The 55,883-nt window shown below is 70.9% G+C and carries 52 protein-coding genes, 1 tRNA gene and 1 riboswitch (2 of these 54 cut by a window edge); of the genes, 22 read left to right on the top strand and 31 right to left on the bottom strand.

Translation table 11 applies throughout. The features are described 5' to 3' along the window. The 5 genes from ACZ7M3_RS43925 to ACZ7M3_RS43945 form a co-directional block, all read right to left on the bottom strand. A protein-coding gene (locus tag ACZ7M3_RS43925; protein WP_472071428.1) for a hypothetical protein crosses the window boundary here: on the bottom strand, nucleotides 1–582 show its 5' portion. Its footprint begins 543 nt before the window's first position; the window shows 582 of its 1,125 coding nt (coding positions 1–582); its start codon is at nucleotides 580–582; its stop codon lies off the left edge, out of view. A gap of 26 nt (nucleotides 583–608) precedes the next feature. Further along, a complete protein-coding gene (locus ACZ7M3_RS43930) occupies nucleotides 609–1,559 on the bottom strand; it encodes a COG1470 family protein (RefSeq protein WP_472071339.1) in 951 nt (316 codons plus the stop codon). Between the two features lie 53 nt (nucleotides 1,560–1,612). Then, nucleotides 1,613–2,332 carry an LPXTG cell wall anchor domain-containing protein gene (locus ACZ7M3_RS43935; RefSeq protein ID WP_472071341.1) on the bottom strand — a complete coding sequence of 240 codons (720 nt, stop codon included), beginning with the start codon at nucleotides 2,330–2,332 and terminating at the stop codon, nucleotides 1,613–1,615. Nucleotides 2,333–2,513: 181 nt separating this feature from the next. After that, nucleotides 2,514–3,029, bottom strand: a complete 516-nt coding sequence (locus ACZ7M3_RS43940; RefSeq protein ID WP_355307999.1) for an ATP-binding protein — start codon at nucleotides 3,027–3,029, stop codon at nucleotides 2,514–2,516. A 291-nt stretch (nucleotides 3,030–3,320) separates the two neighbouring features. Further along, on the bottom strand, nucleotides 3,321–3,689 hold the full coding sequence (locus ACZ7M3_RS43945) for an STAS domain-containing protein (protein ID WP_054236877.1): 369 nt from the start codon (nucleotides 3,687–3,689) through the stop codon (nucleotides 3,321–3,323). A gap of 239 nt (nucleotides 3,690–3,928) precedes the next feature. On the opposite strand from ACZ7M3_RS43945, the gene ACZ7M3_RS43950 reads away from it, so the two are divergent. Both ACZ7M3_RS43950 and ACZ7M3_RS43955 read left to right on the top strand, forming a co-directional pair. Further along, nucleotides 3,929–4,849 carry an RNA polymerase sigma factor SigF gene (locus ACZ7M3_RS43950; RefSeq protein WP_472071343.1) on the top strand — a complete coding sequence of 307 codons (921 nt, stop codon included), beginning with the start codon at nucleotides 3,929–3,931 and terminating at the stop codon, nucleotides 4,847–4,849. Nucleotides 4,850–5,068: 219 nt separating this feature from the next. Then, nucleotides 5,069–6,586 (top strand): RICIN domain-containing protein, encoded by a 1,518-nt coding sequence (locus ACZ7M3_RS43955; RefSeq protein WP_472071345.1) that lies wholly within the window; start codon nucleotides 5,069–5,071, stop codon nucleotides 6,584–6,586. A gap of 62 nt (nucleotides 6,587–6,648) precedes the next feature. On the opposite strand, the gene hutI is transcribed toward ACZ7M3_RS43955, so the two are convergent. The 4 genes from hutI to hutU are packed head-to-tail and all read right to left on the bottom strand — an operon-like array spanning nucleotide 6,649 to nucleotide 12,102. Next, nucleotides 6,649–7,836 (bottom strand): imidazolonepropionase, encoded by a 1,188-nt coding sequence (gene hutI, locus ACZ7M3_RS43960; protein ID WP_472071347.1) that lies wholly within the window; start codon nucleotides 7,834–7,836, stop codon nucleotides 6,649–6,651. A 35-nt stretch (nucleotides 7,837–7,871) separates the two neighbouring features. Continuing rightward, a complete protein-coding gene (locus ACZ7M3_RS43965) occupies nucleotides 7,872–9,212 on the bottom strand; it encodes a formimidoylglutamate deiminase (protein ID WP_472071430.1) in 1,341 nt (446 codons plus the stop codon). Next, a complete protein-coding gene (locus tag ACZ7M3_RS43970; protein ID WP_472071349.1) occupies nucleotides 9,203–10,432 on the bottom strand; it encodes an allantoate amidohydrolase in 1,230 nt (409 codons plus the stop codon). The genes ACZ7M3_RS43965 and ACZ7M3_RS43970 overlap by 10 nt, the downstream gene beginning before the upstream one ends. After that, entirely contained in the window at nucleotides 10,429–12,102 is a 1,674-nt protein-coding gene (gene hutU / locus ACZ7M3_RS43975) for a urocanate hydratase (RefSeq protein ID WP_095854260.1), read from the bottom strand. Before hutU ends, ACZ7M3_RS43970 begins: the two co-directional genes overlap by 4 nt. A 116-nt stretch (nucleotides 12,103–12,218) precedes the next feature. Between hutU and ACZ7M3_RS43980 the strand changes: the two genes are divergently transcribed. The 5 genes from ACZ7M3_RS43980 to ACZ7M3_RS44000 all read left to right on the top strand — a co-directional run bounded on the left by ACZ7M3_RS43980 (nucleotide 12,219) and on the right by ACZ7M3_RS44000 (nucleotide 16,328). Then, on the top strand, nucleotides 12,219–13,787 hold the full coding sequence (locus tag ACZ7M3_RS43980; protein ID WP_472071351.1) for a type III PLP-dependent enzyme domain-containing protein: 1,569 nt from the start codon (nucleotides 12,219–12,221) through the stop codon (nucleotides 13,785–13,787). A 290-nt stretch (nucleotides 13,788–14,077) separates the two neighbouring features. Then, nucleotides 14,078–14,476, top strand: a complete 399-nt coding sequence (locus tag ACZ7M3_RS43985; protein WP_054236907.1) for a hypothetical protein — start codon at nucleotides 14,078–14,080, stop codon at nucleotides 14,474–14,476. A gap of 131 nt (nucleotides 14,477–14,607) precedes the next feature. Further along, nucleotides 14,608–15,339, top strand: a complete 732-nt coding sequence (locus ACZ7M3_RS43990) for a transcriptional regulator (RefSeq protein WP_351301206.1) — start codon at nucleotides 14,608–14,610, stop codon at nucleotides 15,337–15,339. 38 nt (nucleotides 15,340–15,377) lie between these two features. Further along, nucleotides 15,378–15,887 (top strand): roadblock/LC7 domain-containing protein, encoded by a 510-nt coding sequence (locus tag ACZ7M3_RS43995; protein WP_351301011.1) that lies wholly within the window; start codon nucleotides 15,378–15,380, stop codon nucleotides 15,885–15,887. A gap of 66 nt (nucleotides 15,888–15,953) precedes the next feature. Next, nucleotides 15,954–16,328 (top strand): roadblock/LC7 domain-containing protein, encoded by a 375-nt coding sequence (locus tag ACZ7M3_RS44000; RefSeq protein WP_054231414.1) that lies wholly within the window; start codon nucleotides 15,954–15,956, stop codon nucleotides 16,326–16,328. A 23-nt stretch (nucleotides 16,329–16,351) separates the two neighbouring features. Here the strand turns inward: ACZ7M3_RS44000 and ACZ7M3_RS44005 are convergent, their stop codons facing one another. The 3 genes from ACZ7M3_RS44005 to ACZ7M3_RS44015 all read right to left on the bottom strand — a co-directional run bounded on the left by ACZ7M3_RS44005 (nucleotide 16,352) and on the right by ACZ7M3_RS44015 (nucleotide 19,614). Next, complete coding sequence (locus ACZ7M3_RS44005) at nucleotides 16,352–16,921, bottom strand: hypothetical protein (protein WP_472071354.1); 570 nt, start codon at nucleotides 16,919–16,921, stop codon at nucleotides 16,352–16,354. A gap of 105 nt (nucleotides 16,922–17,026) precedes the next feature. Beyond that, a complete protein-coding gene (locus tag ACZ7M3_RS44010) occupies nucleotides 17,027–17,881 on the bottom strand; it encodes a MurR/RpiR family transcriptional regulator (RefSeq protein WP_388399160.1) in 855 nt (284 codons plus the stop codon). A gap of 92 nt (nucleotides 17,882–17,973) precedes the next feature. After that, nucleotides 17,974–19,614 (bottom strand): aromatic amino acid ammonia-lyase, encoded by a 1,641-nt coding sequence (locus tag ACZ7M3_RS44015; protein ID WP_472071356.1) that lies wholly within the window; start codon nucleotides 19,612–19,614, stop codon nucleotides 17,974–17,976. Between the two features lie 142 nt (nucleotides 19,615–19,756). Between ACZ7M3_RS44015 and ACZ7M3_RS44020 the strand changes: the two genes are divergently transcribed. The 4 genes from ACZ7M3_RS44020 to ACZ7M3_RS44035 are packed head-to-tail and all read left to right on the top strand — an operon-like array spanning nucleotide 19,757 to nucleotide 23,070. Continuing rightward, complete coding sequence (locus tag ACZ7M3_RS44020; RefSeq protein WP_472071358.1) at nucleotides 19,757–20,812, top strand: ABC transporter ATP-binding protein; 1,056 nt, start codon at nucleotides 19,757–19,759, stop codon at nucleotides 20,810–20,812. Next, nucleotides 20,809–21,450, top strand: a complete 642-nt coding sequence (locus ACZ7M3_RS44025; protein WP_099922288.1) for an ABC transporter permease — start codon at nucleotides 20,809–20,811, stop codon at nucleotides 21,448–21,450. Before ACZ7M3_RS44020 ends, ACZ7M3_RS44025 begins: the two co-directional genes overlap by 4 nt. A gap of 1 nt (nucleotide 21,451) precedes the next feature. After that, nucleotides 21,452–22,123 carry an ABC transporter permease gene (locus ACZ7M3_RS44030; protein WP_075027332.1) on the top strand — a complete coding sequence of 224 codons (672 nt, stop codon included), beginning with the start codon at nucleotides 21,452–21,454 and terminating at the stop codon, nucleotides 22,121–22,123. A 14-nt stretch (nucleotides 22,124–22,137) separates the two neighbouring features. Further along, a complete protein-coding gene (locus ACZ7M3_RS44035) occupies nucleotides 22,138–23,070 on the top strand; it encodes an ABC transporter substrate-binding protein (protein WP_472071361.1) in 933 nt (310 codons plus the stop codon). A gap of 347 nt (nucleotides 23,071–23,417) precedes the next feature. Here the strand turns inward: ACZ7M3_RS44035 and ACZ7M3_RS44040 are convergent, their stop codons facing one another. After that, nucleotides 23,418–24,422, bottom strand: a complete 1,005-nt coding sequence (locus ACZ7M3_RS44040) for a LacI family DNA-binding transcriptional regulator (protein ID WP_075027330.1) — start codon at nucleotides 24,420–24,422, stop codon at nucleotides 23,418–23,420. Between the two features lie 193 nt (nucleotides 24,423–24,615). Here ACZ7M3_RS44040 and ACZ7M3_RS44045 point away from each other — a divergent pair, with 193 nt between their 5' ends. The 4 genes from ACZ7M3_RS44045 to ACZ7M3_RS44060 all read left to right on the top strand — a co-directional run bounded on the left by ACZ7M3_RS44045 (nucleotide 24,616) and on the right by ACZ7M3_RS44060 (nucleotide 27,356). After that, nucleotides 24,616–25,515 (top strand): amidohydrolase family protein, encoded by a 900-nt coding sequence (locus ACZ7M3_RS44045; protein WP_472071363.1) that lies wholly within the window; start codon nucleotides 24,616–24,618, stop codon nucleotides 25,513–25,515. After that, complete coding sequence (locus tag ACZ7M3_RS44050; protein WP_472071365.1) at nucleotides 25,512–26,024, top strand: cysteine dioxygenase; 513 nt, start codon at nucleotides 25,512–25,514, stop codon at nucleotides 26,022–26,024. The genes ACZ7M3_RS44045 and ACZ7M3_RS44050 overlap by 4 nt, the downstream gene beginning before the upstream one ends. A 131-nt stretch (nucleotides 26,025–26,155) precedes the next feature. Continuing rightward, entirely contained in the window at nucleotides 26,156–26,824 is a 669-nt protein-coding gene (locus tag ACZ7M3_RS44055; RefSeq protein WP_472071367.1) for a carbonic anhydrase, read from the top strand. A gap of 94 nt (nucleotides 26,825–26,918) precedes the next feature. Then, nucleotides 26,919–27,356: a hypothetical protein gene (locus ACZ7M3_RS44060; protein WP_388528575.1), complete on the top strand. Its 438-nt coding sequence runs from the start codon at nucleotides 26,919–26,921 to the stop codon at nucleotides 27,354–27,356. Nucleotides 27,357–27,826: 470 nt separating this feature from the next. On the opposite strand, the gene ACZ7M3_RS44065 is transcribed toward ACZ7M3_RS44060, so the two are convergent. After that, a complete protein-coding gene (locus ACZ7M3_RS44065; protein WP_054237278.1) occupies nucleotides 27,827–29,221 on the bottom strand; it encodes a cystathionine beta-synthase in 1,395 nt (464 codons plus the stop codon). 143 nt (nucleotides 29,222–29,364) lie between these two features. Here ACZ7M3_RS44065 and ACZ7M3_RS44070 point away from each other — a divergent pair, with 143 nt between their 5' ends. The 3 genes from ACZ7M3_RS44070 (at nucleotide 29,365) to ACZ7M3_RS44080 (ending at nucleotide 33,128) form a co-directional block, all read left to right on the top strand. Next, nucleotides 29,365–30,390 carry an SGNH/GDSL hydrolase family protein gene (locus ACZ7M3_RS44070; RefSeq protein ID WP_472071370.1) on the top strand — a complete coding sequence of 342 codons (1,026 nt, stop codon included), beginning with the start codon at nucleotides 29,365–29,367 and terminating at the stop codon, nucleotides 30,388–30,390. Between the two features lie 446 nt (nucleotides 30,391–30,836). Continuing rightward, nucleotides 30,837–32,057 carry an acetyl-CoA C-acetyltransferase gene (locus ACZ7M3_RS44075; RefSeq protein WP_075027325.1) on the top strand — a complete coding sequence of 407 codons (1,221 nt, stop codon included), beginning with the start codon at nucleotides 30,837–30,839 and terminating at the stop codon, nucleotides 32,055–32,057. A gap of 285 nt (nucleotides 32,058–32,342) precedes the next feature. Further along, nucleotides 32,343–33,128, top strand: coding sequence for a hypothetical protein (locus tag ACZ7M3_RS44080; RefSeq protein ID WP_452966300.1), 786 nt, complete (start codon nucleotides 32,343–32,345; stop codon nucleotides 33,126–33,128). A gap of 28 nt (nucleotides 33,129–33,156) precedes the next feature. Here the strand turns inward: ACZ7M3_RS44080 and ACZ7M3_RS44085 are convergent, their stop codons facing one another. Further along, on the bottom strand, nucleotides 33,157–33,468 hold the full coding sequence (locus ACZ7M3_RS44085) for a hypothetical protein (protein WP_472071372.1): 312 nt from the start codon (nucleotides 33,466–33,468) through the stop codon (nucleotides 33,157–33,159). Nucleotides 33,469–33,571: 103 nt separating this feature from the next. Between ACZ7M3_RS44085 and ACZ7M3_RS44090 the strand changes: the two genes are divergently transcribed. Continuing rightward, nucleotides 33,572–33,802 carry a DUF4287 domain-containing protein gene (locus tag ACZ7M3_RS44090; protein WP_054237274.1) on the top strand — a complete coding sequence of 77 codons (231 nt, stop codon included), beginning with the start codon at nucleotides 33,572–33,574 and terminating at the stop codon, nucleotides 33,800–33,802. A 107-nt stretch (nucleotides 33,803–33,909) separates the two neighbouring features. Here the strand turns inward: ACZ7M3_RS44090 and ACZ7M3_RS44095 are convergent, their stop codons facing one another. From ACZ7M3_RS44095 to ACZ7M3_RS44105, 3 genes are all read right to left on the bottom strand, one after another. After that, nucleotides 33,910–34,785, bottom strand: coding sequence for a Bax inhibitor-1/YccA family protein (locus tag ACZ7M3_RS44095; protein WP_095854246.1), 876 nt, complete (start codon nucleotides 34,783–34,785; stop codon nucleotides 33,910–33,912). 197 nt (nucleotides 34,786–34,982) lie between these two features. After that, nucleotides 34,983–36,167, bottom strand: a complete 1,185-nt coding sequence (locus ACZ7M3_RS44100) for a 4-hydroxybenzoate 3-monooxygenase (protein ID WP_472071375.1) — start codon at nucleotides 36,165–36,167, stop codon at nucleotides 34,983–34,985. Between the two features lie 223 nt (nucleotides 36,168–36,390). Further along, nucleotides 36,391–36,473 (bottom strand) — tRNA-Leu (locus ACZ7M3_RS44105). 414 nt (nucleotides 36,474–36,887) lie between these two features. On the opposite strand from ACZ7M3_RS44105, the gene ACZ7M3_RS44110 reads away from it, so the two are divergent. Further along, nucleotides 36,888–37,658, top strand: coding sequence for an ABC transporter ATP-binding protein (locus tag ACZ7M3_RS44110; protein WP_352044385.1), 771 nt, complete (start codon nucleotides 36,888–36,890; stop codon nucleotides 37,656–37,658). 145 nt (nucleotides 37,659–37,803) lie between these two features. Then, complete coding sequence (locus ACZ7M3_RS44115) at nucleotides 37,804–40,332, top strand: ABC transporter permease (RefSeq protein ID WP_472071377.1); 2,529 nt, start codon at nucleotides 37,804–37,806, stop codon at nucleotides 40,330–40,332. A 72-nt stretch (nucleotides 40,333–40,404) separates the two neighbouring features. Here the strand turns inward: ACZ7M3_RS44115 and ACZ7M3_RS44120 are convergent, their stop codons facing one another. From ACZ7M3_RS44120 to ACZ7M3_RS44160, 9 genes are all read right to left on the bottom strand, one after another. Further along, nucleotides 40,405–41,706, bottom strand: coding sequence for a class I SAM-dependent methyltransferase (locus tag ACZ7M3_RS44120; RefSeq protein WP_472071379.1), 1,302 nt, complete (start codon nucleotides 41,704–41,706; stop codon nucleotides 40,405–40,407). A gap of 317 nt (nucleotides 41,707–42,023) precedes the next feature. Continuing rightward, the gene (locus tag ACZ7M3_RS44125) at nucleotides 42,024–43,418 is read right to left on the bottom strand and encodes an NAD(P)/FAD-dependent oxidoreductase (protein ID WP_472071381.1); all 1,395 of its coding nucleotides are present in this window, start codon (nucleotides 43,416–43,418) and stop codon (nucleotides 42,024–42,026) included. Nucleotides 43,419–43,907: 489 nt separating this feature from the next. After that, the gene (locus ACZ7M3_RS44130) at nucleotides 43,908–44,849 is read right to left on the bottom strand and encodes a Ppx/GppA phosphatase family protein (protein WP_472071383.1); all 942 of its coding nucleotides are present in this window, start codon (nucleotides 44,847–44,849) and stop codon (nucleotides 43,908–43,910) included. A 250-nt stretch (nucleotides 44,850–45,099) separates the two neighbouring features. After that, the gene (locus tag ACZ7M3_RS44135; protein WP_382034841.1) at nucleotides 45,100–45,636 is read right to left on the bottom strand and encodes a DUF501 domain-containing protein; all 537 of its coding nucleotides are present in this window, start codon (nucleotides 45,634–45,636) and stop codon (nucleotides 45,100–45,102) included. A gap of 60 nt (nucleotides 45,637–45,696) precedes the next feature. After that, complete coding sequence (locus ACZ7M3_RS44140; RefSeq protein ID WP_095854241.1) at nucleotides 45,697–46,173, bottom strand: FtsB family cell division protein; 477 nt, start codon at nucleotides 46,171–46,173, stop codon at nucleotides 45,697–45,699. Nucleotides 46,174–46,274: 101 nt separating this feature from the next. Further along, complete coding sequence (gene eno / locus ACZ7M3_RS44145; RefSeq protein WP_060897729.1) at nucleotides 46,275–47,561, bottom strand: phosphopyruvate hydratase; 1,287 nt, start codon at nucleotides 47,559–47,561, stop codon at nucleotides 46,275–46,277. A gap of 337 nt (nucleotides 47,562–47,898) precedes the next feature. Next, nucleotides 47,899–48,609, bottom strand: coding sequence for a transglycosylase family protein (locus ACZ7M3_RS44150; protein WP_452966234.1), 711 nt, complete (start codon nucleotides 48,607–48,609; stop codon nucleotides 47,899–47,901). Nucleotides 48,610–48,613: 4 nt separating this feature from the next. Next, nucleotides 48,614–48,777: riboswitch (cyclic di-AMP (ydaO/yuaA leader) on the bottom strand. A gap of 183 nt (nucleotides 48,778–48,960) precedes the next feature. After that, nucleotides 48,961–49,941, bottom strand: a complete 981-nt coding sequence (locus tag ACZ7M3_RS44155; RefSeq protein WP_472071386.1) for a LysM peptidoglycan-binding domain-containing protein — start codon at nucleotides 49,939–49,941, stop codon at nucleotides 48,961–48,963. A gap of 171 nt (nucleotides 49,942–50,112) precedes the next feature. Continuing rightward, entirely contained in the window at nucleotides 50,113–51,396 is a 1,284-nt protein-coding gene (locus ACZ7M3_RS44160) for a cytochrome P450 family protein (protein ID WP_351300955.1), read from the bottom strand. Nucleotides 51,397–51,542: 146 nt separating this feature from the next. Between ACZ7M3_RS44160 and ACZ7M3_RS44165 the strand changes: the two genes are divergently transcribed. Next, nucleotides 51,543–52,754 carry a globin domain-containing protein gene (locus ACZ7M3_RS44165; protein ID WP_472071388.1) on the top strand — a complete coding sequence of 404 codons (1,212 nt, stop codon included), beginning with the start codon at nucleotides 51,543–51,545 and terminating at the stop codon, nucleotides 52,752–52,754. Between the two features lie 113 nt (nucleotides 52,755–52,867). Here the strand turns inward: ACZ7M3_RS44165 and ACZ7M3_RS44170 are convergent, their stop codons facing one another. From ACZ7M3_RS44170 to ACZ7M3_RS44185, 4 genes are all read right to left on the bottom strand, one after another. Then, on the bottom strand, nucleotides 52,868–53,854 hold the full coding sequence (locus ACZ7M3_RS44170; RefSeq protein WP_393017422.1) for a nucleoside triphosphate pyrophosphohydrolase: 987 nt from the start codon (nucleotides 53,852–53,854) through the stop codon (nucleotides 52,868–52,870). 163 nt (nucleotides 53,855–54,017) lie between these two features. Continuing rightward, a complete protein-coding gene (locus ACZ7M3_RS44175; RefSeq protein WP_472071390.1) occupies nucleotides 54,018–54,677 on the bottom strand; it encodes a SurA N-terminal domain-containing protein in 660 nt (219 codons plus the stop codon). Nucleotides 54,678–54,959: 282 nt separating this feature from the next. Continuing rightward, the gene (locus ACZ7M3_RS44180; protein ID WP_472071392.1) at nucleotides 54,960–55,601 is read right to left on the bottom strand and encodes a hypothetical protein; all 642 of its coding nucleotides are present in this window, start codon (nucleotides 55,599–55,601) and stop codon (nucleotides 54,960–54,962) included. Nucleotides 55,602–55,685: 84 nt separating this feature from the next. Next, on the bottom strand, nucleotides 55,686–55,883 hold the 3' portion of the coding sequence (locus ACZ7M3_RS44185; RefSeq protein WP_351300940.1) for a hypothetical protein. Its footprint extends 120 nt past the window's final position; 198 of the gene's 318 nt are visible here — the last part of the coding sequence; its start codon lies off the right edge, out of view; its stop codon occupies nucleotides 55,686–55,688.

Raw genomic sequence — 55,883 nt, forward strand, 5'->3', positions numbered from 1 at the left:
GTGGGAGGTGCCGATCTGGAACACGGGGTCCTTGACGGCGGCGGTGCCGATGTTGCCGACGGTGAAGACGAGTTGGCGCGAGGCCGGCGCGCCGAACCACGTCAGCAGCCCGCTCGACCCGTCGAGGCGGGTGTCGGTGAGCACCGAGAGCCGCCCCCCGCCCACCTCCTTCGGCAGTGGTTCGACCGAGTGCCCGGCGACCATGAAGATCGCGTCGGCCTCCGCCTTCTCCCCCGTGACCGTGGCGACGTGCACCACGCACGGGCACGGTTCGGGCGGCTCGGTGACCGGCAGTTCCTTGCTGAAGTGGCCCTGGGCGTCGGTGGTGACGGCCCGGCCGTCGGCGTTGGCGCAGGAGTTGGTGCCGCCGATCAGCCCCCGGGACGGCACGGCCTGCCCGCAGATCAGCATCATCAGCAGGGTCCTCGGCCGCCATCCGTTGCCGGTCACGACGATCGAACCGCCCGTCCCCGCCTCGGACTTGGACAGGCTCACGCCGGGTTTCCCGGCCGCGGACGCCGGGGACACCGGTCCCGCCAGCGGGGCCAGGACGAGCGCGAGCGCCGCCACCAGCGCCGACATCCGCGCCTTGCCGCTCAGGACTCCGCTCACGACACCGCTCCCGTCCACTCGACTTCCGTACGCGGCCGTTCACTCGTCCCGCCGTCCGTCGTACGGCGCCTGTGCCGTCGTACGACCCACCAGGCGCCCAGCGCCGCGAGCGCCGCCCCGGCGGTGGCCGCGAGCGCGCCCCACGGCACGAACCGCACCGACGCGGACGCCGTGGCGCGTGCCCCGCCCGCCGCCGTCACCGTCAGCCGTACGTCGACCGCGTCCAGCGCCGGGGGGTCGCGCCAGGGCTCGGTGAGCGTGACGCGGCGGCCGGGCAGGAGGTCGAGGGGCAGGGTGCGCGGGGCGCGGTCCAGGGCCCGGCCGAGGACGCCGTCGGCGCGTACCGCGAGTTTCGGGGTGAGCACGGTGTTGCCGCGGTTGACCAGCTCGTACGAGATGCGCCCGCCGTGCACGGCGACGTGCTCGACCGTGAGCGCCGACACCGCGGGACCGCCGACCCGCAGCTGGACCCGGACCGCCGAGGACCGGCCGCCGGCGCCCGCCACGACCGCGCCGGGGTGGTCGCCGGGCGTCGCGCCCGCCGGGACACTCACGGTGAACGGCACGTCGGCCCGGGTGTGCGCGGGCACCCGCAGCGAGAGCGCGCGCACCGGGACCCGGCGGCCGCCCCGCTCTCCCGCGAAGGCGATCCACGCACCGGTGTCCGTGGACTTCCCGGCGGCGCGCACGGTGAGGTCGCCGTCCGCGGTGTTGTCGGCGTCCGCGCCTCGCAGTCGCACGGTCACGGGCCGCGCACCCGGGTTGAGCACGGACACGGAGTCCTGCAGCACCGTGCCGGGCGCGCCCTCCGCGTAGACGTACGGCCGCCCGCCCGGCGCGCTCGCGGAGGGCGCGAGGGACCAGCCGTCGGCGGCCGCGGCCGCCGGGGAGGCGGCGGCCGACAGCAGCACGGCGACGGCACAGCGGAGGACGGGGGCGTACGGCATCGGCGGCTCCTGCTGGTCGTACGGTCGTACCGTCGTACGGGGACGTGGCGCCCTCAGCGGCGGGTCGTCTGATGCCTGCGGGTCAGCCACAGCGTGCCCGCCGCGCCCGCGAGCAGCACCGTGCCGCCGAACGTGCCGAGGGCGATCGCCGAGTCGGCGGGGCCGGTCTGCGGGAGCCGGCCGCCGGAGTCGGTGCCGGTCGAGCCCGTCGAACCGCCCGAGCTGCCGGATCCGCCGCTTCCCGAACCACCGCCCGCCGCCGTGACGTCGAGGGTCAGCGACGGCCCGGGGTTGTTGGTGGGGGTGCAGGTGGTCGTCGTGCCGAGCGCCTTGATCGTGAGCACGCCCGCGGTGAAGGTGACCTTGCCGGTCTTCTCCGGTGTGTACGTACCCGACAAGTCACTGATTTTGATGGGGGTGTTGGCGGGGATCGCGGCCGCGTTGGCGGGGCCGCTGACGGCCACCGTGCCGCTGTCCGCGCCGCCCACCTTGATCACGGCGCTGGGGCTCATCGCGCCCTTGCCGAGCTCCACCGGGCTGGAGGAGACGCCCTTCTGCCAGGACATGGTGAGCTTGTAGCCGCTGCCGCTCTTGACGCTCTTGATGTCGATGGGCGACACGGCGCTCTTGTCGCCGATCGGCGTCTTGCACTGGTAGTTGACGTTCACCACACTGGCCTCGGCGACGGGGGCGGCCATCAGCACCGCCGAGCCGGCCAGGGCCGCGGCGAACGCGAGCGCGGCGGTTCGTTTCTGGTACGTCCGGTACGACACCTCGGGGCCTCATTCCTGACGGAACATCAGATCGGCCGTCAAGGTACGCCCGGTGCCTTGTGGAGGGAAGACAAAGTGCGCGCCGGATCCGAGGAGATCCGGCGCGCGTTCGGCAACGTACGAAGAAGGATTCGAACCGCGGGTAACCCGAGGTGGGAGTCGCACCCGGGATCGGGTGGGGCTACGCGGGCGCCCCGAGTTCCGCCCACACCGTCTTGCCCGTGACCCCCGGAGTGCGCACGACCCCCCAGTCCAGGCACAGCCGCTGCACGATGAACATGCCGTGGCCGCCGGGGCGGCCGGCGCGGTGCGGGGTGCGCGGGGCGGGCTGGCCCGCGCCACGGTCGGAGACCTCGACGCGCAGCACCTTGTTGTCGCAGGAGATCCGCAGCTCGTCCGGGCCCTCGGCATGCAGGCAGGCGTTGGTGACGAGTTCGGAGACGACCAGCAGGACGTCCTCGGCGGCGGCCCGCTGGTCGGCGCTCGCGGCGGGCAGCCAGCCCCACGCGTGCAGCGCCTGGCGGGCGAAGTCGCGGGCCAGCGGCACGACGCCGCTCTCGCCGTCGAAGCTCAGTCTGCGGGCCTGACGCCTCCCGGACGGGACGGCCGGGCCGCCGTCCCCAGGCGCCCCGGAAGCGCCGCCGTCGCCCGACTCCGGGCCGCGGTCGCCCGGCGAGTAAGGCCGGGTGGTGCTCATCAGCGCTTCACCTCACCGATTCACCAGTTTCACGATTCAAGACTCAGTACTCAGCATGTGGTACGCGCCGCGGGTGCTTCCGCACTCAGGGCGTCCGGACGAATATCTACGTATCTGCGACGATCACCTACGACGTTCCCACCGATTGTTGCCGACATAGTCAGGTTGTCTCCTGCCCGACCGTTCCGTCGGAACACCCCCTTTGCGCGACGGGGATCGTGTGACGCGGGCGATGCCGCGATCGCAGGGGGCACTGCGGAGCACGCCGAGGCGGGGCCCCGACCACCCCGGCTAGTCGGCCAGGGCCGCATCGAGCGTCTCGTGGACGGTGAAGACGGCCTCGGCCCCGGTGATCTCGAAGACCCGGGCCACCACCGGCAGCATCCCCGCCAGGTGGACTCCACCCCCCGCGGCCTCGGCCTTCAGCCGGGCACCGAGCAGCACGTTCAGCCCGGTGGAGTCGCAGAACTCCAGTCGCGAGCAGTCCACGACCAGTCGCGAGTGCCCCTTGTCAAGGCAGTCCTCGAGTGGCTCGCGCAACAATTCGGCCGTGTGGTGATCCAACTCACCCGCGGGGGTCACGACGGCGCTTGAGCCCTCTTCCCGCACCTCGACTAGAAGCCGGCCCGACTGTGCGCTGCCGACCGTCTGGCGGTCCATGCCGTCTCTCTCCCGAGCGTCGCGACTGCTGATGTACGCACTCGAACACTACGCCTTCCTTACGATCCCCGACACCCGAACAACCCCCTGAAAATGGACATTTCACCGCGCAACGCACTTGCGGGCGACGCGCGAAAGCGGGTAGGGCTAGTAGCGACACCTATTCGACACGGCCGGCTACGGAGGCGCCCGCACACCGCAGTGCACGCATTGGCATCGGCGGCCATATGCCGAGAACGATGGAGGACACCATGTCACCCCGGCTCGACGCATCGCAGACCCAGACGGCGACGTCGACACCTTCTCTGGAACGCCCGGAGCGTCTCGACGAAACCGGAACCAGCGGACTCGACGGACTCGACGGACTTCCCGAGATCCCCCCGTACGACGAGGTGGGACCGGTGGACGCACGGGCCCTGTCCAAGACCCTCTTCGAGCGGCTGGAGTCCCTCGAAGAAGGCACCCGCGACTACTCGTACGTGCGCAACACGCTGGTCGAGCTCAACCTCGCGCTGGTCAAGTTCGCCGCCTCCCGCTTCCGCTCCCGCAGCGAGCCGATGGAGGACATCATCCAGGTCGGCACGATCGGCCTGATCAAGGCGATCGACCGCTTCGAACTGAGCCGCGGCGTCGAGTTCCCCACCTTCGCGATGCCGACCATCATCGGCGAGATCAAGCGATTCTTCCGCGACACCTCCTGGTCCGTGCGCGTACCGCGCCGACTGCAGGAACTCCGTCTCGACCTGGCCAAGGCGGGCGACGAACTCGCCCAGCAGCTCGACCGGGCGCCCACGGTGGGCGAGTTGGCGGAGCGCCTGGACATCACCAACGACGAGGTCGTCGAGGGCATGGCCGCCTCGAACGCCTACACGGCCAGTTCGCTGGACGCCCAGCCCGAGGAGGACGACTCCGAAGGCGCGCTCGCGGACCGCATCGGCTACGAGGACCACGGCCTCGAGGGCATCGAGTACGTGGAGTCCCTCAAGCCCCTGATCGCCGAACTCCCCTCGCGCGACCGGCAGATCCTCTCGCTGCGCTTCGTCGCCAACATGACCCAGTCCGAGATCGGTGACGAGCTCGGGATCTCGCAGATGCATGTGTCGCGGCTGCTGTCGCGGACGCTGGTGCGACTGCGGAAGGGGCTGACGGTCGAGGAGTGACGGTCGAGGAGTGACGCTCCCCGCCCTCTCCGGCACCTCTTCTCAGCTGAGAGCGGTCCGGCGCCGACGGCGCCGGGCCGCTTTTTTCTTGCGTTTTTTCTTGCGCCTCCTTCCTCCCTCTTTCCTCAAAGGGCCACCCCCGTCACTATGAGCACTCCAAACTGGCTGGTATGTCAGGACGGGAGCGAGTGACCGCACGGGGTACGAGGAGGCCGGCACATGGCTCAGGACGACGCGGGCGCGTCCGACACGCGGCTCACCGAACTGCTGAGCGCCGACACCCCCAGCGCGTATCCGGCCCTCCAGGAGCTCCGCGAACGGCACCGCCCGTCCGTCCTCGCCTACGCCCGCCTGTGCACCCGCAGCGAGTCGGCCGCACGGCAGCTCGCGGCGCAGGCGTTCACCCTGGCTGCCCAGGAGACGGCGCGCGGCTCGAACCCGAGCGTCCCCTGGCGCCACCGGCTCCTGCTGCTGGCGGGGCAGGTGGCCGCCTCGTGGGCGAGGGACGAACGGGCCGCCGGCCTCGACCCCGGTCTGCTCCTCGTGCTGAGCGCGGCCGGCCCCGGCGGGCCCGTGCCGCCCATGCTCGCCCCGTTCCAGTCCCTCCCGTCCCGCGCCCAGGGCCTGCTCTGGTACGTGATCGTGGAAGAGGAACCCGCCGACCGGGCGGCCGTCCTGCTCGGCCTCACCCGTGAGGACGTGGCGTACGGCGCACAGCCCGCACTGCACGCCCTGGGCCAGGCCTGTCTGAAGTCCCGGCTCGCCGCCTCCGACGACCCCAGCTGCGGGGACTTCCGACGGCTGATCGAGGAGTCGCTACGGCCGGACAACCCCCGTTCCAGCCCCGATCTGCACGCCCACATGGCGCACTGCGCGCACTGCACGACGGCGTACGAGGAGCTGTCCGCCCTGCGCGACCATCCGCGCACCGCGCTGGCCGAGGGACTGCTGCCGTGGGCGGGCACGGCGTACGTCATGAGCGAGGCGGGCGAACCCAGGCCCGGCGTCCCCGCCTCATCGGGGCCCTGGCCGCCGTCCCGCCGTTTCGTCCTCACCTCGGCGGCGGCCCTCGGCGTCGCCCTGGTGCCGCTGCTGTTCGTCGTGCTGTCGTCGGGCGGCTCGCCGTCCCAGAACACGGCGGGCTCGGTCACCACCCCGTCGAGCGTGCCGCAGGTGACGGTGACGGCGACCGTCTCGGCGACCCCCTCGCCCCCGGCCCCGCTGCCCTCCGCGACCAGCAAGTCCCCTTCCCCGACTTCCCCGACGCGGAGCCCCTCCCCCTCGAGATCGGCCAGTCCGACGCCGTCTCCCACGCCCACCCCGACCTACCCGCCGGGCAGCAACTACGCCCAGGTCGTGAACCTCGCCTCGGGCCTGTGCCTGGACATCCGCGACGGTGATCTGACACAGGGCACGGACGTCGTCACGGCCCCCTGTACCTCGGCCCGCACCCAGCGGTGGCGGGTCGACTCCGGGCGCGGCGTCCTGCAGTCGTACGCCGACTCCGACCTCTGTCTGGACAGCCGCGGCTCCGTCGACAACGGCGTCGGGATCTGGGACTGCGGCTCGATCGACGGCAGCCACGGCCAGAACCTGAGGTTCACCGTGGACGACGACGGCGTGATCCGCCCGTCCATCGCCCTCGAGACCGCGGTCACGCCGAGCGGCGGGGACGGCCTGTCCCTGCTGCCGCTCGACGGGGGCACGAGTCAGCGGTGGCGGGCGGGGGCCTCGTGACCCCGGCGTCCTGACCGGCGCCGTGACCCCGGCCTCGCGGCCTCGGACTCGTGACCCCGGCGTCAGACCTCGCGTGCGCCGCGCCGCCAGACGCCGGTGACCAGCGGTACGCCCGGCCGGTAGGCGAGGTGGACGTGGCTGGGCGCGTCCAGGAGGGCGAGGTCGGCGCGGGCGCCGACGGTGAGACGGCCGATGTCCTCGCGGCGCAGAGCCGCCGCGCCGCCCGCCGTGGCCGACCAGAGCGCCTCGTCCGGGGTCATCCCCATGTCCCGTACCGCCAGCGCGATGCAGAACGGGACGGAGGAGGTGAAGGAGGAGCCCGGGTTGCAGTCGGTGGAAAGGGCGACGGTGACGCCCGCGTCCAGGAGGCGGCGGGCGTCCGGCCACTCGGCGCGGGTGGAGAACTCGGCGCCGGGGAGCAGGGTCGCGACCGTGCGGCCGTTCGCCAGGGCTTCGACGTCCGCATCCGTGAGGTGGGTGCAGTGGTCGGCGCTCGCCGCGTCGAGTTCGACGGCGAGCTGGACGCCGGGGCCGTACGAGAGCTGGTTGGCGTGGACGCGCGGGTGCAGGCCCTTCGCCTTGCCCGCGGTGAGGATCGCGCGGGCCTGGTCGCCGTCGAAGGCGCCCTTCTCGCAGAAGACGTCGATCCAACGGGCGTACGGGGAACAGGCGTCGAGCATCTCGCCGGTCACCAGGGCCACGTACGCGGCCGGGTCGTCGGCGTAGTCCGGGGAGACGATGTGCGCGCCGAGGTAGGTGACCTCGTCGGTGTGCGCCGCCGCGATGCGCAGCGCCCTGGCCTCGTCCTCGACGGTGAGGCCGTAGCCCGACTTGGTCTCGAAGGTGGTGGTGCCCTGGCGCAGGGCCTCGTGGAGGTAGTGCGTGAGGTTGCGCTCCAGGTCCTCGTCACTGGCGGCGCGGGTGGCGGCGACGGTGGTGCGGATGCCGCCCGCCGTGTAGCCGCGGCCCGACATGCGGGCGTTGAACTCCTGGGTGCGGTCGCCCGCGAAGACGAGGTGCGAGTGGGAGTCCACGAAGCCCGGAATCACGGCCCGGCCACCGGCGTCGACCCGGTTGTCAGTGGCGGGTGCTTTTCTTGAGTCACCGGTCCACGCGATGCGGTCGCCTTCGATGACGACGGCCGCGTCCTGGATCAGACCGAGGGGAGATCCGTCGCCGAGGGAGGGATCGTTGGTGACCAGACTGGCGATGTTGGTGATGACGGTGGTCGTGCCGGTGGTGCTGCTCATGGCGTCCTCGTGGGGGCGGGGTTCGGCGGTCGTCTCTAGGCGCGCAGTGCTTCGACTGCCTGCGCGAGGGCCTGCGGCACATCGGGAACAAGATCGTGCGCCCCGTCGCGTACGACGTGCCGGCCGCCCACGACCGTGTGCCGTACGTCGGCCGCCGTCGCCGCGAATACGGCCGTCTCGGCGCCCAGGCGCGGCACCGGTCCCGCTGTTCTGACCGAGTCGAGGGCGATCGTCGTGAAGTCGGCGAGCGCGCCCGCTTCGAGGATGCCCGCGTCCTGCCAGCCGAGGGCCGCGTGGCCGTCGGCGGAGGCGGCGCGCAGCAGGGCGGCCGCCGTCCAGTGACCGCGGGTGCGGGTGCGCAGGCGCTCGTTCAGCTCCATCGCGCGGGCCTCTTCGAGGAGGTCGATGACGGCGTGGCTGTCGGAGCCGAGGGAGAGGGGCGAGCCGGCTCGCTGGAGGGCGACGGCGGGGCCGATGCCGTCCGCCAGGTCCCGTTCCGTCGTCGGGCACATGCACGTGCCCGTCCGGGAGTCGCCCAGCAGCGCGATGTCCTCGTCCGTGAGGTGCGTGTTGTGGACGCCGGTCGTGCGGGGGCCGAGCACGCCGTGGTCGGCGAGGAGCCGCGTCGGAGTGCACCCGTGGGCGGCCTGGCAGGCGTCGTTCTCCGCCGTCTGCTCGGACAGATGCACGTGCAGCGGGGCCTGCCGCTCCTCGGCCCAGCGCGCGACCGTCGCCAGCTGTCCTGCGGGCACGGCCCGTACGGAGTGGATGGCCGCACCGATCCGTGCGTGATCACGGTCCTTGAGAAGTGAAGAGCGTTCCGCCCAGGCCTCCGCGCTGCCGTCGGAGAAGCGGAGCTGGTGGTGGTTGGGCGGCTGTCCGAAGCCGGAGGACACGTAGGCCGTGTCGAGGAGGGTGATCCGGATGCCGGCCTCGTCCGCGGCCGCGACGAGCGCCTCGCCCATCGCGTTCGGGTCGGCGTACGGGGTGCCGCCGGGGGCGTGGTGCACGTAGTGGAACTCGCCGACGGCCGTGACGCCCGCGAGCGCCATCTCCGCGTACACGGCGCGGGCGAGCGCGTGGTAGGTGTCCGGGGTCAGTCTGTCGGCGAAGGAGTACATGGTCTCGCGCCAGGTCCAGAAGGTGCCGGAGCCGACCTGGACGGTGCCGCGCAGGGCGCGGTGGAAGGCGTGCGAGTGGGCGTTGGCGAGGCCGGGGAGGGTGAGTCCGCGGAGGATCTCGGCACCGGGGGGCGGGGTGGCGGTGTTCTCGCGGACGGCGGTGATCCGCCCGTCCGTCACGTCCAGGGCCACGCCCGGCTCGACGTGGGTGTCGAGCCAGGCGTGTTCAAGCCAGTACGTCTGCGTCACCTGCAGGCCAGCCCTTCGAGTACGTCGGCGAGTGCGGTCACCCCGGCCACGCAGTCGTCCTCGGCGGCGTACTCGGCCGGGGAGTGCGAGACACCCGTGGGGTTGCGTACGAACAGCATGGCGGTCGGGACGGTCCCGGAGAGGATTCCGGCGTCGTGTCCGGCGCCCGTGCCCAGGACGGGAACCGTGAGTCCCGCGGCCTCTTTCCCGTCCTTGCCCAGAATGCGGGCGAGCTCGTCGCGCAGGGCGTGCTCGAACTCGACGACGGGGGTGAACGACTCGCGGACGACGTCGAGTTCGACGCCCTGGGCCTCCGCGTACTCGCGGGCGGCCTTCTCGACGCCGGTGACGACCGTGTCGAGGCTCGCCTGGTCGGCGGCGCGGGAGTCGAGCCAACCGCGCACGAGGGAGGGGATGGCGTTCACGCCGTTCGGCTCGACGGAGATCTTGCCGAAGGTGGCGACGGCACCGGCGAGCTGGGCCTCCCGGCGGGCGGCGAGCACGGTCTCGGCGTACGACAGCATCGGGTCGCGGCGGTCGACGAGCCGGGTGGTGCCCGCGTGGTTGGCCTCGCCCCGGAAGTCGAAGCGCCAGCGACCGTGCGGCCAGATGGCGCTGGCGATGCCGACCTGGTCGCCGCTGAGGTCGAGGGCGCGGCCCTGCTCGACGTGCAGTTCGACGAAGGCGCCGATGCGGGCGAGGCGCTCGGGGTCGGGACCGATGGTGTCGGGGTCGTATCCGGCGCGCTCCATGGCCTGCGGGAGCGTGATGCCGTCGCCGTCGGTCAGCCGGTGCGCCTGCTCGACGGTGAGCTGTCCGGCGGCCAGCCGGGAGCCGACACAGGCGAGCCCGAAGCGGGCGCCCTCCTCGTCGCCGAAGTTGACGATGGCGAGGGGACGGGTGAACTCCGCCTGCCGGGCGCGCAGTGCGTCCAGGGCGGCGAAGGAGGACACCACGCCGAGGGGCCCGTCGAAGGCCCCGCCGTCGGGCACGGAGTCCAGGTGGGACCCGGTGACGACGGCGTCACCCTCGGCGGGGTCGCCGAGCCAGGCCCACTGGTTGCCGTTGCGGTCCAGCTCGTAGCGCAGCCCGCGGGACTCGGCCTGGGCCCGGAACCAGGCCCGGCAGTCGGCGTCGGCCCCGGTCCAGGCGAAGCGGCGGTAGCCGCCGGAGGCGGAGCTGCGGCCGATCGGCAGCAGCTCCGCCCACATGCTGTGGAAGGTCACGCGGCGCCGCCCTCGTCGCCTTCGCGCATCGGGATGCGCACGCCGCGCTCCTGGGCGACGGACTCGGCGATGTCGTAGCCGGCGTCGACGTGCCGGATGACGCCCATGCCGGGGTCGTTGGTGAGCACGCGGCGGATCTTCTCGCCGGCCAGCTTGGTGCCGTCCGCGACGGAGACCTGGCCGGCGTGGATGGAGCGGCCCATGCCGACGCCGCCGCCGTGGTGAATGGAGACCCAGGAGGCGCCGGAGGCGACGTTCACCATGGCGTTGAGCAGCGGCCAGTCAGCGATCGCATCGGAGCCGTCGAGCATGGCCTCGGTCTCGCGGTACGGGGAGGCGACGGAGCCGCAGTCGAGGTGGTCGCGGCCGATGGCCAGGGGCGCGGCGAGTTCGCCGGACGCCACCATGTCGTTGAAGCGCTCGCCGGCCTTGTCGCGCTCGCCGTAGCCGAGCCAGCAGATACGGGCGGGCAGGCCCTGGAAGTGGACGCGCTCACCGGCCAGCTTGATCCAGCGGTGCAGGGACTCGTTCTCCGGGAAGAGGTCGAGGATCGCCTTGTCCGTCTTGTGGATGTCGGACGCCTCGCCGGAGAGGGCCGCCCAGCGGAAGGGGCCCTTGCCCTCGGAGAAGAGGGGGCGGATGTAGGCGGGGACGAAGCCGGGGAAGGCGAACGCCCGCTCGTACCCGGCGAGCTGGGCCTCGCCGCGGATCGAGTTGCCGTAGTCGAAGACCTCGGCGCCGGCGTCCATGAAGCCGACCATCGCCTCGACGTGCTTGGCCATGGACTCCCGGGCGCGGGTGGTGAAGCCCGCCGGGTCCTTGGCGGCCGCGTCGGCCATGTCGTCGAAGTCGATGCCGATGGGGAGGTAGGCCAGCGGGTCGTGGGCCGAGGTCTGGTCGGTCACGATGTCGATGGGGGCGCTCTCGGCGAGCATGCGGGGCAGCAGCTCGGCGGCGTTGCCGAGCAGACCGATGGAGAGCGGCTTGCGCTGGTCGCGGGCCTCGACGGCGAGCTGGAGGGCGTGCTCCAGGGAGTCGGCCTTCACGTCCAGGTAGCGGTGCTCGATGCGGCGCTCGATGGCGCGCGGGTCGACGTCGATACAGATCGCGACGCCGTCGTTCATCGTCACGGCGAGCGGCTGGGCGCCGCCCATGCCGCCGAGACCGGCGGTCAGCGTGATGGTCCCCGCAAGCGTGCCGTTGAACTTCTTGGCGGCGACGGCGGCGAAGGTCTCGTAGGTGCCCTGGAGGATGCCCTGGGTGCCGATGTAGATCCAGGAGCCGGCGGTCATCTGGCCGTACATGGTGAGGCCGAGGGCCTCCAGACGGCGGAACTCCTCCCAGTTGGCCCAGTCGCCGACCAGGTTGGAGTTGGCGATGAGGACGCGCGGGGCCCACTCGTGGGTCTGCATCACGCCGACGGGGCGGCCGGACTGGACGAGCATTGTCTCGTCCTGCTTGAGGGTCCGCAGCGTGCGGACCATGGCGTCGAAGGAGCGCCAGTCGCGGGCGGCCTTGCCGGTGCCGCCGTAGACGACGAGCTTGTCGGGGTGCTCGGCGACCTCGGGGTCGAGGTTGTTCTGCAGCATCCGCAGGGCGGCTTCCTGCTGCCATCCCAGGGCACTCAGTTCCGTACCGCGCGGCGCTCGGACGGGGCGGGGTCCTGACATGGTCTGCCTCCTAGCGGACTGTTGCAGTAGATATTCACATCCTGGCTTCTTGAATAGAGCTAGTCAATAGATGAGTGGGCCAGCGGGGGCGTGGCGCGGATGTTTGGCTGGGACGTATGGGCACAGACAGGGACACGACGGAGGATTCAGTGAGCGATGGGGCAGCAGGGACCAGGGCGTCTTCGACGGGGACGCCGTCGACCGGGATGCCTTCGGCGGCGGCGCCTTCGGGTGGGACTTCGGCGGGCGGGGCACGTTCGGGTGAGTTGCCTTCGGCGGGCGGGGGCGAGTCCGGCTCCGCTCGCGTGGCGCGGCGCGACGATGCCGTCCGGGCCGCCGTGGAGCATGGACTGCTGGGGCCCGAGGCCCCCATCATCGCCCTCCTCGACGTTCCCGGCATCAAGGCCTCGGTGGCGGAGCTGCGGGCCGCCTTCGACGCGGTGACGGCGCCGGGCACACCCGTGCTGCACGCCTTCGCGGTGAAGGCGACCCCGCTGGTGCCCGTACTGCGGCTGCTGCACGAGCACGGCATCGGCGCGGAGGTCGCGAGCCCCGGCGAGCTCGCCCTCGCACGGGCGGCCGGAGTGCCACCCTCCGAGACCGTGCTCGACTCACCCGCCAAGACGATCGCCGAGCTGCGCGAGGCGCTGGCGCTGGGCATCGCCGTCAACGCGGACAATCCGCAGGAGCTGGACCGCATCGACGGCCTGGTGGGGGACCTGCCGGGCGGGCCGAACGGCGCTCCCGCGGGATCCCCGCACCCCCGCTCCCCCATCGGAATCCGGGTGAACCCGCAGGTCGGCGGGGGTTCCATCGAGGCGTTGTCCACAGCGACGACGACCTCGAAGTTCGGGGTCGCGCTGCGCGACGAGGGTGCCCGGGAGTGGATCGTCCAGGTGTACGCCGACCGTCCGTGGCTGACCCGGCTGCACGCGCACACCGGATCGCAGGGCATCCCGCTCTCGCTGATGGCACGGGGGATCGCGGAGACGTACGCGCTCGCCGAGGAGATCAACCGGCGTGTCGGGCGGCAGCAGATCGACACGCTCGACATCGGCGGCGGACTGCCGGTCAACTTCGGCTCCGACGTCACGACCCCGACGTACGCGCAGTACGCACGGCTGCTCGCCGAGGCGGTGCCGGGACTCTTCGACGGGCGGTACGGACTGGTCACCGAGTTCGGGCGGTCGCTGCTGGCCAAGCACGGGACGGTGGTCGCGCGGGTCGAGTACGCGAAGTCCGCCGGAGGCCGGCCGGTCGCGGTGACGCACGCCGGGGTGCAGATCGCGACCCGCACGGTGTACGCGCCCGGGTCCTGGCCGCTGCGGATCGCCGCGTACGACGCGTTGGGGCGCCCCAAGGCGGGGCCGGACGTCGTCCAGGACATCGCGGGGCCCGCCTGTTTCGCGGGCGACCTGCTCGCCGAGGGGCGCGCGCTCCCGCTGCTCGAACAGGGCGACTACGCGGCGGCGTTGGACACGGGCGCGTACTACTTCGCCCACCATTACGCGTACAACTCCCTGGCCCGGCCGGGCGTGTACGGCTTCGCGTCGGTCGAGGGCGGCAACGGCAACGGCAACGGGGGTACGGACGTGCGGTTCGCGGTCGTACGGGAGCCGCAGGGCGTGGAGGAGATCGTCGCGGAGTCGGGCGGCGCGCGGCCGACGGCACTCACGGCGCTGTAGCACCCGGCACCCGACGCCCGGCATCTGGCACCTGGCGCCCCGAAATAGAACACGGCGTGCGTGCCCCCGCCGCGCACCCCTGCGGACCTGCGAGCGCCCCCCGGCACGCCTTCGCAACGCCCTGACCGGCATCCGAACAGCCCCAAGAGGACGGAAAATATGGTCAGTTGACCCACCTTAGTCACCGCGCGCATGTTCCACAGGAAAATGCCAGATCGCTCACCCGTCGCGCACACGTTGCGTAACTTCGGCGTCACTCGGCCGAACCCTTTGGCGGGAGGGGATACGTGGTGCCCGGAATCGACGAGTGCCTACTGGAAGCCATGCGACTGCCCGGTGCCCGGGGCGCCGCGGTGGTCGACTGGACCAGCGGGCTGGCCCTGGGCACGGTCGGGGACGCCCCGGGAGGTGACCACGAGACGACCGCGGCGGAGGCGGCCGAGCTCGCCCGGCTCGCCGCGGAGCACAAGGCGTTCGCCCCGTCCGACGGGTCCGACTGGTCCGAGCAGGAGACCCCGGTCGAGGACCTGATCGTCAGTAACCGTGACAGCTACCACCTGCTGCGGTTCGTCAGGACCACGTTCGACAGCAGCGTGTTCCTGCATCTGTGGCTGGACCGGGCGGACGGCAATCTCGCGCTGGCCCGGATCCGGCTCGGCGAGATGGCCGGACGGCTGGTACTGGGATGACGACGGTCAGAACACCGCCCGCACTCGAACTCGCCGTGCACAAGGACAGCGGCCAGGACCACGACCGCAACAACAACGACAACAACAACAACAACAACGACAGGGCGGCGGTCCCCGTCGGCCTCTCGCCCATGCTCAGCCGACTCGCCGCCGAGCGGGCCACCGGCGTGCTGGTGCGCGAACGCGGGGTGCTCTACCTCTGTGACGGAGAGGTCGTGCACGCCGAGAGCCCCGCCACCCCCTCGCTCGACGTGCTGCTCACCGCGCGCGGAGTGCTGGCGCCCGAGTCCTGGCGGGAGGCGGTCGCCGAGGCCGGGGCACGGCGGCGGGTCGGGCGGTTCCTGGTCGAGCACGGGCGGATCGCCGAGGGCGCGCTGGAGTTGTGCCATCTCGGGGCGCTGTACGACGCGGCGTACTTCGTGCTGGGGCCGAGCAGCACTCCGGCCCGGTTCCGCTACGGGGCCGCGCACTGGCTCGGCCCCGTGCGTCCCGTGCCCGTGGCCGCGGTGGAGCGTGAGACGCTGCGCCGCCGCCAGCTGCTGCACCGGGTCTGGCCCGACCCGGCGACGGACACCGCCCCGTTGGCGCGCGCCCGGCGCGCCGCCGAACCGTCGGTCCCTCTGCGCCAGTGGGCCGTGCTCGGCCGGGTGGACGGTCTGCGGACGGCGTCGGACATCTCGCTCGCCCTGGGGCGGCCCGCGTTCCACACCCTCGTCGACGTCCGCCGGCTGGCCGCGGCCGGGTTCGTCACGGCGGCGAACGCGCCGGAGCGTGCGCCGTTGCCCAAGGTGCTCACCCAGTCTTCCGCCGATCCCGACGTCGCGTTGTTGCGCCGGCTCCGAGACGCGCTGGAGGCCCTGTGATCCGCGCGCTGCGACAGCGTGCCGAGAGGAGACTGCTGATGGCGGCGGAACCCGAAGTCCTCGACGAGCTGCACCGGTTGAGGGCCCGCGTGCCCCAGCTGACCGGTGCGCTGGCGGCCAGCGTCGACGGACTCGTACTCGCCCACGACACACCCGGAGTGGAGCCCGAGGGCGTGGCCGCGCTCACCGCGGCCGCGCTGGGGGTGGCCGTGCGGATGGCGGACGCCACCGGGCAGGGCGAGTTCCGCGAGCTGCTGGTGCGCGGCGTCGACGGCTATGTGGCGACCTACGCGGCGGGCGGCTCCGCCGTGCTGACGCTGCTGGCCCAGGACCGGGTCAACGTCGGCCGGCTGCATCTGGAGGGGCGCCGTTCCGGTACCCGGATCGGCGAGCTCGTGGAGGCCGCGACGGCGCGCGGCGAACCGGTCGCCCCGGCGCGGGCTCCCACACGGCCCGCCTCCATGCCGACGCGCACCCGTACGGCGCGCGGCACTCCCCGAACGCCCCCGACCCCCGCCCCCAACACCCCCACCGCATCGGAAAGCTGACCGAAGAGTCGGACCGAAGGTCGGGCCGAAAAGTCGGACCGACAAGCCGAAAGGAAGAACCACACCATGACGAACACCGAAACCGCGCTGAAGGAAGCACTCGCCTCGATCGAGGGCGCGACCGGAGCCGCCCTCGTCGACTACACCAGCGGAATGGCGCTGGGCACGATCGGCGGCAGCAAGGGCTTCGACCTCACCGTGGCCGCGGCGGGCAACACCGACGTCGTCCGCGCCAAGATCCGCACCATGGAGCACCTCGGACTGAAGGGCGAGATCGAGGACATCCTGATCACGCTGTCCGACCAGTACCACCTGATCCGGCTGATCAAGGGGCGCGGCGGCAACGGGCTCTTCCTGTACCTGGTGCTCGACGCCAAACGGTCCAACCTGGCGATGGCCCGGCACCAGCTGAAGAGGATCGAGGCGGACCTCGAGGTGTAGCGACCCCCAGTCGCCGCCTCGGGTCAGCGGCGTCGCGCTCCGCCGGGCGCGGCGTCGCCGGCCGCCACTCCGGTGCTCCGGCAGGCCTTGACCGGCTTTCCGGCCGGAGCCCCGGCACGTCGCCCGAGCCAGTCGACGCGCACCCAGATCAGCGCCTCCTCGGTGCGTTCCCGGCGCCCGAGCCAGCCGGCCTTGAGCCACAGCCCGACGCCCGCACCGGCGAGCAGCATGCCGCCCGCGGTGGGCACCGCGAAGGAGCTGCCGAGCGCGGCCACGAAGGCGAGCAGCAGCCACCAGCGATGGCCCCGGCGCCAGTTGTGTACCGTCACGGCCCGGTCCTGGAGCACGTCCTGCTTGCTCGCGCGTGCGGCCGAGCGGACGAGTGCGGCGTACCGCTTCCTGCGGGTGCACGCCACCACGGCGGCCGCGAGGATGAACAGCGCGGCCCCGGCCATGACCCCGATCCGGCGTCCGGTCAGCCCCGGCAACAGCACCCCGATACCCGTCGCGAACACACCGAACCACCACAGTGGTGCCGCCCCGGCTCTCACCACGACGGCCACCCGAGCCAGCCCATGCCCTCCGCGCGCCACGTTCTCCGCCTCCCGTGCCTTACGTCTTCAGCGTCTTTGGGCGGGCACGCTAACGAGCGAAGGTGAGACGAGTCTGAGAAGCGGGGCCGCTCCACCGAACCGTGACTACTCCACGAACAGGCCCCTGGCCGCGGCCCGCGCGTCGAACTCCTCCAGCCGCGTCTGGGCGTCCGGGATGTCGTCGCACATCGCCTCCAGCAGGACGCGCCCGAGGAGCATCGGGGAGCAGGCCGTGTCGAAGGCGAGCCCGGTGCCGACGGCGGCGGGCAGGAGGAGGTCCGAGACCTTGGCGACCGGCGCGAACGCGGAGTCCGCGACCGTCACCACCGTCAGCCCGGCCTCCTTGGCGTAGGCGAGCGAGTCCACGACCTCGCGCGGGTGGCGGGGCAGCGCGAAGCAGAGCAGGGCGGTGGCTCCGGCGTGGACGGCCGCGTCGATGCGGTCGTGCAGCATGGTGCCGCCCTCGTGCAGCAGCCGTACGTCCGGGTGGACCTTGGCGGCGAAGTACGCGAAGCCGTACGCCTGGGAGGCGGCGGCGCGCAGCCCGAGCACCGGGAGCGGACGGGAGGCGGCGAGCAACCGTCCCGCGCGCTGCACCGGGCGCGGGTCGGCGAGCACCTCGGCGAGGTGCTTCAGGTTCTCGATCTCGGCCTCGACGGCCTGCTGGTACTCGTTGTACGAGCCCGGGGCCGCCGTCTGTTCGGTGGGCGCGACCTCGCGCAGGTGCTTGCGCAGCGCCGGGTAGCCGTCGAAGCCGAGCGCGACCGCGAAGCGGGTGACGGAGGGCTGGCTGACCCCGGCGAGTTCGGCGAGTTCGACGCTGGAGAGGAACGGCACGTCGGCGGCGCTGCGCACCATGCTGTGCGCGATGCGCCGTTGGGTGGGCGTCAGCCGGTGCCCCTCGAAGAGCGCCTGCAGACGACCGGCGGGACTGTCCATCACGCTCTCGTCGGCATTCATGCCGACTTTCACGTCGGCCTTCACGTCGGCCTTCACACCGGCCTTCATGCCGGCTTTCGCCTCCGCGCTCACGTCCGTGCTCCTGTCCACGCTCATGACTCGCTCCCCCTCCAGATGTCCGTGAACCGGTCGAGCAGCGCGGCCGCCGCCGTCACGTCGTCCGTCAGCGGCCGGTCGGTCTGGTCCAGGCCGAGCACGGACTCGGCCAGCTCCATCGCCCGTCCGACCGGCAGCTCCGGGTCGGGCCGCAGATCGCGCTGGCGCAGCGCCCGTACGGCGGAGACCAGTTCGCAGCCCACGACGAGACGGTAGGCACCGCACGCCCGCAGTGTCTGCCGTGCGGCGAGCGAGGCGAAGCTCGCCTGTTCCTCGACGCCCCGGGAGAGTACAGCGTGGCCGAGCGAGGCGGGCGCGGAGAAGGCGCGCAGGTCGCCTAGGGCGGCCGCGGCGGCGTACTCCAGGATCATCACGCCGGAGGACGCGGGCTCGTGGTCGGCGAGGAAGGGGCGCAGGCGGGTGTAGGCGGGTTCGTTGAGGGTGGAGAGCCGGGAGGTCGACAGCCGCGCCACCTGGGTGACGGCGAGCCTGAAGTGGTCGAGGGCGAGGGCGAGTTGGGCCTGGTAGAAGCCGCCGTGGTGGTAAGCGGCCATGTCCTCGGGCGAGATGAGGGGGTTCTCGGCGGCGGCGTTGATCTCGACGACCAGGACCTCTTCGAGGGCGTCCGCGGCGTCCTGCGCGGGCCCGTGGATCTGCGGGACGCACCGGAAGCCGTACGGGTCCTGGATCCGCCCGAGCGGCGGGGTGGGCCGGTCCGCCGCTCCGATCAACTCCCGCATCCGACGCGCGACTTCAGCCGAGCCCTTGTGCGGGCGCGCGGCGTGCACGGGCGCCGCGTACGCCTCGTGCGATCCGTCGACGGCCAGCAGGGACAGCGCGGCGACGACCTGGGTGGCCTCGATCAGTCCCCGCAGTTCGTCCAGGGCGAGCGCGGACTGCCCGAGGGTGAGGGCGTTGCTGCTGATGAGGGCGAGGGCGTCGTTGTTGTCGAGGGGCTGGGGTTCGGGGGGCAGGCCCTGCCCGACGGACGACACCTCCTCCCCGAAGGACGTCACCCTCTCCCCGAGACCGAGCGGCGACGGCCCCTGGGTCCGGACCGACGGAGCCTGCACCTGGGGCGGCATGCCCTGCTCCGGCCCCCGCCAGGGATGCTCCCCGACCAGCGCAAGTCCCACCTGGGCCAGCGCCGCGATGTCCCCCGTACCCACCGACCCGAACTCGTTCACGACCGGGTACGCGCCGGTCTCCAGGGCCTCGCACAGTGCCGTGACGACGGTGGGCCGCAGGCCCGCTCCGCCCGCCAGGAGCTGGTTGGCGCGGACGGCGAGCATGGCCCGGACCTGGCGCGCGGGGAGCTCCTCGCCGATGGCACCGGCATGGCTGCGCAGCAGGCGCAGCCCGTGCTCGGCGGCGGCCTCGGTCGGCACGTCCTCGTTCCGGTTGGCGCCGACGCCGGTGGAGCGTCCGTAGACGCGACCGGTGGCGGCGATCTGCCGGGCGGCGTCCCAGGACTGCTCGACGCGCTTCATCGCCTCGGTGCCGGGAACGGGCCGCGCGGCCCCGTCGGCGAGCCGCACGATGTCGGTGACACCGGTGCTGCACCCGTCGAGCACCACGAGACCGGCGGTGAGCCCGGCCACCGCCGCACGCGACGTGTCCGCATTCCGAGACGACATAGAGCAAAAACTCCCCTCAATCCGGACATTGGATCTTGCCTGGTGGCCACAAGTAACCAGTGATTAACACCGGACCGTTGACAACCTATTCAGGTACAGAGAACTCTGCATGACGATATGCAGACCGGGCAAGGGACACCTCATGATCCAGTTCGACACGGTCCACAAGCGCTTCCCCAACGGCACCACCGCAGTCCACGACCTCTCTCTGGAGATGCCGGAAGGCGGCGTGACCGTCCTCGTCGGATCTTCCGGTTGCGGTAAGACCACCACCCTCCGGATGATCAACCGAATGGTCGATCCGACCTCCGGCACCATCCGCGTCGGCGGCAAGGACGTCCTCGAACAGGACGCGGCCGAACTGCGCCGCTCCATCGGGTACGTCATCCAGCAGGCCGGCCTCTTCCCGCACCGCACGGTGCTCGACAACATCGCCACCGTGCCGCTGCTGCTGGGCTGGGGCCGCAAGAAGGCCAGGGCGCGGGCGGCCGAGCTCCTGGAGACCGTCGGCCTCGCCGCCGACGCCGGCAAGCGCTACCCGCACCAGCTCTCCGGCGGCCAGCAACAGCGCGTCGGCGTGGCCCGCGCGCTCGCCGCCGACCCGCCCGTCCTGCTCATGGACGAGCCCTTCGGCGCGGTCGACCCGGTCGTGCGCACCCAGCTCCAGGACGAACTGCTCCGCCTCCAGAAGGAGCTCAGCAAGACCATCGTCTTCGTGACCCACGACATCGACGAGGCCGTCCGGCTCGGCGACCAGATCGCGATCTTCCGCACCGGCGGCCATCTGGTGCAGTGCGCGACCCCGGCCGACCTGCTCGCCCGCCCCGCGGACGACTTCGTCGCCGACTTCCTCGGCGCCGAGCGCGGCCTGAAGCTCCTCTCGCTCCAGCACCTCGCCGACGTACCGCAGGGCCCGGCCCCCGAGGGCGGCGCCTGGACCCTCGTCCTCGACGAGGCCCGCAAGCCGCGGCACTGGCGTGCGACCGCGGACGACGCCGAACTCCCCGTACGACCGCTCAAGGACACCGACTCCCTGCTCGCGGCGCTCAACGAGTCCATCGCCTCGCCCACCGGACTGGTGGCACGTGTAGACGCCGAGGGCGTGCTCACGGGCGTCACCTCCCGCGACGACATCCACGAGCACGCGAGCAAGGCGCACGGGCACGGCACCCACGGCACCGCGAGCGTGGCGATATGACCGTCGACTGGTCCTGGATAGGCGACCACACCCACGACCTCACCTCCCTCGCCCTCTCCCACCTCCAGGCCGCGCTGCTGGCCGTCTTCTTCGGCCTGCTGATCTCCCTCCCGCTGGCCGTCGTGGCCCACCGGGTGCGCGCCCTGCGCGGCGTGCTCCTCGGCCTCTCGAACGTCCTCTTCACGATCCCGTCGATCGCGATCTTCGTCCTCCTGCTCCCGGTGAGCGGCCTGACCCGCACCACCACGGTCATCGGCCTGACGGTCTACACCCTGGTCGTCCTGCTCCGGAACACGGTCGAGGGCCTCGACTCGGTCCCCGTGAAGACCAAGGAAGCCGCCAAGGCGATGGGCACCCGCCCGCTGCGGACCCTGCTCACCGTCGAACTCCCGCTCGCCCTCCCCGTGATCATGGCGGGCGTGCGGATCGCGACGGTCATGTCGATCTCGCTGGTCTCCGTCGCCACCTACATCGGCGACGGCGGACTCGGCCAGCTCTTCACGGACGGCTTCCAGCGCAACTTCCCGACGCCGGTGATCGTCGGCGTGGTCCTGACCCTGCTGCTCGCGCTGGTCGCGGACGCGCTGCTGGTCGCGATCCAGTACGTACTCACTCCGTGGACGAGGCGGCGAGCCTGACATGTACGAACTCTTCAAGAACCTCGCCAAGTGGCTGGTCAGCGGCGATCAGTGGGCCGGCACCGACGGCATCGCGCACCGGATCGCCGAGCACCTGGAGTACTCGCTCTTCGCCACCCTCATCGCGGCCGCGATCGCGCTCCCGCTCGGCCTGCTGATCGGTCACACCGGCAAGGGCGCCTTCCTCGCCATCAACCTGTCCTCCTTCGGCCGGGCGCTGCCGACCGTGGGTCTGGTCGTCCTGGTCTTCCTGGTCAGCGGCCTGTCGCTGTGGTCGGTGTACGTGGCCCTCGTCGTCCTCGCGGTACCGGCCATCGTCACCAACACCTACGCCGGCATGAGCGCCGTCGACCCGGAGGTGAAGGACGCGGCGCGGGGCCAGGGCATGCGCGGCCACCAGGTCCTGTTCCAGGTCGAGATCCCGCTCGCCCTCCCCCTGATCATGACGGGCCTGCGCCTCTCCCTCATCCAGGTGGTGTCCACCGCCACGATCGCCGCGTACGTCAGCTTCGGCGGCCTCGGCCGGTACGTCTTCGACGGCCTGGCGCAGCGCGACCTCGTCCAGGTCCTCGGCGGGGCGGCGCTGGTCGCGATCGTCGCCGTCGTGCTCGACCTCGCGCTGGCCGGACTCCAGCGCTACCTGTTCCGTCACCGCCGTACCGCCGCCCACTGAGGAGCCGAAGAACCATGAACCGTAGGACTCTGCTCGGCGGCCTCTTCGCCGCGGCCTCCGTCCCCGCCCTGGCCGCCTGCAGCAGCGGCATCACCTCACTGGACAGTTCCGGCGGGGGCAGCGGCGGCGGCTCCGGATCCAGCGCCGGCGGCGTGACCATCGGCACCGCCAACTTCACCGAGAACCAGATCCTCGGCTACCTGTACGCGGGTGTCCTGGACGCCGCGGGCATCAAGACGAAGGTCCGCCCCAACCTCGGCTCACGCGAGATCGTCGTGCCCGCGCTGGAGGGCGGCGACATCGATCTCCTCCCCGAATACCAGGGCAGCCTGCTCCTGTACCTGGACGACAAGGCCACGGACACCGAGGCCGGCGCGATGCAGAACACGCTGACGACCGTGCTCCCCAGCGGCCTCGAGGTTCTCCCCTACGCGGCGGCCGAGGACCGCGACAGCTTCGCCGTCACCAAGGAGACGGCGGCCGAGTACGGTCTGACCTCCCTCGCCGACCTGCGCAAGGCCAACGGCAAACTGGTCCTGGGTGCCGCCGCCGAGATGAAGAAGCGGGTCGTCGGTGTCGTGGGCCTCAAGGACCGCTACGGGGTGGAGTTCAAGGAGTTCAAGTCCCTCGACTCCTCGGGCCCGCTGGTCAAGGGCGCCCTGAAGAAGGGCGACATCGACGTCGCCAACGTCTTCACCACGGACGTGGACGTCATCGAGAACGGCTGGGTCGTCCTCACCGACCCCCTCAACCTGATCCCCTCCCAGCACATCGTCCCCCTCATCGCCTCCCGCAAGGCCGACGCGAAGGTCCGCAAGGCCCTGGCCACCCTCGGCAACGTCCTCACCTCCGAGGAACTGACCAAGCTCAACCGCCTGGTGGACAAGGAGAAGAAGGACCCGGACGCGGTCGCCAACACCTGGCTGAAGAGCAAGAAGCTGACGTGATCCCCTCCCTCGGGGCTGCGCCCCGGACCCAGTGGGTGGTTCTTCGGCTGCGCGTGGACGGGCTTGGAGAAGCCGGGGCTGCGCCCCAGATCCCCGCCCGCCGGTAGTCGTCCGGCTACCGCCCGGCGGGGGCCGGCGCGCAGTTCCCCGCGCCGCTACGTAAGAGCCTGGGGTCGACCGGTGTTCTGGGGTGAGGGCGGAGGTCGTGTCTCTCTTGGGCCGGTCCGGATCTTCAGCCTGTCCGGCGTTTGAGGACGAGGCCGTTCAGGCCGTGCGGGGGTCTGGGGGCGGAGTCCCCAGGTGGGGATGGGACGGGTAGGGGCGGCGGGGGCGAGGATCCTGTGGGGCTATACCCGGACCGCTGAGCCCCGTTCGCTCATCCTCGGCGCGCAAAGGATCCGCTTCTTCCGGACCCGCTTCCCCTCGATCGCCGCGACGGTCAGACGTGCCGCCTCCGCGGCGATCTCCGGGAGACCCCAGTCCACCGTGGTCAGCGGTGGGGTGAGGACCCGGGACACGGGGTGGTCGTCGAAACCGACCACCGAGACGTCCCGGCCGACGGAGAGCGAGGCCTCGGCGGCGGCGGCGTACACCCCGTACGCCAGCGAGTCGGAGAAGCAGAAGACGGCGGTCGCGGGCCGAGGCCCGTCCAGAAGGCGCCGGGCGACGACCGTGGCCTCGCCCAACTCCTGCGGGCAAGGAACCAGTTCGGCACGCAGCCCGAGCCGTTCGGCGGCCTCGCGGACGTACACGTCGGCGGGCCGGTCGGGCGTGCTCGGCCGGGTCGGGGTCAGCACGGTCACCCGGCGGTGGCCGAGCCCGTACAGATATTCCAGGACGGAATCGATGCCGGCCCGGTTGTCGAAGATGACCTGCCCGGCGGTACGGGCCGTGCTGAGCGAGTCCCCGACGGCCACCACCGGCAACGCGTCGGCGATCGCCGCCCACCCCTCGGCCGAGGGATTCACCGGCGACACCAGCAACGCGTCGACACGCTGGTCGCGCAGCTGCTTGGCGAGCTTCAGCTCACGGTCGGGGTCACCGCCCGCGTCGAGGATCAGCGCGTAGCGGTCGCCTGCAAGGAGCTCCCGGCCAATAGCAGCCATCAGCTGCTGCTGCCAGAGATCCTGGAGGTCGCCCGCGAGGACACCGACCATGCTGGTGCGCCCGCTGGCGAGGGCGCGGGCGATGGGGTCGGCCTCGTAGCCGAGCTCGGCGGCGGCCTTGCGTACCCGTTCCTCGGTCTCCTTCGAGACGTGCTTGCCACGCAGGGCGTAGGAGACGGCGGCGGTGGAGAGACCAGTGGCCTCGGCCACCTCCCGGAGGGTGGTGCGCTTATTGGGCCTGGCCATGCCGGGAAGCCTACCGGGACACGTCCGCATCGTGGGCACGCGGCGCCCTCCACCCCAGGGGTACATGGTTGACAGAAAGGCTTGTTAACCGCTTAAGTTAACCGCATAAGTGAAGCGCTTAACCACGCTCAGACCAGTGAGCCCACCCCATCCCTCCCCGAAGACCGAAGACCGAGGACCCGAGGACCGCCGCGTGCCCACCGACGTCCACCAGCACATCTGGCCGCCCGCCTTCGTCGAGCTACTGCGCACCCGCACCGCACCGCCGTACCTCGACGGCTGGACCCTGCACCTGACGGGCGAGCCGCCGTACGAGGTCGACCCGGCCGACCACGACGTCGCGGCCCGCACCGCACTCGCCCAGGCCGACGGCCTGGACCTGGCCCTGGTCTCCCTCTCCAGCCCGCTCGGCATCGAACACCTGCCGCCCGCCGAGGCCGCCCCGCTGCTCGCCGCCTTCCATGACGGCGCCCTCGCGCTCCCGGCCCCCTTCGGCGTCTGGGCCTCGCCCTGCCTGTCGGAACCGGAAACGGCCCCGGACGCGGTCGAGCGTGAACTCCGCCGGGGCTGCGCAGGCCTCCAACTCCCCGCCACCGCCCTGCTGGACGCGGCCGGCTGGGACTTCTGCGCACCCCTCCTCGACGTCCTCACCCGCCACGACAAGCCGCTGTTCGTCCACCCGGGCACGGCCCCGCCCACCCCCGGCACCCCGCCCTGGTGGCCCGCGCTGGTCCCGTACGTCCACCAGATGCACGCGTCCTGGTTCGCCTTCCGTGCCTTCGGCCGCGCCCGTCACCCCCGCCTGCGCGTCTGTTTCGCCGCCCTCGCCGGACTCGCCCCGCTGCACGGCGAGCGGTTCGCGGCGCGCGGCGGCGGGCGCGGCGAGGTCGACTTCGACGCCTTCTACGAGACCTCTTCGTACGGGACGCGCGCCGTGGACGCGCTCGTGCGGGCCGTCGGCATCGACGTGGTCGTCAGCGGCAGCGACCGCCCCTACGCCTCACCCACCGTCCCCGACCTCGGCGCGGCCGCCGCCGTCCACGCCCTGCGCACCGTCAACCCCGCCCGCCTCCTGAAGGGAGCCACCCCATGACGTACGAGGCCCTGCCGGACCGCACGCTCGACAAGCGCGAGCTCCAGGCCCTCGTCGACGACCTCGCCACCCGCCCCGAACTCTGGCGCGAACAGGTCGCGTTCTCCGACGAGGAGCGGCACTACGCGTCGCTGTACCGCGACGAGTACGTCGACGTCTGGCTGCTGTGCTGGACCCGGCGCAACGACACCGGCTGGCACGACCACGACATCTCCTCCGGCGCGGTCGGCGTCGTGCAGGGCGCGCTGACCGAGTCCAACCCGCGCATCGGCGGCAGCCATCCGTCCGTCACCGTCGGCGCGGGCGAGTCCTTCTGCTTCGGCCCCGAGCACATCCACCGTCTCACCGGCGGCACCGACGACGCGGTGTCGATCCACGCGTACTCGCCGCCGCTGTGGCGCCTGGGCCAGTACGACATCACCGAGGACGGCCTGATGCGCCGGATCTCCGTCTCGTACGCGGACGAGCTGCGCCCCCTGGACCTCCCCGTGGACAGCACCGCCGCCTGATCAAGGGGCGGTATCGCGGCAGCGATGATCCGACGACGATTCGACCAAGGATCATTAAATCGACACTCAGGGTGAGTGCATGTGTGCGTACGGTGATTAAGCGTTACAAGCACACCTCCTGAGGGAGCGTCATGCCCCCGAACCGCAGGGCCTTTCTGGCGGCGACCACCGCCTCCGTACTGACCACCACCGCGTCGACTCCGGCCGTCGCCGCGCCCCGCTCCCGGCCGGCGACCGCCCGCGCGGCGCTCGACGAACTTCTCGCGGGCAACCGGCGGTACGCCGCTGGGCAGCCCCGTCATCCCCGCGAGGAGCGCGCCCGGCGGCATGTCCTCGCCGCCGGGCAGCACCCGTTCGCGGTCGTCGTCGGCTGCGTCGACTCCCGTGTCCCGCCCGAGCTGGTCTTCGACCAGGGGATCGGGGACCTGCTCTGCATAAGGACCGCCGGGCAGGTGCTCGACGAGGCGGTCCTCGCATCCGTCCAGTACGGGGTGGAGGAGCTGGGCGTTCCCCTCGTGCTGGTGCTGGGGCACGAGCGCTGCGGGGCCGTCGCGGCGACGCTCGAACACCTGCGTACGGGGGCACCACCCGTGCCCGGCCATCTCGCCCTTCTGGTGGACGAGATCACGCCCGCTGCGCTCCGTACCCGTGCGGTGCCCGGGGACTGGGCCGACCACACCGTGCGGGCGCACGCGGCCTGGGTCCGGGACGCGATCCGGGCGGACCCGGCCTTCAGCACGGCGCATGTGGCCGCCGCCCGCTTCGACCTCGACTCCAGCCTGGTCACCCTTCTCCCCTAGGGCCCGTCCGGCGGATCCCCGGGGGTGCAGCCCAGCCTCAACAGGGGGGCTATCCCCAGTGCCACGGGGGTCGTCGCTCCGTAACGTGAACAGCATGACCGGTAGGGAAGCGGGCGGCGACGCCGAACTGAAGAAGGAACTCGACGCCACCCTGCACGCGCGCAGGGAGTTGGGCGAGGAGTACGAGTCCGCGCTCGTCGACTCGTTCCTGGAGAAGGTCGAACAGCGTGTCGACGGCGCGGTGGACCGCCGGGTACGGCGGCAGCTGGCCGAGCAACAGACGGTGGTGGCCCGCGGTACGCGCTCCCCACAGGGGACGACCGACTCGTGGGGGGAGCGCTTCGGCTTCGGGATCGTGTCGCTGGTCCTGGCGATCCCGCTGTCCGCGATCGGCGGCGGCGTGGCGCATCTGCCCGGCCTGCTGGTCGCCTGGGCCGGCATCGTGGGCGTCAACGTGGTCCAGGCCGCGCGCGTCACCCCGAACTTCTTCGGCCGCCGCAGGGGCAAGTCGGACTCCGACTGGGAGGACTAGGCGAGCGAGGAGCGTCGGCGGATCGCGGCGTACACACGGGACACACGGGAAGGGCCCGGCACCTGACTGGTGCCGGGCCCTTCTCACGTGTTGCGCGGAGACCGCCGCACCCCCGTTACCGGGGGGCGGGACGACGGCGGTCCCCGCGAGGGACGCGGGCCGGGTCAGGGCCGGGCTTGCGCGTCCGTGGCGTCCATGGAGGTCCGGGAGCCGCTCCGGAGGTCCTTGGCGCCGTTTTGGCGTCGGCCGGGGCGGGGAGCCGCTCCCGCCCTGCCGACACCCACTAATGTGCCGGACCCGTGTTAAGCGGGTGCTGCGCGGACGTGACGCGCTCGTACCACTTCCGCGAAGTTCCCTGCCGAAAGACAGGAAGATCCCTCTCAGGAGGGGAACTTCGGGAAATATCCTCCTGCCACCTGCGGAAATCGCCCCGACCGGCGCCTTCTTGCCCGCGGGCCGCCCGTCGGCGCCTACTGCTTGGCGCCGCCCTTGGCGAGGAAGGACAGCAGGTCCTGGCGGCTGACGACACCGGTGGGCTTGCCCTCGACGAGCACGATCGCCGCGTCGGCGCTGCCGAGCACGGACATCAGGTCGCCGACCGGTTCACCGGAGCCGACCTGCGGCAGCGGCGCCGACATGTGCTTCTCCAGCGGGTCCTGCAACGAGGCCCGCTGGGTGAACAGGGCGTCGAGCAGCTCCCGTTCGACGACGGACCCGACGACCTCGGCGGCCATCACGTCCGGGTGACCCGCGCCCGGCTTGACGATCGGCATCTGCGAGACGCCGTACTCGCGCAGCACCTCGATGGCCTCGCCGACCGTCTCGTCCGGGTGCATGTGAACGAGGGAGGGGATGGCGCCGGACACCTTGTCGTTGAGCACGTCCGCGACGCGCGCGCTCGGGCCGGAGTCCTCCAGGAACCCGTAGTCGGCCATCCACTCGTCGTTGAAGATCTTGCTGAGGTAACCGCGCCCGCTGTCGGGGAGGAGCACGACCACGACGTCGTCGGGTCCGAGCCGCTCGGCCACCCGCAGCGCGGCGACCACGGCCATCCCGCAGGAGCCGCCGACGAGCAGCCCCTCCTCCTTCGCGAGCCGCCGCGTCATCTGGAAGGAGTCCTTGTCGGACACGGCCACGATCTCGTCCGCGACCGTACGGTCGTACGCCGTCGGCCAGAAGTCCTCACCGACGCCCTCGACGAGGTACGGCCGCCCGGACCCGCCGGAGTACACGGACCCCTCCGGGTCGGCGCCGACGACCTTGACCTTGCCGTCGCTCGCGTCCTTCAGATAGCGCCCGGTCCCGGAGATCGTGCCGCCGGTGCCGACGCCCGCCACGAAATGGGTGATCCTCCCCTCCGTCTGCTCCCACAGCTCGGGGCCGGTGGAGTGATAGTGCGAGAGGGGGTTGTTCGGGTTGGAGTACTGGTCGGGCTTCCAGGCGCCGGGCGTCTCACGGACCAGCCGGTCGGAGACGTTGTAGTACGAGTCCGGGTGCTCCGGGTCGACGGCCGTGGGGCAGACGACGACCTCGGCGCCGTACGCGCGCAGCACGTTGATCTTGTCAGTGCTCACCTTGTCGGGGCAGACGAAGATGCACTTGTAGCCCTTCTGCTGGGCCACGATGGCCAGCCCGACCCCGGTGTTTCCGCTGGTGGGCTCGACGATCGTGCCGCCGGGCTTGAGGGCGCCGCTCTCCTCCGCGGCCTCGATCATGCGCAGGGCGATGCGGTCCTTCACGGACCCGCCGGGGTTGAAGTACTCAACCTTCGCCAGCACGGTCGCCTGGATGCCTGCGGTCACGTTGTTGAGCCTCACCAGCGGGGTGTTGCCGACGAGGCTGATCATCGAGTCGTGGAATTGCACCGTTGTCTCCGGAGCTGCGTTTTAACAGGAATGGTCCCGTCAGCCTAAGGCCCTGGGTGACGGTTCACTCGCCGTTGAGATTGGCCGACCTGCTCCACGGGGCAAGCAGTGTTTGTACGGCTACAAGGAGGTGGCGGCGACGTATGTCGAGCTTGTCGAGGGCGAGGGTGGCACGGCGGATCGCGGCGGGCGCCGCGTACGGCGGCGGCGGGATCGGGCTGGTGGGTGCCGCGGCGGTCGGGGTGGTGCTGGCAGAGGTACAGCTGGCGAAGCGCCATGTGGGCAACGGGCACGCGCACGCGCCCCGCGCCGACGGTCTCTACGGGTACGCGTACGCCGTGCAGGACGGGCCGCCGCTGCGGCTGACCATGCTGGGTGACTCGACGGCGGCCGGGCAGGGCGTGCACCGGGCCCGCCAGACGCCCGGCGCGCTGCTGGCGTCCGGGCTCGCGGCGGTCGCCGAACGCCCCGTGGAGATGTGCAACGTCGCACTGCCCGGCGCCCAGTCCGACGACCTCGACCGGCAGGTCGCGGTCGTCCTCGCGGACACCTCGCGGGTGCCGGACGTCTGCGTGATCATGATCGGCGCCAACGATGTCACCCATCGGATGCCGCCGACGCGGTCGGTCCGCCATCTGTCGGCCGCGGTGCGACGGCTGCGTACGGCGGGGGCGGAGGTGGTCGTCGGGACCTGCCCCGACCTGGGCACGGTGGAGCAGGTCCAGCAACCGCTGCGCTGGCTGGCCCGCCGCGCCTCGCGCCAGCTGGCCGCCGCGCAGACCATCGGCACGGTCGAGCAGGGCGGCCGTACGGTCTCGCTGGGCGACCTGCTGGGGCCTGAGTTCGAGGCGAATCCGCGCGAGCTGTTCGGCCCCGACAACTACCACCCCTCGGCGGAGGGGTACGCGACGGCGGCGATGGCCGTCCTTCCCACCGTCTGCGCGGCGCTGGGCCTCTGGCCGGCCGAGGAGGAACGCCCGGACGTCTCCCGCCGCGAGGGCTTCCTGCCGGTCGCGCGGGCCGCGGCGGAGGCGGCGTCCGAGCCGGGCACGGAGGTCACGGCCGCGATGCCCACGGGGCCGCGGGGTCCGTGGGCCCTCCTCAAGCGCCGTCGGCGCCGGCGTGTCCCCGCCACGGACCCGGCTCCCGCGCCGACGCCGTCCGCGTGAGGCGGCGGGCGCGTGAGACGGCGGGCGCCGGGGGTGTGTCCTGCCGCTGCGGGCGCGTGGGCGCTGGTCGCGCAGCTCCCCACGCCCCGGGGCGGGCTGCGCCCGGATCCTGCGCCCGCCCCGCGTTCTTCGGCCGCCGACCGGTGGGGGCTGGTCGCGCAGTTCCCCGCGCCCCTCAAGGCGGGGCTGCGCCCCGGATCCCCGCCCGCCCGACGTTCCTCGGCTACCGGCCTGCGGGGGCTTGGCGCGCGGTTCCCCGCGCCCCCCGGGCGGGGCTGCGTCTCGGAATTTCGTGCGCCTGGATGGCTCCAGTAGGCGAGGTGAGGAAAGCAAGCGCTTAGAAATGCGGTCCTAGTCACACCGTCGGAGCGGTGACCCGGGCGGTACGGGCGGGTAACTTCCCAAGCAGCCCTGCCCGTCCACCCCATAGCGCCCATGGAGCCGTGATGCCCGAAGCCGTGATCGTCTCGACCGCCCGTTCCCCCATCGGCCGCGCTTTCAAGGGCTCCCTCAAGGACCTCCGCCCGGACGACCTCACCGCCACGATCATTCAGGCCGCCCTCGCCAAGGTCCCCGAGCTGGACCCCAAGGACATCGACGACCTGATGCTCGGCTGCGGCCTCCCCGGCGGCGAGCAGGGCAACAACCTCGGCCGCATCGTCGCCGTGCAGATGGGCATGGACCACCTCCCGGGCTGCACCATCACCCGTTACTGTTCCTCGTCCCTCCAGACGAGCCGCATGGCCCTGCACGCCATCAAGGCCGGCGAGGGCGACGTCTTCATCTCGGCCGGCGTCGAGCTGGTCTCCCGCTTCACCAAGGGCAACTCCGACTCCCTCCCCGACACGCGCAACCCCTTCTTCGCGGAGGCCGAGGCCCGCACCGAGGCCGTGGCCCAGTCCGAGGGCTCGACCTGGCACGACCCGCGCGAGGACGGCCTCGTCCCGGACGCCTACATCGCGATGGGCCAGACCGCCGAGAACCTCGCCCGCATCAAGGGCGTCACCCGCCAGGACATGGACGAGTTCGGCGTCCGCTCCCAGAACCTCGCCGAGGAAGCCATCAAGAACGGCTTCTGGGAGCGCGAGATCACCCCGGTCACCACCCCCGACGGCACGGTCGTCAGCAAGGACGACGGCCCGCGCGCGGGCGTGACGCTGGAGGGCGTCCAGGGCCTCAAGCCCGTCTTCCGCCCCGACGGCATGGTCACGGCCGGCAACTGCTGCCCCCTCAACGACGGCGCCGCCGCCCTCGTGATCATGTCCGACACCAAGGCCCGCGAGCTCGGCCTCACCCCGCTCGCCCGCATCGTGTCGACCGGCGTCACCGGCCTCTCCCCCGAGATCATGGGCCTCGGCCCGGTGGAGGCCAGCAAGCAGGCCCTCCAGCGCGCCGGCCTGACCGTCGACGACATCGACCTCTTCGAGATCAACGAGGCCTTCGCCGCCCAGGTGATCCCCTCCTACCGCGACCTGAACATCCCGCTGGAGAAGCTGAACGTGAACGGCGGCGCCATCGCCGTCGGCCACCCCTTCGGCATGACCGGCGCCCGCATCACCGGCACGCTCATCAACTCCCTCCAGTTCCACGACAAGCAGTTCGGCCTGGAGACGATGTGCGTGGGCGGCGGCCAGGGCATGGCGATGGTCATCGAGCGCCTCAGCTAGTTCCGTACGGGTGACCAACGCTGAGCCCAGCGTGACCGAATCGGCCCAGAGCCCAGTAACCACCGGGACTCTGGGCCGATTTGTGATCCAATCCCCCCCAAGATGTGACCTATCTCCCCCTGGAGAGCGATTTACGCAGGTCAGAGCCGCTGCGCGACTAAACCCCAGGGGCAAAGTCCTGTCCTATTCGTGACGTTACGCACTGACAGCGGGATGGTCCGCCCTTCAAGCTGATGTAGGAAGTCGGGGGGTCGACTTTGAACCGGGAGTACGTCAGTGAGCGCCATGCCAATTGCTCTGCTGCTCACCACCGCCGCGACCGCGGCCGTGGGCGTCGCCGTTCTGCGCACCCTGCAGGGTCTGCGTCGGCAGATCGCGGCCCTGCACTACGAGCTGGCCGAGAGCCGCGCCACGACCGTCGCACACGGCCTCGTACCGGCGGCACGCTCGGCCGCGGACACGGACGAGATACGCGCTGCCGTCGCCGAGGCGCTCGCCGAGGAGCGGGAGCGGGAGCTCGCCGAGGCACGGGCGTTCTGGGCCGCCCAGGAGGCGCGTGACGCCTCGGACGCACCCTCGCTGCTCGGTCTGCCCGACAGCGAACTGTTCATGCCCCGCGAGTCGGACTTCTTGAGCCTGGAACCCCTGGAGCCGGTCACCGAGGCGGGCCTCGACACCGACGAGTACGCGGGTGACTCGCCCGAACTGGCCGCGGCCCGCCGCCGTCACCCCTCGCACCCGGACTTCGTGCCGGTCCAGTCACCCGTCGTGAACGACCACGAGCGCACGGTGTCCTGCCTGGAGGAGCTCGCCGAGTCCCGCACGGAGCTGGCGGACGTCCGCCCCGGCCCGCTCGGCACCCTCGACGTCTACGTCTTCGCCGACGGTACGACCCTGTGCATGACCCCCGGCCACCGCGAAACCGCGGAACGGCTGGCCGCGGCCCTGCGCGCCGGCGAATCCCCGGTCCTCCTCGGCGGCTCCGGCGTCTCCGGCGCCTACGCCCTGACCTTCGCCTGCGGCGAGGAGAGCATCTACATCCTGGCGGACAGGGTCATAGCGTCCCTGTAAGTCCCGGCAGCAACTCCTTGCACCGGCGTCACACCCCGGCTCTCTTCTGCGCCTCCTCCACCAACATCAACGCCTCCGCGAGCTCCCCCTCGCCCCTCAGAACGACCGCCAAATCGTTTGCCGCGACGGTGATTTGATCGGCGACGGCGAACATCCCCGCGTCCGGCATCTCCAAGGGCTCAGCCGCGGGGTCCTCCACACGCTGCGCCCACCGCGCCAACTCCCTGGCCAGCCCCAGCGCCTCCGCGGCGGCCCCCCGTTGCAGCCGGCTCTGCGGTGCGGCCCGCAACCGGTCGGCGAAGTGGTCCACGGCTCGGGTCAGCGGCGTCGTATCAAGCACGCCGCGAGACTACGCGCCGCGACGGGACTGTTGCCAACAACCGAACCCTCAGGCACCGTGGCGTGAAGGACCGGCTTACACCCCATTGCGTCCGGAGGCGCCGATGTCCCAAGTGTTCTCCCAGGAGACCCACCGCAATCTGCTCGCCCGCATCCCCCACTGCACCGGTCGTGAAGTGTCCGACTGGCTGCGCACCGTCGACGAAGGCCCCGCTCTCTTCCGCTTCGAGGAGAAGGTCAGCTGGCTCCGCGCCGAGCACAACCTCGCGTACGGCCACGCCAAGGCGATCATTCATGAGTACGACTTGAGGAGGGCCGCGCGCAAACTGCTCTGAGCGCGCACCACCACCAGGACCAGGCATCCCCATGGCAAAGGGCCCGCGAACCGTCGGTTCGCGGGCCCTTCAGGTCGGTCACCGGCCCGTTCGGCCGGTGGGGTCGACTAGTCGTCGCCGCTGAAGATGGCGACCAGCCGCAGCATCTCGACGTAGATCCACACGAGGGTCATGGTCAGGCCGAACGCGGCCAGCCAGGCCTCCTCCTTCGGAGCGCCGTACGCGATGCCGTCCTCGATCTGCTTGAAGTCGAGGGTCAGGAAGAACGCGCCGATCAGGATCGCCAGGATGCCGACGATCGCGCCCAGCGGGCCCATGCTGCGCAGTCCGCCGTCGTTGGCTACGCCGAAGACGACGAGCAGCAGGTTGACCGCCGTGACGACCACGAAGGCGATCGCGATGGTCATACCGATGCGCGCGTACCGCGCGGTCACCCGGACCCAGCCCGCCTTGTAGACGAGGAGGGTCGCTCCGGATACCGCCATGGTGCCGAGCACGGCCTGGAAGGGCGCGCCGCTCCACCGACTGTTGTACATCTCGCTGATGACCCCGAGGAAGACGCCCTCGAAGGCGGCGTAACCGAGGATCAGCGCGGGCGAGGCCGTGCGCTTGAAGGACTGCACCATCGCGAGGACGAACGCGACGAGCGCGGCGCCGATGGCGAGCCCGTAGCTGGTGCTGGACACCGGGAGCAGCGCCCAGGCGAGGATCGCGCCCACGGTGACGGTGCCGAGCGTCATGGCCGAGCGCATGACGACGTCGTCCATCGTCATGCGGCCGGTGGAGACCGGAGCCTGCGGCGGTGCGCCGTGCTGCAGGTCCTGCTGGGCGTAAGGGTTCTGCGCGTACGGGTTGCCCTGGGCGTACGGGTTGGCCTGCGTGCCGACAGCGGGTCCCCCGGCCTGCGGCGCCGCGTTGAATCCCGCGTAGCCGTTGTCGCGGCTGAACCCCCGTCGCGAGAAGACCGGGTTGCTGCTCCTCATTTCACTCCTCCATGGCCACCGTGCGTGGCCTTGGCTCAAGGGTAATAGGTAGGCAAAGGATTGACCCTACTGCTTGGGGAGGATCTTTCCCTCACGCTGCCAAGGTACGCGTGTGTTTCCCGGCCCGCGCGCACTGGTACCAAGCCGTGACAGGCCCCTTGCGCCCTGCTTGGCCGGGTCTCGGGGCTCCGCGGCGTTCAGCCCAGAGGAAAGCCGGTGTAACCCTCCGCCAGGTCCGTCTCGGCCGCCCGTGAGGTGGCGATCCGGCGCAGCCGGGCCAGCTGGACTCGGTCCTCGAAGGGGGTCGCGTCCGGGGGGCGGTGCAGCAGGGTGGTCATGTCGTAGGAGAACCGCTCGGCCTGCCAGACGCGGCGCAGACAGGTCTCGGAATACGCGTCGAGACGTTCCGCCGATCCGGTCTCCTCCAGGTGGACCAACGCGCGGGCGAACGTCACCACGTCGCCGACGGCGAGGTTGAGTCCCTTGGCGCCGGTCGGCGGAACGATGTGGGCGGCGTCCCCGGCGAGGAAGAGCCGTCCGTGCCGCATGGGCTCGTGGACGTGACTGCGCATCGGGGTGACGGACTTGGAGGTGATGGCCCCGCGCTCCAGACTCCACCCGTCGGCGGTCTCGAAGCGCCGCTCCAGCTCGTCCCAGATCTCCTCGTCCGCCCACGAACCGGCGTCCGTGCCCTCGGGCACCTGGAGGTAGAGCCGGGAGACGGCGGGCGAGCGCATGCTGAGCAGGGCGAAGCCGCGGTCGTGGCGGGCGTAGACCAGTTCGTCGTGGGAGGGCGACACGTCGGCGAGGATCCCGAGCCAGCCGAAGGGGTACGTCCGTTCGAATACGCGGGAGTGCTCGGCAGGTATCGCCCGCCGGGCCACCCCCCAGAACCCGTCGCAGCCGACGACGTAATCGCACTCCAGCACGTCCTCGCGCCCCTCCTGCCCCCCGCGCCGGAAGCGGACCCGCGGCCGCTCACTCTCCACCCCCTCCACCGCCAGCGCCTCGGCCTCGAAGAGCAGCGGGCCGCCCTCCTCGATCTGGAGCGCGATGAGGTCCTTGCAGACCTCCGTCTGGGCGTACACCATCACGGACCTGCCGCCGGTCAGGGCGGGGAAGTCGACCCGGTGCCGCTCCCGCGCGAACCGCAGCTCGATCCCGTCGTGCCGCAGCCCCTCCCGGTCCATCCGCCCGCCGGCCCCGGCGGCCCGCAGCACGTCCACCGTCCCCTGCTCCAGGATCCCGGCGCGCTGGCGCCGCTCGACGTACGCCCGGTCACGGCTCTCCAGCACGACGGAGTCGATCCCCGCGTTGTGCAGCAACCGCGCCAGCAGCAGGCCGGCCGGCCCGGCTCCGATGATTCCGACGGTGGTACGCATCCGGCACGCCCCTTCGCGTTCCGCTCAGCCCGCAGTCCGGCTTGTTCGTCTGACGGCTCGTTCGTCTGACGGCTTGTTCGCTCGACGAGTCTGTTCGTCTGGTGAAAATTACTTCACCAATTCCTGACGGAAGTCTGCGACGGCACGCGCTTGCTGTCAACGGTTCACGATGAAGTCACCGAAGACGCCCCCGAGGGACGCAAAAGGACAGAAGGGTCGGAGGTGCCCGGAACCGGACTTGAACCGGTACGCCCGCGAGGGGCAGCGAGGTTTAAGCTCGCCGTGTCTGCATTCCACCATCCGGGCAGGCCATGGGCTCCGCATTGAGGTTCCGAGCCTATCGGGACGCATCCCTCGAACAGCGGACGCGCGAACCGATGTTGTCTTATTTTATTGACGTCTGAGGGTGCATCAGCCCCCGGTACGGGCCATCCGCACTTGCCAGTAGCCTTTCGGGCGGCACAGACCCGCGTATACGGAATGACGGAATTTCACCGTCCGAACGGACGCACTCCACAGGAGTCGTACCCGGACGGCGCTCGGGAAGCACTCAGGGCGCACTCAGGGCGCGCCCTCATCCCCAGGTATGACAAGACCGTCCGCGGTCCGACCCGAGGCTGCCCCCGGAACCGGAACAGCGGCTGACTCCAAGGCGCCGAACGGCCGCGAGGATGGGACACGTCCCCAGAAACGCCGTCGTCCCGACAGGAGCACCCTCCCGTGACCACCACGCCCCTCGCCGACCGGGCCACCACCGTGGCCGCCCGCGCCACGGAACTGTCGAAGGTCTACGGACAGGGCGAGACCCAGGTGGTCGCCCTCGACCGGGTCTCCGTCGACTTCCGGCAGGCCGAGTTCACCGCGATCATGGGCCCCTCGGGGTCCGGCAAGTCCACGCTGATGCACTGCGTGGCGGGCCTCGACACCTTCTCCTCCGGCTCCGTGCGCATCGGTGAGACCGAGCTCGGCTCCCTCAAGGACAAGCAGCTCACCAAGCTCCGCCGGGACAAGATCGGCTTCATCTTCCAGGCGTTCAACCTGCTGCCGACGCTGACGGCCCTGGAGAACATCACCCTCCCGATGGACATCGCGGGCCGCAAGCCCGACCGCGAGTGGCTGGACAAGGTCATCACGATGATCGGTCTCTCCGACCGCCTCAGCCACCGGCCCTCCCAGCTCTCCGGCGGCCAGCAGCAGCGCGTCGCCGTCGCCCGCGCGCTCGCCTCCCGGCCCGACATCATCTTCGGCGACGAGCCGACCGGAAACCTCGACTCGCGCTCGGGTGCGGAGGTGTTGGGCTTCCTGCGCAACTCGGTACGGGAGTTGGGGCAGACCGTGGTGATGGTGACCCACGACCCGGTGGCGGCGGCGTACGCGGACCGGGTGGTCTTCCTCGCGGACGGACGGATCGTGGACGAGGTGTACGGACCGACGGCGGACTCCGTCCTGGACCGCATGAAGCAGTTCGACGCCAAGGGCCGCACCAGCTGACCGAGAAGGCTGCGCGCCTGCGCTCTCAACGGGCGCGGGGAACCGCGCGCCCAGCCCCCACCCGCCCGCAGCCGACGGACTCACCGCAGACACAGCCACACCCTCCGCCTGCCGACCGCCTCACCCTCCTGGACTGAGAAACCCCATGTTCCGAACCGCCTTGCGCAACGTGCTCGCGCACAAGGCCAGGCTCCTGATGACCGTGCTCGCCGTAATGCTCGGCGTGGCGTTCGTATCGGGCACCCTGGTCTTCACCAACACCATCTCCGACGCCTACCAGAAGAGCTCCGCCAAGGGCTTCGACCAGGTCGACGTCGCCATCCAGCCCAAGGCCCAGGACGACAAGGGCGACAAGGTCGGCAAGGAGCAGAAGCTCACGCAGGCGCTGCTCGAGAAGGCCTCCAAGGCCCCCGGCGCCGGCACCACCATGGGCGTCGTGACCGGCTTCACCGCGATAGCCGACAAGGACGGCAAACTCGTCGGCAGCGGCTTCCAGTCTCAGGGCGGCAACTACTGGGGCACCAAGGACGCCCGCTACCCGCTGACCAGCGGCCACGCGCCCAAGGGCGAGAACGAGGTCGCGATCGACTCGGAGACCGCGAGGCGCGCGGGCTACAAGGTCGGCGACACCGTACGGCTGTCCGTCGACGGCCCCGTCCTCAAGCCCACCGTCGCCGGCGTCTTCACCACCGACGACGGCAACGTCGCGGCCGGCGGCAGCCTCGCCCTCTTCGACACGGCGACCGCGCAGCAGCTCTTCCACCGCGTCGGCGAGTACGACGAGATCGACGTGAAGGCCGCGTCCGGCACCAGCCAGACCGCCCTGCGCGCCGCCCTCGACCAGGTCATCCCGAAGGGCGTCGCCTCCACCACCACCGGCAAGCAGCTCGCCGACGACCAGGCGAGCGCGATCGCCTCCGCGATGAGCGGCATGAAGACGGGCCTGCTGGTCTTCGCGGGCATCGCGCTGTTCGTAGGTACGTTCATCATCGCCAACACCTTCACCATGCTGGTCGCCCAGCGCACCAAGGAACTCGCCCTGCTGCGCGCCGTCGGCGCCTCCCGCCGCCAGGTCACCCGCTCCGTGCTCGTCGAGGCCTTCGTCGTCGGCGCGGTCGCCGCGGTGGCGGGTCTGCTCGCGGGCATCGGCATCGGCGCGGGCATGCGCTCGCTGATGGGCTCACTCGGCGCCACCGTCCCGGACGGCCCGCTGGTGATCTCGCCCGGCACGATCGCCACGGCCCTGCTCGTCGGCATCCTCATCACCATGCTGGCCGCCTGGCTGCCCGGCCGTCGCGCCGCGAAGATCCCGCCGGTCGCCGCGATGAGCAGCGTGCACGCGCAGGCGACGACGAAGTCCCTGGTCGTACGGAACACGATCGGCGCCCTGTTCGCCGCGGCCGGCGTGGCCGTCGTCCTGTACGCGACGACCATGAGCGGCTCGGACGGACAGGCCCCGATGGGCCTCGGGGCTGTCCTCCTCATCATCGGTGTCTTCGTGCTGACCCCGCTGCTCTCGCGCCCCCTGATCGCGGCCGCGGCTCCGGTGCTCCGTGTCTTCGGGGTCTCCGGCAAGCTCGCCCGCCAGAACTCGGTGCGCAACCCCCGCCGTACGGCCGCCACCGCCTCCGCCCTGATGATCGGGCTCACCCTGATCACCGGTATGACGGTGATGGCGGGCAGCCTGCAGAAGTCGATCGACAAGATGGCCAGCTCCGCGATCAAGGCGGACTACGTCGTGTCGATGGCGAACGGCGTCCCCCTCTCCCCGAACGTCGCGAAGACCCTCGCCGACCTCGACGGCGTCACCGACACCAGCCCCCTGCGCACCTCCCCCTCGCGCATCGACGGCACGTCCGAGTTGCTGGCGGGCGTGAACGGCGAGTCCATCTCCAAGCTCACCGACCTCACGCTCGACGAGGGCGCCTTCAAGGTCGGCGGCACGCAGGTCGTCGTGGACGACGACACCGCCAAGTCGCACGGCTGGAAGGCCGGTTCGGACCTCACGGTCTCCTACGAGGACGGCAAGAAGCAGCGCCTCACCGTCGCCGGGATCTACCACGGCAACCTGATGATCAACGGCATCATGGTCGACAACGCGACGCTCGCCCCGCACCTGACGGACGTCGCCGACATGCAGGTCATGCTGAAGACGGCCGGCGGCACGTCCGACGCGACCAAGAACAAGCTGGAGAAGGCCCTCGGCAACAACCCGGCCGTCCAGGTCCAGGACAAGAAGGACATCTCCAACGGCATCGCGCAGATGTTCACCCTGCTCCTGAACATGCTCTACGGCCTGCTCGCCATGGCGGTCATCGTCGCCGTCCTCGGTGTCATCAACACCCTGGCCATGTCGGTCTTCGAGCGCTCCCAGGAGATCGGGATGCTCCGCGCGATCGGCCTCGACCGCAAGGGCATCAAGCGGATGGTCCGCCTGGAGTCCCTGGTCATCTCGCTCTTCGGCGGCGTGCTCGGCATCGGCCTGGGCGTGTTCTTCGGCTGGGCGGCCGGCGAGCTCGTCGGCAGCAAGATGTCGACGTACGAACTGGTCCTGCCCTGGGACCGGATGGCTCTCTTCCTGCTCCTCGCGGGGACGGTCGGCGTGCTGGCCGCGCTGTGGCCGGCCCGCCGGGCGTCCCGCCTGAACATGCTGTCGGCGATCAAGTCGGAGTAGCGGAGAACCGGTTACGAACGTCGGGGCCCCGTTCCGGATCGGAACGGGGCCCCGGTCGTCGGCGGGCCACTGTCACTGGGTCGGGTTCCAGGTTCTGGCCCGCAGGGGCATTCCGGAGGCACCGGAGGGCTCGGGGGTCCTGATCGCCAGTACCTGGTTGACGCCGATGCGGTTGCGCTCGAAGGCGACCGCGGAGGCCGCCATGTACAGACGCCAGACACGGGCGCGGCCCGGACCGGTGAGCGCCACGGCCCGCGTCCACTGCGCCTCCAGGTTGGTGACCCAGCGGCGGAGCGTGAGGGCGTAGTGCTCGCGGATCGACTCGACGTCGCGGACCTCGAACCCGGCGCGTTCCAGCTGGGTGACGGTCGTGCCGATGGGCGCGAGCTCGCCGTCCGGGAAGACGTAGGCGTCGATGAACTCGTCGACGTCGTACGCCGATTCGTCCCGCCGGGGCGGCCGTGCGATCTGGTGGTTGAGCAACCGCCCGCCCGGCTTGAGGAGGCGGTACAGCACCTCGGCGTACTCCAGATAGCGCTCGGCGCCCACGTGTTCGGCCATGCCGATGGAGGAGATCGCGTCGTACGGCCCGTCGGCGACGTCCCGGTAGTCCTGCACCCGGATCTCCACCCGGTCGGTCAGTCCCTCGTCCGCGACCCGTTTACGGGCGTACGCGGCCTGCTCGTGCGAGAGCGTGACCCCGACGACGCTCACGCCGTGCTCGCGGGCGGCGTGGATCGCCATCGAGCCCCAGCCGCAGCCGACGTCGAGGAGCCGCTGACCCGGTCTCAGATCGAGTTTCTGCGCGATGAGTTCCAGCTTGTCGCGCTGGGCGTCCTCGAGGGTGCCGCCGTCCTCCCAGTAGGCGCACGAGTAGACCATCGAGGGCCCGAGGACGATCTCGTAGAAGTCGTTGCCCACGTCGTAGTGGTGGCTGATGGCGCGCTGGTCGCTGCGCTTGGTGTGGAGGCGGCGGCGGCGCCTGCGCATCTCTTCCTGGGGCGGGCTGGGCGGCAACGGGAGGCCGCCCATCTTCACCAGTCCGCGGACGGCGGCCCGTACCTCCGGATCGCGCAGGGCCTCCGCGAGGCCCCGCGCGTCCTCGCCCCGGTCCCAGACGAGCCCCGACAGCAGGTCGAGCGCGGTGTAGAGGTCGCCCTCCACCCCCAGGTCCCCGGCGACCCAGGCCCGGGCGAGCCCCACCTCACCCGGTTTCCACAGCAGCCGGCGCAGGGCGCGCCGGTTGCGCACGACAACGGCGGGGGCGCCGGGAGGGCCGGCTTCCGAGCCGTCCCAGGCGCGGATGCGCATCGGGAGCGGGGCCCCCACCAACTGTTCGACAAGGCTCTTCAGCCGCAGCGCGGCGTCCTGCATGGCGTACACCTCCGAGACAAAACTCCCGAACGCTCCAACACCACGTAAACACCAACCGGCCTCGCGCGCAGTCCCCCTTCCGCGTTACAGCTGAGCAAAATACTTGTACCCGCCATGCTCTTTCGAGGGGGTGAGAGGGGCGCGCGCCCCGGAAAGCCGGGCGCCCCGAGGCTTTCAGGGGCGCGGGCCGTGACATTGTGCGCCTCCGCCGCGTGGGCGCGACCAGCCCCCACCGGCCCGCGGCCGAACAATGCCGAAGGGACCTCCCGCACCACGGATGGCGGAAGGTCCCTCAGGGACGAACAGGTGACCGGAGGTCAGGAGGCCTTGGCCTTCTCCTCGGTCTTGGCGACGGCCGGAGCCGCGGCGGCAGCCGGAGCCGGCTTCGCAGCCTCGTAGAACTCCTCACGAGGCGTCTCGATCGCACCGAGCGAGACGACCTCACGCTTGAGGAACATCGCGAGCGTCCAGTCGGCGAAGACGCGGATCTTACGGTTCCACGTCGGCATCGCCAGCCCGTGGTAGCCACGGTGCATGTACCAGGCCAGGCGACCCTTGACCTTGATCTTCATCTTGCCCATGACGATCATGGCGACGCCCTTGTGCAGGCCGAGACCCGCGACAGCGCCCTTGTTGGCGTGCGAGTACTCCTTCTGCGGGAAGCCCCGCATACCGGAGACCACGTTGTCGCCGAGCACCTTGGCCTGACGGAGCGCGTGCTGCGCGTTCGGCGGGCACCAAGCGTTCTCGACCCCGGCCTTGCGCGCGGCGACGTCCGGCACCTGGGCGTTGTCGCCGGCGGCCCAGATGTAGTCCGTGCCCTGCACCTGGAGGGTGGTCTGGGTGTCCACGTGACCACGCGGGCCGAGCGGCAGACCGAAGCGGGAGAGGACGGGGTTCGGCTTGACGCCGGCCGTCCACACGATGGTGTTGGAGTCGACCTCGAGGCCGTTCTTCAGCACGACGTGGCCGTCGACGCAGGAGTCCATGGAGGTGGAGAGGTAGATCTCCACGCCACGGCTCTCCAGGTGCTCCTTGCCGTACTGGCCGAGCTTGGGGCCGACCTCGGGAAGGATCTTGTCCGCGGCGTCGACGAGGATGAAGCGCATGTCCTCGCGGGACACGTTGGTGTAGTACTTCGACGCGTCGCGGGCCATGTCCTCGACCTCGCCGATGGTCTCCGCACCCGCGAAGCCACCACCCACGAAGACGAAGGTGAGCGCCTTGCGGCGGATGTCCTCGTCCGTGGTCGAGTCAGCCTTGTCGAGCTGCTCGAGGACGTGGTTGCGCAGGCCGATGGACTCCTCGATGCCCTTCATACCGATGCCCTGTTCGGCGAGGCCGGGGATCGGGAAGGTGCGGGAGACCGCGCCCATCGCGATGACGAGGTAGTCGAAAGGCAGCTCGTACGCCTCGCCCACGAGGGGGGCGATCGTGGCGACCTTGCGGTCCTGGTCGATGGTGGTGACCCGGCCGGTGAGGACCTCCGCCTTGGGCAGGACGCGTCGCAACGGGACGACGACATGCCGAGGGGAGATGCTGCCGGCGGCGGCTTCGGGGAGGAAGGGCTGGTAGGTCATGTACGACCGGGGGTCGACGACCGTGACGGTCGCCTCGCCGTAGCGCATCTTCTTGAGAATGCGCCGAGCTGCGTACAGGCCTACGTACCCACCGCCTACTACGAGGATCCTGGGACGCTCCGTGGTGCTCATGCCATCGAGTATCCACCCGCCCCTGGAGGGTCGCTCGTGCGCCCCTTCACAAGCTTGGGTGGGGCCTCTGCTACACTGCGCCGCTCACGTGACCCAGGTCATGGCGGCGAGGGGGAACCACCGTGTAGTGGTGACCGTTGTCAACACCGCGTGAGCTGCCGCTCCGGGTGTCCGAACCGGTCGAACCACCCCTCCACTTCACCCACCGGAAACACTCCCGGAACACTCCGTTGAGCACCCTCCCGAGCCTGGTGAGCCCCCTAAGAGCACTCAAGGGGGCTCATCGTCCCCCCACTGGCCCGAATTCCTTGTGAAGAACTTCACGAAGTTTTCCGGCGGCGTGTCGCCGAGAAGGCCCGAATGGCCCCCTGGGCGCGCTCATACGTTATCCGACCTGCTCAAGGGAGGCTACCGGCAGGTAGCAAAGGCTCCCTCATCTCAAGAGCCACACTCGGAAACGGCACCCCTCGGCCCGGTCCGGTCAGCCCCTCACGCGATGGACCACGCGATCCCGTCCAGGATGTCGTGCTCGCTCACCACGACCTCCGTCGCACCGATCCGCTCCATGATCGCGAGCAGGACGAGGGCGCCGGCGGCGATGACGTCGACGCGTCCCGGGTGCATGGAAGGGATCGCGGCGCGCTCGGCGTGGGTGGAGACCAGCAGCCGCTCGGTGATCTCGCGGACCTTCTCGTACGGGATCCGGGAGTGGTGGATGGCGGCCGAATCGTAGGCGGGGAGGTCCAGCGCGACGGCCGCGACCGTGGTGACCGAACCCGCGAGGCCGACGAGCGTGTGGGCCTCACGCAACGGGACCGTCCGCTCGGCGAGGTCGAGGGCCGCCTCGATGTCGGCGCGGATGGCCTCGATCTCGGCGGGGGTCGGCGGGTCGCTGACGATCCCGTCGTGCACGAGGTGCCGCTCGGTCATCCGTACGCAGCCGATGTCCACGGAGCGGGCGGCGCGCACGTGGTCGTCACCGACGACCAGTTCGGTGGACCCGCCGCCGATGTCCACGACCAGGTAGGGCCTGGCGAGGTCGTCGCGGCCCGTCAGTTCCTTGGTCGCGCCGGTGAAGGAGAACTCGGCCTCCTCGTCGCCGGTGATGACCTCGGGCTCGACGCCCAGGATGTCCAGCACGCCGCGTACGAACTCGTCCCGGTTCTCCGCGTCGCGGGAGGCGGAGGTCGCCACGAAGCGCAGTCGCTCCGCGCCGTGCCGCTTGATGATCGCCGCGTACTCGCGGCAGGCCGCGAAGGTGCGCTCCAGGGCCTCGGGGGCGAGGCGTCCGGTGCGGTCGACGCCCTGGCCGAGCCGGACGATCGTCATCCGGCGGTCCAGATCGACGAGTTCCCCCGTCACCGGGTTCGCGTCGGCGACGAGGAGGCGGATCGAATTCGTACCGCAGTCGATGGCGGCGACCCTGGTCATCGGTTGTTGTCTCCTGCTCGTGAATTCGTTACAACGACGCGCGACCGGGGCCGTGGACCCGGGGCGAAGCCCCGGCCCTTCAGGGGCGCGGGGAACTGCGCGCTCAACCCCCACCCACCCGCGGCCAAGGCACTCGGCGCAGGCGGGGTCTCGGGGCGAAGCCCCGCCCTGAGGGGCGCGGGGAACGGCGCGCTCAACCCCCACCGCCCCGCAGACGGCACACGCACCGGGAGGAGGGGACGCAGCCCCTTCACTCCCCCTCGGACGGCGGCTCCGCCGCCACCACGCACGCACCCTTGCGCCACCACTCCGGCAGCATCGCAATCGCCTCGTCGCCCAGCGGATTCACCCCCGGCCCCGCGGCCAGCGAGTGCGCCACCAGCACATGCAGACACTTCACCCGGTCCGGCATCCCACCGGCGCTCGGAAAGCCCGCCAACACCTCGATGGCGTCGCGCCGCGCGATGTAGTCCTCGTGGGCGGTCCGGTACGCGGCGGCCAGCTCGGGATCGGTCGCCAGCCGGTCCGTCATCTCCTTCATGACACCGTTGGCCTCCAGCGTGCCGATCGCGGAGGCCGCGCGCGGACACGTGAGGTAGTACGTCGTCGGGAACGGCGTACCGTCCGGCAGCCGGGGCGCCGTCTCCACCACGTCCGGCTGACCGCAGGGACAGCGGTGCGCGATCGCCCGCAGGCCGCGCGGCGGCCGGCCGAGCTGTTGCTTGAAGGCCTCGACGTCCGCGTCGGTCGGCTCGGTGCGCGGGGTGGGCGGCGGGGGCGTTTCCATGCCTGTGCTCAAGTCTCTTTCTTCTTCAATTCACCGGTCGTCAGGTCACCGGTCGTCAGGTCACCGGTCGGACTGGTCCGACTTGTCGACGCCGTCCCAGACGTTGGCGTACCAGGGGCGGGCTGCCACCCCCAGATCCGTACGCGACTGCTTCGCCGCGTCCGGGTCGATCACGACGTATCCGGTCTCGCCCGGCATCACATAGTGCAGCCGTTCCCGGATCTGCTGCTTCGCGTACGCGTCGTCCTGCCAACGCGCCTTGAGGTCACGCAGCTGTTCGACCCGGGCGCGGGCCTGCTCCTGCTGTCGCTCCAGATCGGCGATCTCGGCGCGCTGGGACACGTACTGCCTTATCGGGTACGCGAGGGCCACGATCAGAGAACAGAGTACGAGAGCCAGCAGCGCGGCGCGGCCGGTCAGGCGTGAGCGGCGGGCCTGGCGCTTGGTCTGCGAGCGGTAGACCCGGGCCGCCGTCTGCTCGCCGAGCAGCTTCAGCCTGGTCGCGGTGGAGAACCGGTCCCGGTCCTTCACGGCCATGTCCCGCCTCCCGTTCACACGCGCGTACGTCCCCGGACACGGTACGGGACCGGGTACGGGGACGTACGTACGACTGGCTAAGGCTTGACCCTCCGCGGGTGTCAGCCCTTGAAGCGGGGGAACGCGCTGCGGCCGGCGTACACCGCGGCGTCGTCGAGGATCTCCTCGATGCGCAGCAGCTGGTTGTACTTGGCGACGCGGTCCGAGCGGGCCGGGGCGCCGGTCTTGATCTGGCCGCAGTTCACCGCGACGGCGAGGTCGGCGATGGTGACGTCCTCGGTCTCGCCGGAGCGGTGCGACATCATGCACTTGAAGCCGTTGCGCTGGGCCATCTCGACGGCGTCCAGGGTCTCGGTCAGCGAGCCGATCTGGTTGACCTTGACGAGCAGGGCGTTCGCGGAGCCCTCCTCGATGCCACGGGCCAGGCGCTCCGGGTTGGTGACGAAGAGGTCGTCGCCGACGATCTGGACCTTGTCGCCCAGCTTCTCGGTGATGACGTTCCAGCCGGCCCAGTCGTCCTCGTACAGCGGGTCCTCGATGGAGACCAGCGGGTACGCGGAGACGAGCTCCTCGTAGTACTCGGTCATCTCGGCGGCCGAGCGGGACTTGCCCTCGAACTCGTACTTGCCGTCCTTGTAGAACTCGGACGCGGCGACGTCGAGCGCGAGCGCGATCTGCTCGCCGGGGATGTAGCCGGCCTGCTTGATGGCCTCGAGGATGAGGTCGAGCGCGGCGCGGTTCGACTCCAGGTTCGGGGCGAAGCCGCCCTCGTCGCCCAGGCCGGTGGACAGGCCCTTGGTCTTCAGCACCTTCTTGAGGGTGTGGTAGACCTCGGCGCCCCAGCGCAGGGCCTCGGAGAAGGACTCCGCGCCGATCGGAGCGATCATGAACTCCTGGATGTCCACGTTGGAGTCGGCGTGCGAGCCGCCGTTCAGGATGTTCATCATCGGAACGGGCAGCAGGTGCGCGTTCGGTCCGCCCAGGTAGCGGAAGAGGGGGAGGTCGGACGCCTCGGAGGCGGCGTGCGCGACGGCGAGCGAGACGCCGAGGATGGCGTTGGCGCCGAGCGAGCCCTTGTTGTCGGTGGCGTCCAGGTCGAACATCGCCTGGTCGATCAGGCGCTGCTCGGTGGCGTCGTAACCGACGAGCTCCGGGCCGATCTGCTCGATGACGGCAAGGACGGCCTTCTCGACACCCTTGCCGCCGTAACGGTTGGGGTCACCGTCACGGAGCTCGATGGCCTCGAAGGCGCCGGTGGACGCGCCGGACGGAACGGCGGCACGACCCGTGCTGCCGTCGTCGAGGCCGACCTCGACCTCGACCGTGGGGTTGCCTCGGGAGTCCAGGATTTCCCGGGCTACGACGACGTCGATGGACGGCACGAGCATCTCCTTCTGGGATGTGACGCGGGTACGCGGAGCCTGTGATGGCTTCGCGACATGAGCCTAACCGCCCCGGGGGGATCGGCCAGCCGGTCGCCCACCCCTTGGGCAGAACTGAACGTACACATTGTTCCAGAACGGAACAAAAACGGGTACGGAAATCCGGGTACGAAATGCTCGGTGCGAAGTGCTGGACACGAAAAACCCCGCTCCGGCGCGTACGGGGGAACACGCACCGGAGCGGGGGGCCCGTGGGGACGGGGGTGGCCCTCACCGGGGTCTCCAGTGTGGAGACCCCTTTTATGCGGGAGCTGTCATTCAGCTGAGGTGAAGCTGCCGATCATCAGCTGAGGTGCAGCCGCTGACCCGGGTAGATGAAGTCGGCATCGTCGACGATGTCCTTGTTCAGCTTGAACAGCTGCTGCCAGCCGCCCTTGACCTTCTTCTTCTCGGCGATCGAGCTGAGGCTGTCACCCTTGACGACCTTGTACTCGCCGTCGCCCTTCTTGACCTTCTTGCCGGTCGGGGTGGAGACGGTCTTCTCGGCGGCCGGGCGCGACGCCGAACGGGAGGCCGCGGTGTCCGTCGAGCGGGTGGTGTTGCTGGTGCTCGGCGAGCTGTTCGACGAGGAGCCGTTCGAGGAGGACGAGGTCGACGGGGCGCTCGCGCCGCCGGTGTACGCAGCGCTCGACAGGCCCGTGCCACAGGTCGGCCAGGCGCCCTTGCCCTGCGCAGCGAGGACCTTCTCGCCGACGGTGATCTGCTGGGACTTGGAGGCCTGGTTGGCGGTCGCGGCGTACGCGGTGCCGCCGTACGCGGCCCAGGTGGAGGCCGAGAACTGCAGACCGCCGTAGTAGCCGTTGCCGGTGTTGATGGACCAGTTCCCGCCGGACTCGCACTGGGCGACGGCGTCCCACTGGGAGGCGGTGGCGGCGGAGGCGTTGCCGGCCGCCATCAGCGGAGCGGCGATGGCGACACCGGTGACACCGGCGAGCGTGGCGACACGAGTGGCCTTGGACGGACGGCGGTGCTTGCCCTTGCCGGAAAACAGCATGGAGAGATCCCCTCACCGACGCCTGCGAGGTGAGCTGTCGGGTTCGGGCGGGTGAGTGCCCGGCCGTGCGCGCTGAGCGCTCGGCTTCACCCCAAGCCGCTCCCGGTCAACTACCGGGCGCGGCGCATACCTTGGGTCCCCCGCTCCTGCCTACGGCGCTGACGCGTCGACTGTTCCCGTACGGCCGTTGGCAGGATTCGGCGTTGACGACCGTCGGGGCCCGCTGTGGCGAGCGGTGACGACCGTAAGCAGTCGATCGGCTGAATTCCAAAGACGATCAGGGCCTTTGAGATCCATCTCTCACTCGCGCCAAACCGGACATTACACAGCGAACCGTGACGCGAACTGCCCCTACTTTTCGCCCGATTCGGCACCAACTGCAAGGCTCTGACCGGGGAGGATGAGGTTCGGGTCGACGCCGACCGTCTTCTTGTTCGCGTCGTACAGCTCGGCCCATCCGCCTTTGAGGTCAAGGGCGTCCGCGATGGTCCAGAGATTGTCTCCGACGCGCACGACGTAGGAGCCGTCGACGGCGTCGCGGGAGGCGCCGGCGCCGCGCGAGGCGTGCCGCCCGGAGGAGTCGTCGCTACGGCCGTCCACGGCACTGTCGGTGGTGTTCTCGTCCGCGGTGCCGCCACGGTGGCGCCCCGCACCGGTCGTCGCGTTCTCGGACGTACCGGAAGAGTCGTCGCCCTGGCCGGAGTTGCCCGAGTCGTCACTCTTCGCCGTTTCCGTGTCGGAGCCGTCCGCCCCCTGGGCGTCGCCGCCGGTGTCGGCCTTCGTCGTGTTCTCGGACGCCTTCGAGGACGAACCGGACGAAGACGAATCGGACTTCGAGCCGGAAGAGCCGGACGGAGTCGAAGTCGCGGACGAACTGGATGAATCGGATGAACCAGATGAATCCGATGTACTGGACGAGTCGTTCGCCACGCCCGTGTCGACCAGGATGTCGCCCGAGTGCTTGCTCAGCCCGGAGAGCGGTCCGCAGGTCGGCCAGGCGGTGAGGCCCTGGTCGTCGAGGAGCTTCTCGGCGATGGCTATCTGCTGTGAGCGGCTGGCCTCGTCGGCGCTCGACGCGTAGGCGAGGCCGCCGTACTTCTCCCAGTCCGCCTGGCTGATCTGGAGCCCGCCGTAATACCCGTTGCCGCTGTCGGCACTCCACTGGCCGGCGCTCTCGCACTCGGCGACCCGGTCCCACGTGGTGCCGTCGGCCGCGCTCGCGCTGGTGGCACCGAGCAACGGGATCGCGATGGCGGATCCGGTCACCCCTGCCGCGACGATGAGGGCCGGGGCCTGACGGGGGCGACGATGGCGGCCGTTCCCGGAGAGCATGCGGAAGCCTTTCACGTGACAGCAGGTGACTACGCGACGTGTGAGTCGCGTTGACGAGTGAACGTATCCGCACCCGAACACTTGTCACAAGTCGATGCAGCGTAGATCACGTGAAGATCACAGAGTTGAATGCGCGTCAGGTTTGAGCACCCTTAGGTGTATGGTCGCCCGCTATCGCGAGACCGGTACCGGAGGCGTGAACTCCACTGGAAGCGTGCGCAATCCACGCATAATGAGCCCGCCGCGCCAGCGCAAATCGGCCGAATCCCCCGCGAGTTGGAGGTCGGGGAGACGGGTGAGGAGGGTGGCGAGCGCGGTCTGACCCTCCAGGCGGGCGAGCGGGGCGCCGAGACAGTAGTGAAGGCCGTGGCCGTAGCCGAGGTGTTGGTTGTCACGGCGGGAGAGGTCGAGCGTGTCCGGCCGTTCGAACCGCGCGGGGTCACGGTCCGCAGCCGCGAGGACCACGAGGACGGGGTCGCCGGGCGCGATGCCTTGACCGCCGATGCACACGGCCTCGGTCGCGAACCGCCACGTGGCCAGTTCCACGGGCCCGTCGTATCGGAGGAGTTCCTCGACGCCGGTCTCGAGGAGTTCGCGTTCGCGGGCGGCGAGGGACTTCTGGAGGCGCGCGCGCTGCTCGGGGTGGGTGAGGAGGGCGTACGTGCCGTTGCCGATGAGATTGACGGTCGTCTCGAACCCGGCGAAGAGCAGGATGAAGGCCATGGCGGCGGCCTCGTTCTCCGTGAGGTGCTCGCCGTGGTCGGACGCGCGGATGAGACCGGAGATGAGGTCCTCACCGGGCGCGGGCGTGTCGGGAAGGCCTTCCCGCTTCTTGTGAATGAGCTCGAGCAGATACCCGCGCATCTTCTTGACCGACCGCGCGACCCCGCCCCGCGGTCCGCCGCCGTGCCGGATCATCATCCCCGCCCAGTCCCGGAAGTCGTCCTGGTCCTCGCGGGGCACGCCCAGCAGGTCGCAGATGGCGTAAATGGGAAGCGGGAACGCGAACTCGTGGATCAGATCCGCGGAACCCTTCGCCGCGAACTGGTCGATCAGTTGATCGGTGAGCTCCTGCACGCGCGGCGCGAACTCGGCCACCCGTCGCGGTGTGAACGCCTTCGAGACCAGCCGCCGCAGCCGGGTGTGGTCCGGCGGGTCGATGTTCAGCAGATGCGTCATCAACTCGGCCTTGCGCTCCCCCGGAATACCCGTCTTCCCTTTCGCGTGGGCGGGTTCGTCGTGGTGCGCCGGATTCTTGCTGAGCCGCGCGTCGGCGAGCGCCTGCTTGGCGTCCGCGTACCGCGTCACCAGCCAGGCCTCCACCCCACTCGGCAGCCGCGTCCTGTGCACGGGGGCGTGCTCCCGCAGCCAGGCGTACGCGGGGTAGGGGTCGCTGGCGAACTCCCAGGTGAAGAGTTCCGGGGCGGGGCTGAACGGCGGCGGCTGATCGGTCACTCCCTGACGGTATCCGGAGGGAGGGGGAGCGGGGCGGGGGCGGTATGCGTGTGGGGGCGGCGCAGACCGCGCCCGATTCATCCATGACCATCCCGAAATCGGCTGCTGTTTGACTCCACGGCTCGCCTCCTCCCTAAATTCGCGCCGTGGACCCCGAAATACTCAGATCCAGCTTCGCGGTCGTCGAGAGACGAGCCGAGTTCGCGGTCAAGTACTTCTACTCGCATCTCTTCCGGCACAACCCGGACGTCCGCGGGCTCTTCCCCCTGGACTTCCCGGAGGACATGGAGCGACAGCGGGACCGGTTGTTCGCGGCACTCACATATGTGATGGAACGGCTGGAGGATCCGACGCTGCCGGGGTACCTGCGGGAGCTGGGACGGGACCACCGGAAGTACCTGGCCGAGCCGGAGCACTACGCCGCCGTGGGGGCGAGCCTGATCGCCGCGTTCGCCGCCGTCGCGGGGTCGGCCTGGAGCGCGGAGGCGGAGAAGGCCTGGGCCGAGGCGTACGGGGCGATCACGAACGTCATGCTCCAGGGCGCGTGGGAGGCACAGCACGAGGGTGAACCGCCCTGGTGGGACGCCGAGGTCGTGTCCCGGACCCGGCACGGCGACGACCTCGTCGTACTGACCCTCCGCCCGCACCAGCGGCTGCGCTACTCCCCCGGCCAGTACGTCAGCGTCAGCGTCCCCCATCTGCCGGGCATCTGGCGCCCGTACTCGCTCGGCAACGCGCCCCGCGCCGACCACACCGTCGACCTGCACGTCAGCCGCGTGGAGGACGGGGTGCTGTCCACCGCCCTGGTCCGGCAGACCCGGGAGGGCGATGTCCTGCGGCTCGGCGCACCCGGCGGCGCCCTGACCCTGCGGGCGCCGGTGGAACGGCCGCTGACCTTCATCGCGGCCGGCACCGGATGGGCCCCCGTCAAGGCGCTGCTCCAGCAACTCGACGCCACGCACGAGGCCCGGCTGTTCCTCGTGGCCCGCGACACCTCGTACCTCTACGACCGGTCGGCCGTGGAACGACTCCAGTCCCGGTTACCCCGCCTCGGCGTCACCTTCATCACCCCCGCACCCGGCCGCCCCAAGGCCCAGGCCACCGAGCGACTGCTGACCGCGCTGGGCAACCGCGCCGGCTGGGCCCGCCACGACGTCTATCTCGCCGGGCCGCCCCAGCTCGTCGAGGAGATCGCCGAGGCCCTTCCCGCCCTCGGCACCCCGCCGGAACAGATCGTCCACGACCTCCTCCCACCCGCCGACCCCGGCCGCCCCCGCCCGCTGGGCCCCGCGGAGTGGCTCCTGGACCGCCCCCACCCCAACTGGCACAACCCGACAAGCCGCGCCCCCCACACGTAGCCCTGTTGCCAGACCTCCCACCTCCCCCGTGCCCGATGCCGGTGGGTGGTGAGCCTCCACGCCCGGCGGCCCCCAGCCCCGCCCCTCGTCCTCCCGGCCCCAGCCGCCGGCCCTCAGCCCGTCTCCGTCGCCCGGATCGCGTCCCGGTAGGCCCGCGCCGCCGCGCGCAGGGCCGCCTCCGGGTCCACTCCCTCGGCCTCCGCGTGGGCGGCCATGGCCAGCAGCTCGTAGCCGACGCCTTCGCCTCGGGGGAGTTCGACCTCAAGTCCCGCCGTGCGCACGCGCGATGCCAGCTTCGCCGCAAGGGCCAGGCCCGGCTGGCCCAGCGGTATCCCCTCCGTCACGGACGTCCGCCGCTTCTCCTCGGCCTTGGTGCGCAGCCAGTGCTCCTTGACCTCCTCGGGGGTCGTGGCCGTCTCGTCGCCGAACACGTGCGGGTGGCGGTGGATCAGCTTGGCGACGATGCCGCCGGCCACGTCGTCGATGGAGAAGGGGGCCTCGGCGTCCTCCTCCGCGATCCTGGCGTGGAAGACGACCTGGAGCAGCACGTCGCCGAGCTCTTCCCTGAGCTCGTCCCGGTCGCCCTCCTCGATCGCCTCGACGAGCTCGTACGCCTCCTCGATCCCGTATTTCGCGAGGCCCTTGTGGGTCTGCTGGGACGACCACGGGCACTCGACGCGGATGCGGTCCATGACCTGGACGAGGTCGAGGAGGCGGGCGCCCGGCAGGTCGTACGAGGCCGGGAGCAGCTCCAGGTCGGGCATCTGTATGCGGCCGGAGCCGGCGAGGCGGGCCAGGCCGTCGGTGAGGCGCGGCTCGCCCTCCCCGGTGGCGACGACGACCACCGTGCGGCCACCGGCGCAGGCGTCCACCAGGTCCTGGGCATCGGGGGAAGCCTCGTCGACGCTGATGCCCGCCTCACGCAGATACGGCAGCTGCGGATGTGCGCCGTCCGCGCACAGCACCTGGTCTGCGGCGCGCAGCACCTGCCAGGCGGGCCAGGACAGCAGCCCGGGGGCGACGCGGTGGCTGGTGGTGAGCAGGACGATACGGCCGGGGTCGGGAACCTGGGCGGTGGCGTCGGAGCTGGTTGCGTTCACCCCACGAACGTAACCCACGCCACCGACGCCCCCAGGAGTTATCCACAGGCCGGGAGGCGGCCGAGCCGTTTATCCACAGCCTCGTCCCCAGGCCAGTACCCGGCGTTGCCCCATGACCTACGGGACCCTCACCGACCTACTGACCTACTGACCCGCCGACCTACTACGCCGTCTGCTGCGTCCCCGTCGACGTGACCTCCCGCAGCCAGGGCGTCTTCACATCGACGCGGCTGCTCTTCTGGACGTCCCAGGCGCCGTAGCGCGGGTTCAGATCGACGTTCAGCTTCTTGGACGCGTCGGACATGGCCTTCCAGAACATGGCCTTGCCGTCGGTGGTGTTCATGTCGGCACCGAGCGCGGCGGCGAGCTTCTGGGCCTCGATCTCGGTACGGAGGTTGTCGTCGAGACGCCGGGGCGCCACCCCGTACTGCTGCAGCCAGGCCGTCTCCAGTGCCTTCGCACCGCCCGCCTGGCCCTCCAGCGTCGCCCGCATCTGCTGGGTGTCCGCGCGGGTGACGCTGACGCCCGCGTCCTTGGCGGCCCGGTCGAGAACCTGGTCGAGGACCATGGTGTGCAGGGTGTCGCGGCTGAGGCTGCCGGTCTTGGCGACGACCTGCTCGTACTGGGCCTCGTCCTTGACGGCGGCCCGCTGTGCCGAGCGCACCTCGTTCACCCGGCTCTCCAACTGCGCGACCGTGATCCGCCGGCCACCGACGACGGCCGCGGCGCCTGCGTGCGCCTCGCCACCGCAGGCCGTGAGAAGGGGGGCCGCTGCGACGATCGCGGCGGAGAGGACGAACGCGGTGCGACGGCGGCGGTGCAAGGAAACCTCCCGAGGAGATTGTGCGACGGTGCACAAAGTCTTGCGGTGATCGATGGTAGGCAGTGACCCGGCTCTCGGCCAGCCATTCGACCAACGATTCGCGGAGACTTCAGACACCGGCGCGGCCGACGTGACGAGCGGGACGGCCACCGTCCGCTCGTACGACCGTTCACATGCGTTCGTACGACCGCTCAGATCAACTCGTGCGACCGATCAAGTCCGGTCGCACGACCGGCCATATCGGGGCGTACGGCCGATCGCGTCCGCTCGTACCGGCCCCGGCTAACCGCGCGTCTTGACCTCACGCTCGACGACCCCGGCGACCTCGGCGCGCAGTCCGTCGCCGACGCGCGTCACGGTGATGTTCTTGGCGCCCGTGGAGTCGGCCTCGGCGTCCCCCACCAGCACGAAGTCGACCTTCTGATACTGCGGGGCGGTCTGCGTGGCCGCCGTGACCTCGGGTTTTCCGGTCGCGACGACCACGTCGCAGGACCGCTGGAGCAGGCCGTTGAGGTAGGGCCGCGCGTTGGCCGCGGACTGTTCACCGGTCACCGGGACATAGCTCACGCGCGCGTGCGTCTTGAGGGACGCGTCCTGCATGCCCTGCCAGACCTCGGCCGCGGTGGTCCCGGCCGTGATCCCGTCCTTGCCGGTCAGCAGGCAGGCGTCGACGTCCTTGTAGTGGCGGGCCCGGGTGTCGGGCACCTGTCGCTTCGTGTCGGTGCGGGAGAGGAAGTAGCCGGTGACGGCGACCGCGACCGCGACGATCACGGCACCCGCCACCATCGCGACCCCTCTGCCGCCCAGTACACGCGGCCACTGGAGTACCGCCCGCACACCGGCGCCGAGCCTCGACTCCTGCGTGGCGTCGCGCGCCGCCTTCGCGCGCTGCGCCTGCGGCACCTGCCTGACCCGCTTGACCACGTGGTTCCCGTACTTCCGCTTCTTCGCTCTTCCGTGCTTCCGTGCTTTCGTGCGACCCGTGCGGCCGGTCCGGCCGGTGCGCCGCTAGTACCCGACGCGCCGGGGCCAGACCGTCCAGGCGTGCACCGCCGCGCCGACCATCGACACCAGGATCAGGAGCACGTCGTCCGCGAACTCGAGGCCGTGGGTGGTCTCGGGCGTGAGCGAGAGCTGCATGACCCACGCCACCAGCACCGCGCAGAACCCCCCGAAGACCGCCCAGTCCGCGCGGGTGCCCCGCCG

The sequence above is a fragment of the Streptomyces sp. NPDC111656 genome, assembly GCF_055656965.1.

Coding starts and splice junctions, on each gene's coding strand:
- ACZ7M3_RS44095 (WP_095854246.1), bottom strand. CDS start 34,785: ATGAGGAGCAGCAACCCGGTCTTCTCGCGACGGGGGTTCAGCCGCGAC.
- ACZ7M3_RS43995 (WP_351301011.1), top strand. CDS start 15,378: ATGGCGGCGGAACCCGAAGTCCTCGACGAGCTGCACCGGTTGAGGGCC.
- ACZ7M3_RS44060 (WP_388528575.1), top strand. CDS start 26,919: ATGACCGGTAGGGAAGCGGGCGGCGACGCCGAACTGAAGAAGGAACTC.
- ACZ7M3_RS44135 (WP_382034841.1), bottom strand. CDS start 45,636: ATGGAAACGCCCCCGCCGCCCACCCCGCGCACCGAGCCGACCGACGCG.
- ACZ7M3_RS44050 (WP_472071365.1), top strand. CDS start 25,512: ATGACGTACGAGGCCCTGCCGGACCGCACGCTCGACAAGCGCGAGCTC.
- ACZ7M3_RS43950 (WP_472071343.1), top strand. CDS start 3,929: ATGGAGGACACCATGTCACCCCGGCTCGACGCATCGCAGACCCAGACG.
- ACZ7M3_RS44080 (WP_452966300.1), top strand. CDS start 32,343: ATGCCAATTGCTCTGCTGCTCACCACCGCCGCGACCGCGGCCGTGGGC.
- ACZ7M3_RS44030 (WP_075027332.1), top strand. CDS start 21,452: ATGTACGAACTCTTCAAGAACCTCGCCAAGTGGCTGGTCAGCGGCGAT.
- ACZ7M3_RS44130 (WP_472071383.1), bottom strand. CDS start 44,849: ATGACCAGGGTCGCCGCCATCGACTGCGGTACGAATTCGATCCGCCTC.
- hutU (WP_095854260.1), bottom strand. CDS start 12,102: ATGTCAGGACCCCGCCCCGTCCGAGCGCCGCGCGGTACGGAACTGAGT.
- ACZ7M3_RS44090 (WP_054237274.1), top strand. CDS start 33,572: ATGTCCCAAGTGTTCTCCCAGGAGACCCACCGCAATCTGCTCGCCCGC.
- ACZ7M3_RS43945 (WP_054236877.1), bottom strand. CDS start 3,689: ATGGACCGCCAGACGGTCGGCAGCGCACAGTCGGGCCGGCTTCTAGTC.
- hutI (WP_472071347.1), bottom strand. CDS start 7,836: ATGAGCAGCACCACCGGCACGACCACCGTCATCACCAACATCGCCAGT.
- ACZ7M3_RS44015 (WP_472071356.1), bottom strand. CDS start 19,614: ATGTCGTCTCGGAATGCGGACACGTCGCGTGCGGCGGTGGCCGGGCTC.
- ACZ7M3_RS44155 (WP_472071386.1), bottom strand. CDS start 49,941: ATGCTCTCCGGGAACGGCCGCCATCGTCGCCCCCGTCAGGCCCCGGCC.
- ACZ7M3_RS44020 (WP_472071358.1), top strand. CDS start 19,757: ATGATCCAGTTCGACACGGTCCACAAGCGCTTCCCCAACGGCACCACC.
- ACZ7M3_RS44100 (WP_472071375.1), bottom strand. CDS start 36,167: ATGCGTACCACCGTCGGAATCATCGGAGCCGGGCCGGCCGGCCTGCTG.
- ACZ7M3_RS43990 (WP_351301206.1), top strand. CDS start 14,608: ATGCTCAGCCGACTCGCCGCCGAGCGGGCCACCGGCGTGCTGGTGCGC.
- ACZ7M3_RS43940 (WP_355307999.1), bottom strand. CDS start 3,029: ATGAGCACCACCCGGCCTTACTCGCCGGGCGACCGCGGCCCGGAGTCG.
- ACZ7M3_RS44150 (WP_452966234.1), bottom strand. CDS start 48,609: ATGCTGTTTTCCGGCAAGGGCAAGCACCGCCGTCCGTCCAAGGCCACT.
- eno (WP_060897729.1), bottom strand. CDS start 47,561: ATGCTCGTGCCGTCCATCGACGTCGTCGTAGCCCGGGAAATCCTGGAC.
- ACZ7M3_RS44140 (WP_095854241.1), bottom strand. CDS start 46,173: ATGGCCGTGAAGGACCGGGACCGGTTCTCCACCGCGACCAGGCTGAAG.
- ACZ7M3_RS44010 (WP_388399160.1), bottom strand. CDS start 17,881: ATGAATGCCGACGAGAGCGTGATGGACAGTCCCGCCGGTCGTCTGCAG.
- ACZ7M3_RS44025 (WP_099922288.1), top strand. CDS start 20,809: ATGACCGTCGACTGGTCCTGGATAGGCGACCACACCCACGACCTCACC.
- ACZ7M3_RS44070 (WP_472071370.1), top strand. CDS start 29,365: ATGTCGAGCTTGTCGAGGGCGAGGGTGGCACGGCGGATCGCGGCGGGC.
- ACZ7M3_RS44040 (WP_075027330.1), bottom strand. CDS start 24,422: ATGGCCAGGCCCAATAAGCGCACCACCCTCCGGGAGGTGGCCGAGGCC.
- ACZ7M3_RS43955 (WP_472071345.1), top strand. CDS start 5,069: ATGGCTCAGGACGACGCGGGCGCGTCCGACACGCGGCTCACCGAACTG.
- ACZ7M3_RS44055 (WP_472071367.1), top strand. CDS start 26,156: ATGCCCCCGAACCGCAGGGCCTTTCTGGCGGCGACCACCGCCTCCGTA.
- ACZ7M3_RS43980 (WP_472071351.1), top strand. CDS start 12,219: ATGGGCACAGACAGGGACACGACGGAGGATTCAGTGAGCGATGGGGCA.
- ACZ7M3_RS44115 (WP_472071377.1), top strand. CDS start 37,804: ATGTTCCGAACCGCCTTGCGCAACGTGCTCGCGCACAAGGCCAGGCTC.
- ACZ7M3_RS44035 (WP_472071361.1), top strand. CDS start 22,138: ATGAACCGTAGGACTCTGCTCGGCGGCCTCTTCGCCGCGGCCTCCGTC.
- ACZ7M3_RS43930 (WP_472071339.1), bottom strand. CDS start 1,559: ATGCCGTACGCCCCCGTCCTCCGCTGTGCCGTCGCCGTGCTGCTGTCG.
- ACZ7M3_RS44000 (WP_054231414.1), top strand. CDS start 15,954: ATGACGAACACCGAAACCGCGCTGAAGGAAGCACTCGCCTCGATCGAG.
- ACZ7M3_RS44120 (WP_472071379.1), bottom strand. CDS start 41,706: ATGCAGGACGCCGCGCTGCGGCTGAAGAGCCTTGTCGAACAGTTGGTG.
- ACZ7M3_RS44075 (WP_075027325.1), top strand. CDS start 30,837: ATGCCCGAAGCCGTGATCGTCTCGACCGCCCGTTCCCCCATCGGCCGC.
- ACZ7M3_RS44125 (WP_472071381.1), bottom strand. CDS start 43,418: ATGAGCACCACGGAGCGTCCCAGGATCCTCGTAGTAGGCGGTGGGTAC.